58 protein-coding genes and 1 riboswitch (1 of these 59 only partly in view) are annotated in these 57,144 nt (G+C 47.5%); of the genes, 31 read left to right on the forward strand and 27 right to left on the reverse strand.

Features of this window, described 5'->3' with window-relative positions; all coding sequences use genetic code 11:
* The 12 genes from SHEWPOL2_RS00600 to SHEWPOL2_RS00655 form a co-directional block, all read left to right on the forward strand.
* Positions 1-1,894, forward strand: a 1,894-nt coding sequence (locus SHEWPOL2_RS00600) for an MMPL family transporter (protein ID WP_037424975.1), incomplete at its 5' end; no start/stop codon positions are given.
* Entirely contained in the window at positions 1,895-3,220 is a 1,326-nt protein-coding gene (locus SHEWPOL2_RS00605; RefSeq protein ID WP_037424978.1) for an NAD(P)/FAD-dependent oxidoreductase, read from the forward strand.
* Positions 3,221-3,224: 4 nt separating this feature from the next.
* Positions 3,225-4,004 carry a DUF3261 domain-containing protein gene (locus SHEWPOL2_RS00610; protein WP_037424981.1) on the forward strand — a complete coding sequence of 260 codons (780 nt, stop codon included), beginning with the start codon at positions 3,225-3,227 and terminating at the stop codon, positions 4,002-4,004.
* Positions 4,005-4,107: 103 nt separating this feature from the next.
* On the forward strand, positions 4,108-5,325 hold the full coding sequence (locus tag SHEWPOL2_RS00615) for a beta-ketoacyl-[acyl-carrier-protein] synthase family protein (RefSeq protein WP_037424984.1): 1,218 nt from the start codon (positions 4,108-4,110) through the stop codon (positions 5,323-5,325).
* Positions 5,326-5,330: 5 nt separating this feature from the next.
* The gene (locus SHEWPOL2_RS00620) at positions 5,331-5,873 is read left to right on the forward strand and encodes a hotdog family protein (protein ID WP_050991285.1); all 543 of its coding nucleotides are present in this window, start codon (positions 5,331-5,333) and stop codon (positions 5,871-5,873) included.
* A 100-nt stretch (positions 5,874-5,973) separates the two neighbouring features.
* On the forward strand, positions 5,974-6,699 hold the full coding sequence (locus tag SHEWPOL2_RS00625) for a 3-ketoacyl-ACP reductase FabG2 (RefSeq protein WP_037424987.1): 726 nt from the start codon (positions 5,974-5,976) through the stop codon (positions 6,697-6,699).
* Positions 6,700-7,962: a beta-ketoacyl-ACP synthase gene (locus SHEWPOL2_RS00630; RefSeq protein WP_037424991.1), complete on the forward strand. Its 1,263-nt coding sequence runs from the start codon at positions 6,700-6,702 to the stop codon at positions 7,960-7,962. It abuts the gene before it with no gap.
* Between the two features lie 10 nt (positions 7,963-7,972).
* Complete coding sequence (locus tag SHEWPOL2_RS00635) at positions 7,973-8,716, forward strand: hypothetical protein (RefSeq protein ID WP_037423265.1); 744 nt, start codon at positions 7,973-7,975, stop codon at positions 8,714-8,716.
* A 194-nt stretch (positions 8,717-8,910) separates the two neighbouring features.
* The gene (locus SHEWPOL2_RS00640; RefSeq protein WP_011621139.1) at positions 8,911-9,153 is read left to right on the forward strand and encodes a type II toxin-antitoxin system Phd/YefM family antitoxin; all 243 of its coding nucleotides are present in this window, start codon (positions 8,911-8,913) and stop codon (positions 9,151-9,153) included.
* An 8-nt stretch (positions 9,154-9,161) separates the two neighbouring features.
* Entirely contained in the window at positions 9,162-9,461 is a 300-nt protein-coding gene (locus tag SHEWPOL2_RS00645; protein ID WP_037424994.1) for a type II toxin-antitoxin system RelE/ParE family toxin, read from the forward strand.
* Positions 9,462-10,304: 843 nt separating this feature from the next.
* Positions 10,305-12,614 carry an AAA family ATPase gene (locus SHEWPOL2_RS00650; protein WP_037424997.1) on the forward strand — a complete coding sequence of 770 codons (2,310 nt, stop codon included), beginning with the start codon at positions 10,305-10,307 and terminating at the stop codon, positions 12,612-12,614.
* A gap of 98 nt (positions 12,615-12,712) precedes the next feature.
* Positions 12,713-13,087, forward strand: a complete 375-nt coding sequence (locus tag SHEWPOL2_RS00655; protein ID WP_011626649.1) for a hypothetical protein — start codon at positions 12,713-12,715, stop codon at positions 13,085-13,087.
* 312 nt (positions 13,088-13,399) lie between these two features.
* Here the strand turns inward: SHEWPOL2_RS00655 and SHEWPOL2_RS00660 are convergent, their stop codons facing one another.
* The gene (locus tag SHEWPOL2_RS00660; protein ID WP_146193314.1) at positions 13,400-13,966 is read right to left on the reverse strand and encodes a hypothetical protein; all 567 of its coding nucleotides are present in this window, start codon (positions 13,964-13,966) and stop codon (positions 13,400-13,402) included.
* 383 nt (positions 13,967-14,349) lie between these two features.
* On the opposite strand from SHEWPOL2_RS00660, the gene SHEWPOL2_RS00665 reads away from it, so the two are divergent.
* Complete coding sequence (locus tag SHEWPOL2_RS00665) at positions 14,350-14,805, forward strand: GNAT family N-acetyltransferase (RefSeq protein WP_037425172.1); 456 nt, start codon at positions 14,350-14,352, stop codon at positions 14,803-14,805.
* Positions 14,806-14,862: 57 nt separating this feature from the next.
* Here SHEWPOL2_RS00665 and SHEWPOL2_RS00670 read toward each other — a convergent pair whose 3' ends face one another.
* Positions 14,863-16,050, reverse strand: coding sequence for a benzoate/H(+) symporter BenE family transporter (locus SHEWPOL2_RS00670; protein WP_037425174.1), 1,188 nt, complete (start codon positions 16,048-16,050; stop codon positions 14,863-14,865).
* A gap of 123 nt (positions 16,051-16,173) precedes the next feature.
* Between SHEWPOL2_RS00670 and SHEWPOL2_RS00675 the strand changes: the two genes are divergently transcribed.
* The 3 genes from SHEWPOL2_RS00675 to SHEWPOL2_RS00685 all read left to right on the forward strand — a co-directional run bounded on the left by SHEWPOL2_RS00675 (position 16,174) and on the right by SHEWPOL2_RS00685 (position 17,369).
* On the forward strand, positions 16,174-16,749 hold the full coding sequence (locus SHEWPOL2_RS00675; RefSeq protein ID WP_037425002.1) for an XRE family transcriptional regulator: 576 nt from the start codon (positions 16,174-16,176) through the stop codon (positions 16,747-16,749).
* 95 nt (positions 16,750-16,844) lie between these two features.
* Positions 16,845-17,168, forward strand: a complete 324-nt coding sequence (locus SHEWPOL2_RS00680; protein ID WP_037425005.1) for a rhodanese-like domain-containing protein — start codon at positions 16,845-16,847, stop codon at positions 17,166-17,168.
* A gap of 36 nt (positions 17,169-17,204) precedes the next feature.
* Positions 17,205-17,369, forward strand: coding sequence for a hypothetical protein (locus SHEWPOL2_RS00685; protein WP_037423241.1), 165 nt, complete (start codon positions 17,205-17,207; stop codon positions 17,367-17,369).
* Between the two features lie 61 nt (positions 17,370-17,430).
* On the opposite strand, the gene azoR is transcribed toward SHEWPOL2_RS00685, so the two are convergent.
* The 8 genes from azoR to SHEWPOL2_RS00725 all read right to left on the reverse strand — a co-directional run bounded on the left by azoR (position 17,431) and on the right by SHEWPOL2_RS00725 (position 23,711).
* Positions 17,431-18,027 (reverse strand): FMN-dependent NADH-azoreductase, encoded by a 597-nt coding sequence (gene azoR / locus SHEWPOL2_RS00690; RefSeq protein ID WP_037423238.1) that lies wholly within the window; start codon positions 18,025-18,027, stop codon positions 17,431-17,433.
* A gap of 200 nt (positions 18,028-18,227) precedes the next feature.
* Complete coding sequence (locus SHEWPOL2_RS00695) at positions 18,228-18,761, reverse strand: hypothetical protein (RefSeq protein ID WP_037425007.1); 534 nt, start codon at positions 18,759-18,761, stop codon at positions 18,228-18,230.
* Positions 18,762-18,772: 11 nt separating this feature from the next.
* Positions 18,773-19,993 carry a serine protease gene (locus tag SHEWPOL2_RS00700; RefSeq protein WP_037423230.1) on the reverse strand — a complete coding sequence of 407 codons (1,221 nt, stop codon included), beginning with the start codon at positions 19,991-19,993 and terminating at the stop codon, positions 18,773-18,775.
* Between the two features lie 160 nt (positions 19,994-20,153).
* Positions 20,154-20,597: a thioesterase domain-containing protein gene (locus tag SHEWPOL2_RS00705; RefSeq protein ID WP_037425009.1), complete on the reverse strand. Its 444-nt coding sequence runs from the start codon at positions 20,595-20,597 to the stop codon at positions 20,154-20,156.
* A 35-nt stretch (positions 20,598-20,632) separates the two neighbouring features.
* Entirely contained in the window at positions 20,633-21,070 is a 438-nt protein-coding gene (gene dtd / locus SHEWPOL2_RS00710; protein WP_037423224.1) for a D-aminoacyl-tRNA deacylase, read from the reverse strand.
* Positions 21,071-21,085: 15 nt separating this feature from the next.
* Positions 21,086-21,688, reverse strand: coding sequence for a hypothetical protein (locus SHEWPOL2_RS00715; protein ID WP_037423221.1), 603 nt, complete (start codon positions 21,686-21,688; stop codon positions 21,086-21,088).
* Complete coding sequence (locus SHEWPOL2_RS00720) at positions 21,685-22,590, reverse strand: alpha/beta fold hydrolase (RefSeq protein WP_050991287.1); 906 nt, start codon at positions 22,588-22,590, stop codon at positions 21,685-21,687. The genes SHEWPOL2_RS00715 and SHEWPOL2_RS00720 overlap by 4 nt, the downstream gene beginning before the upstream one ends.
* Before the next feature lie 107 nt (positions 22,591-22,697).
* On the reverse strand, positions 22,698-23,711 hold the full coding sequence (locus tag SHEWPOL2_RS00725; RefSeq protein WP_037425013.1) for a virulence factor BrkB family protein: 1,014 nt from the start codon (positions 23,709-23,711) through the stop codon (positions 22,698-22,700).
* Between the two features lie 81 nt (positions 23,712-23,792).
* Between SHEWPOL2_RS00725 and SHEWPOL2_RS00730 the strand changes: the two genes are divergently transcribed.
* From SHEWPOL2_RS00730 to SHEWPOL2_RS00740, 3 genes are all read left to right on the forward strand, one after another.
* Complete coding sequence (locus tag SHEWPOL2_RS00730; protein ID WP_037425015.1) at positions 23,793-24,014, forward strand: hypothetical protein; 222 nt, start codon at positions 23,793-23,795, stop codon at positions 24,012-24,014.
* Between the two features lie 29 nt (positions 24,015-24,043).
* Positions 24,044-24,697 (forward strand): DUF2959 domain-containing protein, encoded by a 654-nt coding sequence (locus SHEWPOL2_RS00735; RefSeq protein WP_037425018.1) that lies wholly within the window; start codon positions 24,044-24,046, stop codon positions 24,695-24,697.
* A 310-nt stretch (positions 24,698-25,007) separates the two neighbouring features.
* Entirely contained in the window at positions 25,008-26,222 is a 1,215-nt protein-coding gene (locus tag SHEWPOL2_RS00740; RefSeq protein ID WP_037425020.1) for a 4Fe-4S binding protein, read from the forward strand.
* Between the two features lie 85 nt (positions 26,223-26,307).
* On the opposite strand, the gene katG is transcribed toward SHEWPOL2_RS00740, so the two are convergent.
* Positions 26,308-28,494, reverse strand: a complete 2,187-nt coding sequence (katG, locus tag SHEWPOL2_RS00745; RefSeq protein WP_037425022.1) for a catalase/peroxidase HPI — start codon at positions 28,492-28,494, stop codon at positions 26,308-26,310.
* A gap of 375 nt (positions 28,495-28,869) precedes the next feature.
* On the opposite strand from katG, the gene SHEWPOL2_RS00750 reads away from it, so the two are divergent.
* A complete protein-coding gene (locus SHEWPOL2_RS00750; RefSeq protein WP_037425024.1) occupies positions 28,870-29,898 on the forward strand; it encodes a diguanylate cyclase in 1,029 nt (342 codons plus the stop codon).
* 83 nt (positions 29,899-29,981) lie between these two features.
* Here SHEWPOL2_RS00750 and typA read toward each other — a convergent pair whose 3' ends face one another.
* Positions 29,982-31,793 carry a translational GTPase TypA gene (gene typA, locus SHEWPOL2_RS00755; RefSeq protein WP_037425027.1) on the reverse strand — a complete coding sequence of 604 codons (1,812 nt, stop codon included), beginning with the start codon at positions 31,791-31,793 and terminating at the stop codon, positions 29,982-29,984.
* 974 nt (positions 31,794-32,767) lie between these two features.
* Here typA and glnA point away from each other — a divergent pair.
* Both glnA and SHEWPOL2_RS00765 read left to right on the forward strand, forming a co-directional pair.
* Positions 32,768-34,177, forward strand: coding sequence for a glutamate--ammonia ligase (glnA, locus tag SHEWPOL2_RS00760; protein WP_037425030.1), 1,410 nt, complete (start codon positions 32,768-32,770; stop codon positions 34,175-34,177).
* Between the two features lie 507 nt (positions 34,178-34,684).
* Positions 34,685-35,008 carry a YceK/YidQ family lipoprotein gene (locus tag SHEWPOL2_RS00765; RefSeq protein WP_037425032.1) on the forward strand — a complete coding sequence of 108 codons (324 nt, stop codon included), beginning with the start codon at positions 34,685-34,687 and terminating at the stop codon, positions 35,006-35,008.
* A 171-nt stretch (positions 35,009-35,179) separates the two neighbouring features.
* Here SHEWPOL2_RS00765 and SHEWPOL2_RS00770 read toward each other — a convergent pair whose 3' ends face one another.
* Together SHEWPOL2_RS00770 and SHEWPOL2_RS00775 are read right to left on the reverse strand one after the other, a co-directional pair.
* Complete coding sequence (locus SHEWPOL2_RS00770) at positions 35,180-36,301, reverse strand: aminotransferase class V-fold PLP-dependent enzyme (protein WP_037425034.1); 1,122 nt, start codon at positions 36,299-36,301, stop codon at positions 35,180-35,182.
* 4 nt (positions 36,302-36,305) lie between these two features.
* Positions 36,306-37,484, reverse strand: coding sequence for a monodechloroaminopyrrolnitrin synthase PrnB family protein (locus SHEWPOL2_RS00775; RefSeq protein ID WP_037425036.1), 1,179 nt, complete (start codon positions 37,482-37,484; stop codon positions 36,306-36,308).
* Positions 37,485-37,765: 281 nt separating this feature from the next.
* Between SHEWPOL2_RS00775 and SHEWPOL2_RS00780 the strand changes: the two genes are divergently transcribed.
* From SHEWPOL2_RS00780 to SHEWPOL2_RS00795, 4 genes are all read left to right on the forward strand, one after another.
* Positions 37,766-39,109: an anaerobic C4-dicarboxylate transporter gene (locus SHEWPOL2_RS00780; protein ID WP_037423187.1), complete on the forward strand. Its 1,344-nt coding sequence runs from the start codon at positions 37,766-37,768 to the stop codon at positions 39,107-39,109.
* Positions 39,110-39,320: 211 nt separating this feature from the next.
* A complete protein-coding gene (locus SHEWPOL2_RS00785; protein WP_037425039.1) occupies positions 39,321-39,986 on the forward strand; it encodes a CHAP domain-containing protein in 666 nt (221 codons plus the stop codon).
* A 3-nt stretch (positions 39,987-39,989) separates the two neighbouring features.
* Positions 39,990-40,568, forward strand: coding sequence for a hypothetical protein (locus SHEWPOL2_RS00790; RefSeq protein ID WP_037425042.1), 579 nt, complete (start codon positions 39,990-39,992; stop codon positions 40,566-40,568).
* Positions 40,569-40,590: 22 nt separating this feature from the next.
* Entirely contained in the window at positions 40,591-41,103 is a 513-nt protein-coding gene (locus tag SHEWPOL2_RS00795; protein WP_037425044.1) for a M23 family metallopeptidase, read from the forward strand.
* A 36-nt stretch (positions 41,104-41,139) separates the two neighbouring features.
* Here the strand turns inward: SHEWPOL2_RS00795 and SHEWPOL2_RS00800 are convergent, their stop codons facing one another.
* Entirely contained in the window at positions 41,140-41,298 is a 159-nt protein-coding gene (locus tag SHEWPOL2_RS00800) for a DUF2986 domain-containing protein (RefSeq protein WP_037425046.1), read from the reverse strand.
* A gap of 303 nt (positions 41,299-41,601) precedes the next feature.
* Here SHEWPOL2_RS00800 and SHEWPOL2_RS00805 point away from each other — a divergent pair, with 303 nt between their 5' ends.
* A complete protein-coding gene (locus tag SHEWPOL2_RS00805) occupies positions 41,602-43,776 on the forward strand; it encodes a TonB-dependent receptor (protein WP_037425049.1) in 2,175 nt (724 codons plus the stop codon).
* Between the two features lie 76 nt (positions 43,777-43,852).
* Here SHEWPOL2_RS00805 and SHEWPOL2_RS22335 read toward each other — a convergent pair whose 3' ends face one another.
* Complete coding sequence (locus SHEWPOL2_RS22335) at positions 43,853-43,972, reverse strand: YqaE/Pmp3 family membrane protein (RefSeq protein WP_239642723.1); 120 nt, start codon at positions 43,970-43,972, stop codon at positions 43,853-43,855.
* A 220-nt stretch (positions 43,973-44,192) separates the two neighbouring features.
* Between SHEWPOL2_RS22335 and SHEWPOL2_RS00810 the strand changes: the two genes are divergently transcribed.
* A complete protein-coding gene (locus SHEWPOL2_RS00810) occupies positions 44,193-45,371 on the forward strand; it encodes a GGDEF domain-containing protein (RefSeq protein ID WP_037425053.1) in 1,179 nt (392 codons plus the stop codon).
* 4 nt (positions 45,372-45,375) lie between these two features.
* Here the strand turns inward: SHEWPOL2_RS00810 and SHEWPOL2_RS00815 are convergent, their stop codons facing one another.
* Genes SHEWPOL2_RS00815 through SHEWPOL2_RS00830 form a run of 4 tightly spaced genes read right to left on the reverse strand, consistent with a single transcriptional unit; the run spans position 45,376 to position 48,647 of the window.
* Positions 45,376-46,062, reverse strand: a complete 687-nt coding sequence (locus tag SHEWPOL2_RS00815; RefSeq protein ID WP_037425055.1) for a TIGR01621 family pseudouridine synthase — start codon at positions 46,060-46,062, stop codon at positions 45,376-45,378.
* A 32-nt stretch (positions 46,063-46,094) separates the two neighbouring features.
* Positions 46,095-47,351, reverse strand: a complete 1,257-nt coding sequence (locus tag SHEWPOL2_RS00820) for a HAMP domain-containing histidine kinase (protein ID WP_023265978.1) — start codon at positions 47,349-47,351, stop codon at positions 46,095-46,097.
* Between the two features lie 49 nt (positions 47,352-47,400).
* Positions 47,401-48,078: a response regulator transcription factor gene (locus SHEWPOL2_RS00825; protein ID WP_011621087.1), complete on the reverse strand. Its 678-nt coding sequence runs from the start codon at positions 48,076-48,078 to the stop codon at positions 47,401-47,403.
* 47 nt (positions 48,079-48,125) lie between these two features.
* Positions 48,126-48,647, reverse strand: coding sequence for a hypothetical protein (locus tag SHEWPOL2_RS00830; protein ID WP_011715517.1), 522 nt, complete (start codon positions 48,645-48,647; stop codon positions 48,126-48,128).
* A 410-nt stretch (positions 48,648-49,057) separates the two neighbouring features.
* Between SHEWPOL2_RS00830 and SHEWPOL2_RS22625 the strand changes: the two genes are divergently transcribed.
* Complete coding sequence (locus SHEWPOL2_RS22625; RefSeq protein WP_037425058.1) at positions 49,058-49,219, forward strand: hypothetical protein; 162 nt, start codon at positions 49,058-49,060, stop codon at positions 49,217-49,219.
* 1 nt (position 49,220) lies between these two features.
* Here the strand turns inward: SHEWPOL2_RS22625 and SHEWPOL2_RS00840 are convergent, their stop codons facing one another.
* From SHEWPOL2_RS00840 to moaA, 7 genes are all read right to left on the reverse strand, one after another.
* Positions 49,221-50,324, reverse strand: coding sequence for an ABC transporter ATP-binding protein (locus SHEWPOL2_RS00840; protein ID WP_037425060.1), 1,104 nt, complete (start codon positions 50,322-50,324; stop codon positions 49,221-49,223).
* On the reverse strand, positions 50,305-50,985 hold the full coding sequence (modB, locus tag SHEWPOL2_RS00845) for a molybdate ABC transporter permease subunit (protein ID WP_037423148.1): 681 nt from the start codon (positions 50,983-50,985) through the stop codon (positions 50,305-50,307). The genes SHEWPOL2_RS00840 and modB overlap by 20 nt, the downstream gene beginning before the upstream one ends.
* A gap of 8 nt (positions 50,986-50,993) precedes the next feature.
* The gene (modA, locus tag SHEWPOL2_RS00850) at positions 50,994-51,797 is read right to left on the reverse strand and encodes a molybdate ABC transporter substrate-binding protein (protein WP_037425062.1); all 804 of its coding nucleotides are present in this window, start codon (positions 51,795-51,797) and stop codon (positions 50,994-50,996) included.
* 39 nt (positions 51,798-51,836) lie between these two features.
* Positions 51,837-52,304: a molybdopterin synthase catalytic subunit MoaE gene (moaE, locus tag SHEWPOL2_RS00855; protein WP_023265973.1), complete on the reverse strand. Its 468-nt coding sequence runs from the start codon at positions 52,302-52,304 to the stop codon at positions 51,837-51,839.
* Between the two features lies 1 nt (position 52,305).
* Complete coding sequence (gene moaD / locus SHEWPOL2_RS00860) at positions 52,306-52,557, reverse strand: molybdopterin synthase sulfur carrier subunit (protein WP_011621081.1); 252 nt, start codon at positions 52,555-52,557, stop codon at positions 52,306-52,308.
* A 19-nt stretch (positions 52,558-52,576) separates the two neighbouring features.
* A complete protein-coding gene (gene moaC / locus SHEWPOL2_RS00865) occupies positions 52,577-53,056 on the reverse strand; it encodes a cyclic pyranopterin monophosphate synthase MoaC (protein WP_037425066.1) in 480 nt (159 codons plus the stop codon).
* Between the two features lie 113 nt (positions 53,057-53,169).
* Positions 53,170-54,150: a GTP 3',8-cyclase MoaA gene (gene moaA, locus SHEWPOL2_RS00870; RefSeq protein ID WP_037425068.1), complete on the reverse strand. Its 981-nt coding sequence runs from the start codon at positions 54,148-54,150 to the stop codon at positions 53,170-53,172.
* Positions 54,138-54,271, reverse strand: a riboswitch (molybdenum cofactor riboswitch). Its footprint overlaps the gene before it by 13 nt.
* A gap of 252 nt (positions 54,272-54,523) precedes the next feature.
* On the opposite strand from moaA, the gene SHEWPOL2_RS00875 reads away from it, so the two are divergent.
* Entirely contained in the window at positions 54,524-56,173 is a 1,650-nt protein-coding gene (locus tag SHEWPOL2_RS00875) for an electron transfer flavoprotein-ubiquinone oxidoreductase (RefSeq protein ID WP_037425071.1), read from the forward strand.
* 303 nt (positions 56,174-56,476) lie between these two features.
* On the forward strand, positions 56,477-57,144 hold the 5' end (the start) of the coding sequence (locus tag SHEWPOL2_RS00880; protein ID WP_037425074.1) for a methyl-accepting chemotaxis protein. It continues 1,249 nt past the right edge of the window; 668 of the gene's 1,917 nt are visible here — the first part of the coding sequence; it begins with the start codon at positions 56,477-56,479; its stop codon lies off the right edge, out of view.

Here is a 57,144-nt window from a genome sequence, read left to right on the forward strand (position 1 = left end):
AGGTGTTGATAACAGTAAGGGCGTGGCCGCTATTGTGATGGCAAAGGGTAAAGACAGCGCCTTTAATCCTAATGCCCAACTCATTCAGCAAGCAGCGTTAACACAAGCACTTACTACAGTCACTGAGCAATATGCCGGCATACAAGTGTTACAGGCGGGCGCGCTATTTCATGCTATAGAAGCAACGAATACCGCTAAGAGTGAAATCTCTGTCCTTGGCCTCGCCTCTCTGCTTGGGGTGGTGTTATTAGTTTGGCTGGCGTTTCGCTCCGTCATGCCGCTATTGCTTGCAATAGTGACAATATCCAGTGGTTTACTGCTGGCGGTGACCTTTACCCTAAGCGTGTTCGGGGAGCTGCATTTGCTCACCCTCGTCTTTGGCACCAGCCTGATTGGGATTGCTATCGACTACAGTTTCCACTTTTACTGCGAGCGGTTAAGCGATCATCAGCGTAGCGCGCAGGCGACCGTGGCCTATATTTTCCCCACTGTGTCGCTCGCCTTTATCACCAGCGCCTTGGCCTATGTCGGCATTGGCCTCGCGCCGTTTCCCGGCATGCAGCAGGTGGCGATTTTCTGCGCCTCTGGTTTACTCGGTGCCTACCTGACGTTAGTGCTGGCTTACCCACTCTTAGCGGGCAGCAAGTTGCCTTCGGGAGAGCGTCCGCTAAATCTTGCACAGGCCTATCTTACAAAACTCACCGGATTCTCAAACAAGCTGGTGTCGCCATGGGGATTGAGTCTATTCACCTTAGTGTTCGTAGGTGTTTGTCTGCTGGGTATCAGCCAACTTAAGGTGGATGATGATATTCGCCATTTACAACAAAGCCCTGCGAGCGTGACAGAGCCTGAAGATAAGCTCAGAAAACTCCTCAGTGGCGGTACCGATAACCAGTTTTTATTGGTGCGCGCATCGAGTGAAGAAGCCTTATTGCAACGGCTCGAAGCCCTAGGCCCACAACTCGATACCGCCATAAAACAGCAAGAGCTGGGCAATTATGTCAGCCTCAGCCGTTACCTACCGAGCAAGCAAAAGCAAGATGCAGCGTATCAATTACAGGGCGAGATTTACCAGTCGCAATTAACCACAGTACTAAGCAACATTGGCCTTGATGAGAGCCTAGCGCCAAACCTTTCTGCCGCCTATATTGGCGCCAAGGATAGCTATATCACCCCGACGGATTTTTTCGAACTGGGCTTTGGTAAACAGCTAGCGCCACTTTGGCTTGCACCAATGGGATTAGCGCCGCTTGAACACTCAACGGAGCCAACGGCCAATCCAGATAATACACAGCGAGGAAGCGACAGCCATGGCGCCATAGTGTTGCTCGGTGGTATTGAAGATATTGCGGCTCTCAAAGCGCGCTTTGCCAAAGATCCACAGGTACAACTTATTGATAAAGTCGCGGATATCTCCACCGTGATGGGGCATTATCGCCTGCTCACCCTTAAATTATTGGGGCTAGCACTGGTTATCGCACTCTTGCTATTTAGCCTAAGTTTTGGGCTCAAAAAGGCCACTGTGGTTGTCGCCGTGCCGGCACTCGCCGCGGTACTTACCTTAGCCATTTTAGGCTTAGTCGGCTCCCCCTTAAGCTTATTCCATGCGCTGGCGCTGATTTTAGTCTTCGGGATTGGGATAGATTACAGCTTGTTTTTTGCCGCCGCAGCGCAACATGGCAGGGCGGTGATGATGGCGGTGTTTATGTCCGCCTGCTCGACTCTATTGGCCTTTGGCTTACTCGCCTTTAGCCAAACCCAAGCTATTCATTACTTTGGATTAACCCTATCCCTCGGCATAGGCTTTACCTTTGTACTTTCGCCATTGATTTTGACCACTCGTCAGGTTTTAACCACCAACAAGGTCTCGATACCTACAAGGAATGTTATTTAAATGTCTACCTCTACCGCGGCTAGATCCACACCGTCTCACTCCCTTTGCGTCGATGTCGCCATTATCGGCGCAGGCCCCTCCGGCTCGATTGCAGCAAGCCTGCTACATAAGCAAGGCAAACGTGTCATCGTGCTTGAAAGACAACACTTTCCGCGCTTTTCGATTGGTGAGAGTTTGCTGCCCTGCTGTATGCAATTTATTGAAGAAGCGGGCATGTTAGAGGCGCTGAATGCCGCGGGATTCCAATATAAAAACGGTGCAGCCTTCCGCCGTAACGGGGTGTATACCACCTTCGACTTTACCGACAAATTTACCCCAGGGCCGGGAACAACCTTCCAAGTACAACGGGGAAACTTCGATAAATTACTCGCCGATACTGCGGCAAGTTTTGGGGTGGAGATCCGTTACGGTGAAACCGTTGAGGCGATAGAGTTAACTGCCGCACCTCGTTTAACTGTGCGTAACGAGCAGGGTGAACTTTACCAAGTCGAGGCCAAATATGTGCTCGATGCCAGCGGTTTTGGCCGCGTATTACCACGACTGCTCGACCTCGAAACGCCGTCCTCACTGCCGACTCGCAGCGCCATCTTCACCCATGTGGAAGATAACATCAGCGATCCCAACTTCGACCGGAATAAGATTTTAATTAGCGTGCACCCGCAGCATCAGGATATTTGGTACTGGTTAATTCCCTTCAGCAATGGCCGCTGCTCGCTCGGCGTCGTGGCAGAGCCGCAATTGCTCGCGCGCCTCGAAGGCGATTTAGAGCAGCAGTTAATGACCATAGTCAAGGAAGAGCCCGGCCTTAACGCACTGCTTGCCAATGCCAAAGTCGCCCAGCCCTGTGCGACACTCAAGGGCTATTCCGCCAACGTGTCGCGCCTCGCCACCGATAAGTTTGCGTTGCTGGGCAATGCCGGCGAGTTCCTCGATCCGGTGTTTTCATCGGGCGTAACTATCGCGATGCAGTCGGCATCCATGGCAGCAAAATGCGTGCTTAAACAACTTAATGGTGACACGGTGGATTGGCCTACCGAGTACTCAGCACCGTTAATGCAAGGGGTGAACACCTTCCGCACCTATGTGCAGGCTTGGTACGATGGCCGCTTCCAAGATGTGATTTTTTATGAAGATCCCAATCCTAAAATCAAGCAAATGATTTGCTCGATTTTGGCGGGCTATGCTTGGGATGCGCAAAATCCCTTTGTTAAAGAATCCGAGCGACGTCTAAACATGGTGGTCGAGCTATGTCGGCAGGATGCTGAACTCATAACAGGCAAACCCGTAATCAGCGAACTCACAATCAACGAATTAGCCGAGGTGTAATTCGATGCGCTTAAGCCTTAACGCCAAAGGTCGCCCTAACGCCAAAGGTCGCACAAAAGCGATAGTGACGACAGTTGCCCTAATGCTCTCAAGCCTAGGCTTGATGGGCTGCAGTGAGCTGCTCTATCGGCAAACCTGCGTCGGATTCACAAAAGATATGCGTTATTGCTTAGCGCCACTGCCACAGCATTTTGGCCCTGCAACGGCTAAACCGCCCGCTAAACCAAGCAGCAATCAGCCAGCCGCAACCCCAGCTGGCACAGATTCTGCAAACCAGAGTCAAAGTCAGCAAGGCGACAGCAAAGCAAAGGTATCCTCCCAATCTTTTAGTCAGAAGGTGAGCATAAAAGTGGGTGATAACACCCATGAGCTGCTCACCCAGCTTGAACTTGAAGGGGAACGCATGACGCTGGTTGGGCTCGCTCCGCTAGGGCAAGCGTTGTTTACCTTGGTTTACGATGGGAATACACTCAGCAGTGAGCAGAGTCAGCTACTCGGGAATGAGTTTAAAGCCGAATATCTGATGGCGATGATGCAACTTATCTATTGGCCAGAACAGAGTATTCGTAGTCATTTAGAAGGTGGAAGTTTAGTGACAGGGCTATGTGACGCCATCCCCTGCCGCCAGTTTTATAGCCAAGACACGCTTATCAGTTACAACGATAATCAGACCCAAGTGATACAAATTCGTTATCAGCACCAAATCGACGATTCCCTTTGGCAGGCACATATTAATTTAACCATGCCACAGGCAAAATTTGAGTTAGAGATACAACCCATTTAAGCGTCACGTTATAGGCAGCCAATCAAAGATAAAACTTTAAAACTAATCATATTAGCCACTTATATTTACCACCCAGATTCGGTAATAGGTATAGCAAGCAACAATGAATAACAGAGTCGCCATTACACAGATTGGATTGTGTACCCCGTTAGGGCAAACGCCCGAGCAGGTGTTAGCCCGCTTGATTGCAGGCGATACCAGTGCCATGCAAACCAATGACACCCTATTATTTGGGGAGTCGACACTGGTTGCGCCCGTCACTGAGCCATTACCGACGATACCTGCCGCACTGGCGCAATTCGATTGTCGCAATAATCAGTTACTCCTTGCTGCCGCACAGCACATTACCGACACGGTCGAACAGGCGAAACAGACATATGGCGCCGACCGCATCGGCGTGGTCTTAGGCACCAGCACCTCGGGGATTTCGAAGGGCGAAGCTGCCTTGGCCTATCGCAATCAACACGGCCACTTCCCCGCCGATTACCATTACTTTCAACAGGAATTAGGCAGTACCAGCGATTTTTTGCGCCAGTTATTTGCGCTCCAAGGTCCCTGCTACACCATTTCGACCGCCTGCTCCTCTAGCGCCAAAGTGTTTGCCAGCGCCAAACGCCTACTTGAGGCCAAGCTGTGCGATATGGTGATTGTCGGCGGTATCGACAGCCTGTGCCAACTCACAGTTAACGGGTTTCACGCCTTAGAGTCAGTTTCAAAAGGACATTGCAATCCATTCAGCGCCAATCGTGATGGCATCAATATCGGTGAAGGCGCCGCGCTATTTACCCTGACCTTAGCGACAGACAACACAGTAAATGAAGCCTGCGTATTGCTCGCAGGTATTGGCGAGTCGAGCGATGCGCACCATATGTCGGCGCCGCATCCTGAAGGCGCAGGGGCGATTGCCGCCATGCAGGCCGCGCTTGATGATGCACAAATATCTGCGCAAGATATTGATTATATAAACTTGCATGGCACAGCAACGCCTAAAAATGATGCAATGGAAAGCCGCGCCCTACTCTCGGTATTTGGCGACACGCCGCCCCCTGCAAGCTCAACCAAACCGCTGGTCGGCCATACCTTAGGCGCTGCGGGCGCGATTGAAGCCGCATTTTGTTACCTCTTGCTGTCACAGCATAATCACAGCTTTGCCCTGCCGCCCCATAGGTTTGATGGGCAGCAAGATCCGCAGGACCCCAGCATTGCGCTAGTCGCGCCCATGCAGTGCGCCGAGCATGGCAAGCTTAACTATGTGATGAGCAACTCCTTCGCCTTTGGCGGCAGCAATGCCAGCCTGATTTTTTGCCGTAAAGGGGCTTAAGATTGATGTCCAGTTCTATCAATACCGCAATTTCAGCCGCCGAGCCGATTTGGCTGCAACACTTAGCCGAGCAGAATATTGCCGATTTTATTCCGCATCGTACGCCAATGATCTTGATTGATAAGATTATTAGCCATCAGCCGGATGTGCTCGAAACTGAAGTGCTGATCACTCCGCAGAGCGCTTATTTTGACGAGCATCGTCAGGCCGTCCCCAATTATGTGGGTATCGAATATATGGCGCAGAGCATTGCCGCTTTAGCGGGCGTTGAGGCTAAACTGCGTCACGATAAAATCCGCGTGGGATTTTTATTGGGATCGCGTAAATTAGCCTTACACACGGCGCAATACGAACTCAATCGCTGCTACCGCACTCAGGTTAAACGCCTCTATCAGGAAGAGTCGGGACTGGCGGTATTCGATTGCCAGATTTATCTATTGCCAGAGGCGCAAGCGCAGCAAACACCACTGTTAGTGGCCGAGGCGAATGTGAATGTGTTCCAGCCACAGGACACCCAAGCGTATATCGCCTCAAGCCAACAGGCTTAATGCCAAGAGGCATGCTTGGCAGCAACAAGTCTTATCACAAAAGGATTTAGCCCTTTGATGCACAAACAACTCATCGAGCATCAAGGGTGGAGAAATAAAGATGAATAACAGAGTATTAGTCACAGGTTCGAGCCGCGGTATTGGCAAAGCCATCGCCCTTAAACTGGCTGCGGCAGGTTATGATATCGCGCTGCATTATCACAGCAATCAGGCCGCAGCCGATGCCAGCGCCGCAGAGCTTCGCGCCCTTGGGGTTAACGTCAGCCTACTAAAGTTTGATGTTGCCGACCGCGTTGCCGTCAAAGCCGCCCTTGAGGCCGATATCGAGGCTAATGGCGCCTACTATGGCGTGATACTCAATGCGGGCATCAACCGTGACAATGCTTTTCCGGCGATGAGTGAAGCCGAATGGGATAGCGTAATCCACACTAACCTTGATGGTTTTTATAATGTGATTCATCCCTGCGTTATGCCTATGGTGCAAGCGCGCAAGGGCGGACGAATTATCACCTTGGCTTCCGTTTCCGGTATCGCGGGTAACCGTGGTCAGGTCAATTACAGCGCCTCTAAGGCCGGATTGATTGGCGCGACTAAGGCGCTGTCCTTAGAGCTGGCCAAACGTAAGATCACCGTAAACTGTATCGCCCCAGGTTTAATCGAAACCGATATGGTGGCGGATATTCCTAAGGATATGGTCGAGCAGTTAGTGCCGATGCGCCGCATGGGCAAACCCAATGAAATCGCCGCCTTAGCAGCCTTTTTAATGTCGGACGATGCTGCTTATATCACGCGCCAAGTGATTTCGGTGAATGGAGGCATGATCTAAATGACTGAGCCGACAAACCCGACCCGCTTGGGTAGACGAGTTGTAGTCACCGGCATTGGTGGCATTACTGCCTTAGGTCACGACTGGCCGAGTATCGCAAACCGCCTTAAGGCACAAAAAAACTGTGTAGTGACGATGGCGGATTGGGACAAATATGACGGGCTAAACACTCGCCTTGCCGCCCCCGTGACCGACTTTGAAGTGCCGAGCCATTATTCGCGTAAAAAAATCCGCTCCATGGGACGGGTCTCGATTATGGCGACTCGTGCCAGCGAACTTGCACTTATCGATGCGGGACTCTTGGACGACCCTATCGTCACTTCGGGAGAGATGGGCATTGCCTATGGATCTTCCACTGGCAGTACCGATCCCATTACCGCCTTTGGCGATATGCTGAAAACTGGCGATATGTCAGGCGTTACCGCTACCAGTTATATCCGCATGATGGCCCACACCACAGCGGTAAACGTGGGGGTTTTCTTTGGCCTTAAAGGGCGCATTCATACCACCAGCAGCGCCTGCACCTCAGGCAGCCAAGGCATAGGTTACGCCTATGAAGCGATTAAATATGGCCAGCAAACCTTAATGCTCGCGGGCGGCGGTGAAGAACTCTGCCCCACGGAGGCCGTAGTCTTTGATACGCTGTTTGCGACCAGCACGAAAAACACGACGCCAGAATTATCGCCACGCCCTTTTGATGCCCAGCGCGATGGCTTAGTGATTGGCGAAGGCGCTTGTACGCTAGTACTTGAAGAGTTAGAACACGCCAAAGCACGCGGCGCGAAAATTTACGCCGAGATCGTCGGTTTTGGCACTAACTCCGATGGTCAGCATGTCACTCAGCCCAATAGCGAAACCATGGAGATCGCCATTCGTTTAGCCCTTAAGGATGCGGCGCTCACGCCCGACGCCATTGGTTATGTGAATGCCCACGGCACCGCCACCGACCGCGGTGATATTGCCGAAAGCCATGCGACCCACGCGGTATTCGGTGCGGATATGCCGATTTCATCCCTTAAAAGCTACACAGGCCATACCTTAGGCGCCTGCGGCGCGTTAGAGGCTTGGGTGAGTATCGAAATGATGAATGCGGGTTGGTTTGCCCCGACGCTCAATCTCGACAATATCGACCCAGAATGTGCCGCTCTCGATTACATTCGCGGCGAGCCACGTACACTCGACACCGACTATGTGATGAGTAATAACTTCGCCTTTGGCGGTATCAACACCTCACTGATTTTTAAACGCTGGAAAACGACATAAGGACATATCAATGAAACCATTAGTTGCAAGCATTTTACTCGGTATCAGTTTACTGGCCTCGCCGGTGTGGGCGCAGGATTATACGGTTGAAACCTATCAAGAAATTTTTAAAGGCGACAACCAATTTAAGCAAAAACAAGCCATCGAAGCCCTGACGCTTGCCGGATTATCCGATCCCGCCATTTACGATGTGTTAGAGGCCAAACTTATCGCATCGCTGCCACAAGCCACCGAGAAAAATGCTATCGACTACAGTGCATGGTTAGTCAAAGGTTTAGCTTATTCAGGGAACGATAAATACAGCGGCACCATCAACAATATTATCAATGGCGACTACCATAAGAAGCTGAAGAAGTACGCTACCCAAGCCCTTGAAAATCTTGACCAGTATAAAAAATGGAATGCTATTTTAGGCGATAAAAGCCAATATGTGGCCGAGCAAAGTACTAAAAATAATGCCTATGCCAACGCCTTTAAAAGCAATGATTTAGAGCTGATGCGCCTCGCAGCCAAACGCATGATGGACGATCAAAACTACGATGATTTTCTATTAGAACGCCTGAGCGTTGAGCTGAAAAATCCACGTTTGATGAGTAACGACAAGTTAGCCATCGACACCTACGCCAATATGGCGAAAGCGCTTGCGGCATCGGGTAATACCCAATACCGCGAAGTGATTGAAAATATTGCCAACAACAACCCAAACAAAAAGCTGAAAAGCTACGCCGAGAGCTATTTGAAGAAGTACTACTAAATCGCTTTTGAGCTAGCAAAAGCGTTAACAACAAGCCGATAATCATCTCGGCTTGTTGATCTCATTTGTAGGCAAGTCATCATCAAGCGAATCAAGATAACCCATCATTAGCACAAATCGCACGATTTAATCATTTTGACCATTTCGCTCAATAAACTATACTGCCACTGTATTTCCAAAACGGGGCTTAACTCATGCAAACCTTAACCGCAAATGACGCCAAACGAAATTTTGGTGAGTTGCTACTAAACGCTCAACGTGAACCCATCAAGATCAGCAAAAACAGTAAAGATGCAGTTGTGGTCATGTCTATCCACGATTACGAACAGCTTGAGGCGATGAAAGCCGACTATCTGAAGCACTGTTTCAACGCAGCCAAAGAAGATTTAGCAAAGGGCAATGTGGTTGATGGCGAAGATTTTCTTAACGCCCTGTAGCTACTCACATGAATAATAAACGCTATAAACTGAGTAGGTTAGCTCAGGCTCACCTACAACAGATTAAAGACTACACTCTTCAACACTTTTCTGAGTCGCAGTGGCACAAATATAAAGAAAGCCTTATCTCCGGTTTGCAAATGTTAGCCAATAACCCCGGATTAGGCAGAAGCTGCAACGATATTTACCCCAACGGTTTCTACTTTCCTATCGGTAAACATACCGCCTACTTCACCAAAGAAGACGACTTTATCCTTATCGTTGCCCTGTTAGGTCAGCCACAGCTCCCCCAAAATCATCTGAAATAGCCTTAAGAAGCCGTGGGCTCTAAGTTGATAAGCGAGAGCTATGGAAGGTGGACTGGCAATATTGTTCAGAGTGAGGCCAACCATGGTACTGACTCGACAACACGCCACGGAGTTAAGCCAACCATGATGCTGACTCGACGACACGGTGAATAGAAACCTAGGATTTCTAAGCTTATGAACGAGAGCCATGGACGGCGAACTGGCCGTTAAACACGGATGTTGTTCAAGTCCATCCCTGGATGCAGGGCCGCCCCGTCCATGGGGCGGACGGTCGTCTCGTCAATCACCATGGTTTGCCTTTCGAGCATCAGTGTCATCTGTTGGTTTATATGGCCGCAACTACAGTAAAACCATGAAATTTAAGTTGTTATGCCTGTACGCCAAAAAAATTAACTGTAGGTGGCCAATTAAATTATATTAGAATTTCTTATCATTTTAACGCTTTAGATTTTCTCAGTTGTTTAAAATGCAATTTACGTTCCGCTTATGACTGTATAAGTACAGGTATAATAGAAAAGTGACAACCCTCGGGGAAAACGAGCCAAAGGAATATTGTTTTTTTAATTTCAAAAAAACATTAATCAACTAAAAATATTAGTCTTTTCATGTTTTCTGATTTACATACCGCGCCAAAATACTTCTTGGTATATAAAGTCTCGCTTTTTCTGCATGAAAAAAGATTGGAAACTCACCGTAATGGATGCTAAGTTACTGGCATATTTGAATTATTTACTCTTATCCCTCAAACTTCGAGTCCATTATGGTTTGGGTTTCATTAGAAGTGCGGGTAATACACTGTTATACGCAAATCTAGTCCGGAGAGAATTTTAGGTTGGGGATGCCATGTCAATAAAAAATATACAAAAACTAAAGCAATTCGGTATCTTCCAAGATCACACAAACAGCAATGCTAAAGATTTCGGAAAATATAACTTGTTCTATGGGTGGAATGGATGCGGAAAATCTACGCTTTCGGGTTTGTTTCGGTGCATCGAAAATAAAGCCACTTCAAGTAAATTTCCTTCTTCGGAATTCTCGGTAAGCGTAGACAGCGGCACGCCGATAACACAAACGAACGTGGGTAATTCTGATCTAAACATATATACCTTTAACCAAGATTTTATTGATGAAAACATTTCATGGAACAGCATTGTAAAAAGTATATTGCTTGTTGATAAGGAAAAGATTGCAGAACGTGAAAAACTAGAAAAGCTAAAAAAAGAACAAGAAGTTGATACCAAGACATACAGCATAGGGTCTGAAGCAATAGAGAAACTTAATGGCGCTGTTTCAAAATTTGAATCCGATAGCGCGCGACACATGAAGACAAGTCTTCAGTCCATTGATACTACAGACAGTTACTACCTTAACTACGATAAGCGTAAATTTGGAAAGTTCATAGAAGAACACCTTGAAGAATGTAAGTCGGACGATTCACTTCTTGATGATCAAAAAATTGTTGATTTAACCAATGCTGCGAAACCTGATCAAAAGTCCCCGATAATCTTTAATAAACGCGCTATTAATCAAGATACTTTCACTAAAGCTAAAGAACGACTTGATGACCTTTTGAAAACTAGCGTGGTCAGCCAAACTATTCAGAGGCTTGTAGATCATGGTGATATAAAGTCTTGGGTTGAAACTGGTCTTGACCTTCATAAGCGCCACGATAAAAACGAATGTGAATTTTGTGGCAACATCATCACCGAAGAACGCATTAAAAAACTTGAAGCCCATTTTAATGACGATTACAAAGCCTTTCAGACCCGGCTTGAAAGTGCTGATGTCTGGCTTGCCGGTCAATATGTTCAGCCCCCAACGCTACCCGCCGCAAGTGATTTTTACGACGAATTCAAAAATGGCTACAACGAAGCATGTGCGGCGCTGGAAAAGGCAATCACAGACCTGAACGAAGAAATTACGGTCTGGCACAATGTGTTAAAAGACAAGACAGCTAATCCACTTGAAGTCGCTCTAACGGTTGAAGTTATCAGTGAGTCATCCGTAAATGCGTTTAACGATGCTATGACCGCTATTGGCGCAGCTGTTGATAAGCACAATCATAAGTCTGGAAATTTCAAAGAAGAAACTGATAAAGCTAAAAAGCAACTTGAACTTCACTATGCGACTACTGAAGTGAAGTCATTCGGATATTACAATAAGAAAAAAGAAGTCGTTGATCGAACTACCGCAAATGGAATGCTAAAAACAGCAATTAACGCTAGAAAAGCAGAAATCCAAAAACTTGAAGATTTACTATCAAATGAAGGCGTGGGCGCTGACCAATTTAATGAATCACTTCATAAGTTTCTTGGGCGCAGTGAATTAACCCTTCGATTCAATCCGAATAAAAAAGGGTACGAAATATTGCGGAACGATTCCGTTCCGGTAGAAGGAAACTTGAGCGAAGGTGAAAAAACGGCTATTGCGTTTGTTTATTTCATAACCAAGCTGAAAGAAAACGATAACAAGATGGAAAATACTATCGTTGTTGTCGATGATCCAGTTTCGAGCTTTGACTCGAACCACTTATTTCATGCGTATTCGTTTCTTCGTAGCAATTGTGACACGGCAAAGCAGCTATTCGTATTTACGCACAATTTTACTTACTTCAAATTGATTCGTGATTGGTTCGAAGGGGTAAATCGCAACAGAAGAAGAAAGAATCCTCCCAAAGATCCAAATGCGTTCTTTTATACAATTGAATCCACGGTAGCCGTCCCACGCCAATCGACATTTAAAGACGCAGATTCAAGTCTGGTCGATTACAATTCAGAATACCATTATATATTTACAAAACTTCATGCATACAAAGACAATCCAGCACTGTCACGCGACGAAGCCTTTTTAACCGCGAATCTCGCAAGGAAACTGCTCGAATCATTTTTTAGCTTCAAGTTTCCGAAGCACCGAAGTGATATTTCACAGCTTATGAATTGTGGGTTGAAAGGCTGCAAAATCACAGATGAAGCCACCAAGGAAAAGATTTATCGCTTCATAAACAAATATTCACATAGTGCCGTAATCGAAATTAATGAAGATTCGTCAGAAAACCTTTTAGGTGAAAGCCAAAATGTCATTGGTGATATTTTTACGTGGCTCCAGGAAGTTGATGAGATTCATTACAACGAAATGCTCGAGGTAGTTGCATGATTAGTGTAAAAGCGTATAACAAGCCACTGCACTCGGAAATTTTACTCGCTTCGCTCCCAAAATTCCGTTGAGCGGGGCGTTATATTGCTTAGGAGCATATGGATAATTTCGAGAAAATCAGGAAGATTATTCCTCTATGGTATGCCCAAAGAAAATGGGCTGAAGAACTGCTAGTTCAATCTTTCCAATTAGAAAAAGCAGAAGATATTCTTCAACCTAAATATCGAGGTGCAAATCCAATTCCAGGTACTAATTGGATGTATCGGACTCACGGTATTGGTGTGGACATCTATCGCACAGCTGATGTCGGGGGAATTGATTTTGACTTCAACAAAATTGATCCTGACGAATGGCGGTTACGAATATTTTTCGAAAAACAATATAACGAAGGTAATTTACCTTTAGCTGATTATCGCGAGTTATATGAAGATGAAGGTTTATTGCAATGTGCGGTAGAGCAAGCATTGAAGTAATCGCAATATAACAAATAAGGATAGGCCGCGCGTAGCCGCGACCTTATCCCAAGTGTTGAACAAGCCCGATGTTGATTGTTGACACTTTATTATGCAAATAGCGGATTGAGAATGTGTACTGGCGAAGGTCTTATTTTCAAAGAGACTTTTATGCAGACATGACCCGCCCTTAGCGAACGAGCTAATATTTTTATTACCTATTCATAAATAAGATCGGACAGGCATAACTTTTTTCAGTTCCCGAAGATACAGGGGCGCTAGCCTCGCCAATCACCATCCAATTCTGTCCGTCCTATTTTGCCAATGATGCAACTATTTCTGTGCAGTTATTGATTTAACTAAAGGGTCTGAATTAAATGATATCCTATACTCATTTCCCCCTTTAGCATTGTTTGTAACCATTAAATAGTTTACATAACCAGACTTATTCATAGGACTATTATTACTAAGACTAAACTCCTTGTAGAAATTAGCAAAAGCATCTGGTTCTGAAAATACAAAATATCCAAAACAAATTTTATTATCACATGAAACACGGTACTCATTTAAAATAGAACTATATTTTGACTTATTTAAAAACTCGCTAATACTGTTTTCAAAAACTATTATTTCAAATGACTTGTCTGGCATTTTCGAGAAAACATCTATAATTTCGTAAAAGTTAGCTGAAGCCAAAATTGAATTTAGCTTAGTACTATCAACAACATTGTCATCACTAACTATCCCTGTATCATAACCTCCATTAAGCTCCATTTTATGCTCAGTCAAAGAGTGCAAAGAACTATCACTTGCTCGAGGCTCTTTTATATTTGTTGACACATCAAAATTAACATTAGCAGAGTTAGAATCATCGACCAAAACGATATGACTATCTTTCATAAAGGATGTATCGTTAACACTAACTTCATTGTTATTTTCAAAAAAATACAATGTAATAAAAATTAAAACGAGTAGAAAAAACAAAAAGAAAACGCTCTTCCTTAACATAACAATCCCTGTAGTTTTAGTAAAAATTAAAACGCTTAATATAAGACAATAACATAATATGTTTTTGCCTTGCCTTCAAACAAAAGTAAGCACAAGCTTTCTTGCTCGCCTCTCGATACAAACCAAGGGATGAAGCATCATCCCTTTTAGCAAAAACTCTTGGCCTACCCTTTGCTTATCCACCGCAGCGTTTTAACCCTAAAAACAACCAAACGCGATAACGCTATGATGGATAAGTGACAACACAGGGAATTTTAATCTTGAGAGCAATGATGATGAAAATAATACTAGATGATCTAAAAGGGCCTGAAATTGCAGCACTTTTAACTGAGCACCTTGAAGATATGCGAGCAACCTCGCCGCCGGAAAGTGTGCACGCATTAGACTTGGATGGCCTGCGCCAACCCAATATTCGCTTTTGGACACTGTGGGATGGCCGCAATCTAGCAGGCTGCGGTGCACTAAAATGGTTAGATGCTGAACATGCAGAGATCAAATCGATGCGAACCGCAGCAACTTACAAACAACAAGGCGTGGCATCCCAGATTCTGCAGCACTTGATCAATGACGCCAAAGCCGCTGGCGTGCAACGCCTCAGTTTAGAAACCGGCTCGATGGCCTTTTTCCTGCCCGCACGTTCTCTCTACGCTAAGTTTGGCTTCGAGCTGTGTGGCCCCTTTGCCGATTACACGCTCGACCCCAATAGCCTGTTTATGACCAAAAGGCTCTAGGCCTCTGCACACATCAATCCACTAAGGTAGCGAACCTCAGTCTAGACCTAACCACAGCTATGCTTTTGCCTGTTTAGTTGTGGTTAAGGCGCGATGCTTGTGCCAGTAATGCATTAAAAATCCGAGTAATAATCCCCAGAATGCACTGCCGATCCCCAATATACTCACACCCGAGGCGGTGACGAGAAACGTAATCACCGCCACTTCTCGCTCGTCGTTATCCGCGAGCGCTGCGGTTAGACTGTTACCTATGGTGCCAAGCAGCGCTAATCCTGCAATCGCGAGCACCAATTCCTTCGGAAATGCAGCGAAGAGCCCCACCACAGTGGCGCCGAGTAGGCCTGTGATAAAGTAAAACACACCGCCCCACACCGCCGCCCAATAACGAGTTGCGGGGTTAGGGTCCGCCTCTTTACCCATGCAAATCGCCGCCGTAATGGCCGAGAGATTAAAAGCAAAGCCGCCAAAGGGGGCAAACAATACGCCCATCAGCCCCGTCACAGTAATTAATGGCGAGATAGGCGGGCGATAACCATGGCCGTGCAGCGCTGCTACCCCAGGCATATTTTGTGAGGCCATAGTCACCACAAATAAGGGCAGCGCCACGCCCACTACGCTGGTGACAGAAAACGCAGGCGCTATCCATACAGGGGCGGCGAATTGCAGCTCAAGCTTATCGAGTTGCAGTAGATCCAATTGATAACTCATCCCTATTCCCGCAACGAGGGTGAGCAACATAATGTAGCGCGGCGCCCATGGCTTAAGCACAACAAACACTAATAACATCAATAGGATTAAGCTCAGCTGAGTCTGCATTGCTTGAAACAGTCCTAAACCAAACTGCAGTAAAATCCCAGCTAACATGGCCGAAGCGACTGACTGCGGCATGATACGAATAAGCTTATCCATCCAGCCCGCCAAGCCGCAGAGGGCGATCAACAAAGAGCTAATCAGGAAGGCACCAACGGCTTCGTGGATACTCAATCCCGCCAGGCTGGTGACCATCAGCGCCGCCCCGGGGGTCGACCATGCCGTAAGCACCGGATTTTTATAGTAGAGAGACAGGCCAATACTGGTGAGCCCCATGCCGACACCCAAAGCCCACAGCCATGAACTCATTTGTGCCGATGTCGCACCCACGGCATCCGCCGCCTGCAGGATAATCACCGCAGAACTACTGTAGCCCACCAGCACGGCAATAAAGCCCGCCGATATTTTTGATAGTCCCAAAGCCTCGCGCCACATCATCCCTACTCCTACCTTTGCCTCGAGCATCGCACCATTATCTGTGCGCTATAACGCACAAGATGGACAAGATAGCACCTGTGCGTTATAACGTACAAATAATTTTTTAAGTATCAGACCACAATGCAGACCATCAACAGCTATCTTGCCGCGACCCTAAAACAACTGCGCAGCCAAAAGGGTTGGAGTTTAGATAAAGCGGCACTCGAGACAGGCGTAAGCAAGGCCATGATAGGCCAGATTGAGCGCGGCGAATCTAGCCCCACCATTGCCACCCTGTGGAAAATCGCTAGCGGTTTTAATACCTCACTCTCAACTTTTCTAGAGCCGACACCCGAGAGCCAAGGCGCGGTCTTTCGTAACGCTGATGCATTACGCCAAAAGCCTGCAACCGACGGCATGTTAGTGGCGTCGCTATTTCCCTTTGAGCCACGCTTTGGTTTTGAGATGTTTGAACTCACCCTATTACCGCACTATGAGCGCCTCTCCGAGCCCCATGAGGCGGGTGTGACCGAGCATGTGATCGTGCTCAGCGGCACCATGGAAGTGTTAGTCGATGGCCAGTGGCAGCCATTACAGCAGGGCGAGGCCGTGCGCTTTGCCGCCGATAAACCCCACGGTTACCGCAACTTGAGCGATCACCCCGTGGTGTTTCATGATCTTATCCACTATCACAGGGAAGCGCCCGCCACCGAGTAACTCCGACAAGCCAAGCGCCCAACAGATTGCCGCTTGCGCCTGCCAATCCATTAGAATAAACTTATTGAAAATTTTCTAATCATAGAGGCAAAGCTATGTTTCAATCTTTACTGGCTAAATTATCTGGTAGCAGCAACGGTGAAAAATGTTGGCAATTGATTGATCAAGGTGCACGCGTTATCGATGTGCGCTCACCAGAGGAGTTTGCCTCAGGTCATTTGCCTCAGGCCATCAACGTGCCGCTGCCAACACTCGACCAATGGTTGCATCAGGTTGACAATAAACAGCATCCGTTTGTGCTTTACTGCGGCGCAGGTATCCGTGCCCAAAAGGGCTGCGATATTCTCAAAGCCAACGGTTTTGAATGTGTGATCAACGGTGGTTCGCTAAAAGATTTAGTCTGCTGCCAGCCAAGCTAAAACCTAAGCAAAGCAACCATGCGTGAGGAGGTGCAGATGACAACAAAGTGCCCGCGCCCAACTAGCGGCGAACAACCGCCGCAGCCCAAAGTGGTTCGCGAAACCCGCTACAGCGTGAGCCGTAACCGTGGCCAAGCAAGCACTAAGGTTCGCTATATCGAAACCAACACCATATCCCTTGGCTGCAAACTGTGCGAATAATTGTGTTCTGCGCAAACAAAAATGCCAGCATTTACGCTGGCATTTTTTATTATCTTTACTATTAAACCGCTAACTTATCGATACTGGCTTTAGCTTCGCTGATACCTTTTTGGTTGGCTTCTGGGCCCATGTTCAGCGCTTCAGCATATACCACTTCCACGTCGGTGATACCGATAAAGCCGAGGAAGGTTTTTAAGAAAGGCACAATGTGATCGGTTGGGCCATCTTTATGTGCACCACCACGGGTGGTGATCAACACGGCGCGTTTGCCTTCCACTAAGCCTTTAGGACCGTTTTCGGTATAAGTAAAAGTCACACCCGCACGGGCCACAAAATCAATCCAGTTTTTCAGTTGGGTTGGAATGTTGAAGTTGTACATCGGCGCGGTGATCACGATTGTGTCGTTCGCTTTTAACTCTTCAACTAAGGCGTTCGACAGATCGAGCATCTCTTGCTGACGTGCGGTTAACTCAGCGCCGCCACGTAGGCCAGAGGCGATTTCGCCATCAACCATTGGCAACACATCTTTACCCGCTAAATCGCGAACTGTGATGGTCGCGCCTTGGTCTTCCCATTTACCGATCAGGTGGTCAACTAACAAGGCAGATTGTGAATAACCGCCAAGAATACTGGATTTTAACACTAGGACTTTAGACATAATCTGCTCCGAAAATTGAAATTTGGGGGAGTCTTTCAGCTTGCTCTCGACTCTATGGGCTTAGTTTATTAGCCCATAAAAAAGAAAAAAAGCGGATAAAATTTGAGATTACTTTCTAAAAAGTAGAATGGTTAGACTAAGAGCTAGCCAAGCTAGCCCTTAGCATATGGAAACGCAGCTATGGAAACGCAGCACTCGAACTATTGAGCAAAATAATAGTTGTATTCACTGATTAGCTGGGAAAGCTCAGGCGAGTTTTGAATATCAACCATAAACTTATCAGTCGTGGTCATCGCCCATGCCAAACTCTCTTTATCTAGGCTATACATTCCCTCATTAGAGTACATGTTGTGAGCCTTGGTAAAATTTTCACGATAACTGACGCTGGCAATCACCTCATTGTGAACCCTAAACTCATACGTCAGCACCAAATCATTATTGGTCACCATAGGTAACAGCCCTAGGGAGCCACCCGCTAAAATCGCCGAGGTTAGCCCAGCGGCTTCTCCCCCTGCAGTAGGTTCCATTTTATAGGTCACAATCAGTTTCAATGGATTACCGATATTCTCTTTATCCATTTTTTCAAATAATGGGATGCCCTTGAGTTTGTTATAAAAGTCAGTTGAATCAATGGTACTAATAAAAAATACTGGTGGAAGTGCCGTGGTTTGTGCTTTAACAAACGGGCTAATGAGCAACAAACCCAGCATCAAAATACGAAGCATAAATGGCATTGGAAACATCCTTATTGATAGCAATTCAGTTGAACAACAGCACCAAGTGCAGCCGCATTTGCCGTTCGAATATCGCCCTTCATATTGGGTTCAACCGACTGATAACTAATGCGGTGTTTATCTAAAAAGCGGGCGGCATATTTTGCATCGAGGGCAAAGTTAACATTCTGCGGTAATGCACCCGATTCACGCAGACTCGTCACATTTAAGGTACTAACGGTAATACCTAATAACTCCCCACCATCAGAGACCACTGGGCCACCACTTGAGCCGGGCTGGATCGGTGCCGAAAACTGGAATTGCCCCACCGCCCCCTTTAATGCCTCGCGTGAGCTGATATTTCCGCGCGTTAAATTGGGGGAGGCCGCCAATAATCCCTGCAAGGGATAGCCAACATTGGTAATCGCCTCGCCCAAGAAAATCTCTGTACCTTTACGCAATGGTAAGTATTGCTCCACTGGCGTCCCCGTACTCACGACCGCTAAATCCAATAAGGTCGAGCTAGCCTCTACGGCCGCATCAAAGGATTTACCGCCAACATTCACCTGTGTCACCATGCAATTTTTGAGTACATGGGCCGCAGTAACAATTTGCCCCTGTGGATTAATATAAAAACCTGTTCCTGTACTGACTGGTTTTTGCATATTTGCCAGCAAATTCGCCGAGACATCCTTCATTGCATACTGTGCAGGATAGGAGCTAGCCGACGGCGTCAACGTGTTTAGCACATCGACAATCACTAATTGAGTCGCACGCAATGCGGCGTTATAAAGACCTAAACCATCCCCTAAATAACCAATATCTGCCTTAAAGGATTTTTGCCCTTCGCGAATGGGCTTATCGGAGCCATTAAATACCCGATAGCTCATGATCATTTCTGCTTTACCCGACTCAAATTTCCACTCAGGATCGATATCGATCAGCAGTCCATACTGACTCGCTTGCGTGCGGTCTAATAACTTAGCATTTGAAAAATAAGCACCAAAACCATCCTTCACGCCATCACTGAGTGATTTTCCTGGATCGACCCAAATATTCCATTTCTCTAAATAAAAACGGTTATTTAACTGCGAATGGGGCAAATAATAAGCAACACTCACATCCACAGGGAGCGTAATAGCTTTATTTAGCACCACACCCTTTGGTAATTTATTGGCATTTAACTTGGTATTGGCGCAACCACTGAGATGAAAACAAAATAGAGCAATAAGCACACAGGAGAGAAATCGCATCGGTTATCCTTAATATCAATGCAAATAGCGCCATACAGCATAAACGTGATAACCGTACGGACCATGGCGTATGCAACTTAAGTTGCATTAAGCCAAAGATTCTATTGCAAGTTAAAGGCAACATCAACGATGAAAATTTACAAAAATCAAACAGTCGCAACTATTTTTTAATGCTTGGAAGACTAATATACAGGCCAGAAAACTCCGCGCAGAGCAGGTCTTCACAGTAAAGCTTAACCACAAGTCGAACTTTGGCTTTTCGCCCCGCAGATAAGCCCGCTAAACTGGCATCCTGCCATACCACGCGTGCAATAGGTTGATTGCGAATGGGCGCTAGGTAACGGATATGGGCATCGGCTAACACTATGTCGCCATCCACATTGAGGAGTTGCTGTTGCAGCCATACCATGCCCCAACCTGTGAGGGTCATAAGAGTATAAATACTGCCCGCAAACATGGTGTGATGCAGATTGATATTCGGCGTGAGTGGCGCACTCACGCATAGTTCGCCATCAGTAAAGGACAGCGGTGCAATCTGCATAAACTCACTCACAGGTATCGTGCGGTGCCACGTCTGGCGTAATTGGTTTAATAATTCGTCCATGGGCATTTTCCTTTACTAGTGCAAGCGTATTGAGATTAAACCTGTAAATGGAAGGTCACTGGGCCATCGTTGACCAGTTCAACCTTCATATCAGCAGCAAATTGCCCTGTCTCGGTGGTCACGCCCTTGGCGCGGCAAAAGGCGACAAACTCTTCATACAGGCCAAGCGCTTGTTCTGGGGTGCCCGCACCCGAAAAGCTCGGCCTTAGCCCACGCTCAGTATCAGCGGCCAAGGTAAATTGGGATACCACTAAAAGCGAGCCTCCCGCTTGAGTCAAATTGAGGTTCATTTTGCCGTTTTCGTCAGAAAAAACTCGATAACTCATCACTTTAGTAGCTAGCTTTTCCATCTTCTCGCGGTTATCTTCCCGCTCAACCCCCAGTAAAACTAACAAGCCCTTATCAATTGCACCTATGGTTTGATTATCTACAACCACACTGGCGCGGCTGACTCTTTGAATTAAGGCGATCACAACTTTTCCTTTAAATTAAGACTTAACAACGGGCATCAAAGGAATTGGGCGCAGATACTGCTCAATTCCCTCCGGCAAGGACTTAGCGATTTCAGCCAAGCCGCCATCGGTCCACAGCATAAAACGGCGAAGCTCCTCGATTTCGACCTTATCAGCAAAGGTCACAGTACCTTGGATTTGGATCACCGCACCTTGCTCGCGCAATACAAATTTAGCGAAGTTTAGCTTGGCGTTTAGTTCGCCAATCACCGCGGGCAGTTCAGGGCTGGCCTGCAACTGTGGATGCACCGCATAAAAACGGTTCATCAAAATACGGTCAATCCCCGCAGCATTTATACTGGGTTCGAGCATAAAATCATTATTGCCAAATTGCACCGCAACCTTATCCGCCCCGACTTTAGTGGCTAAATAGTTGGCATTAATTAAGGCCTGATACAAAGCATCAGCAGCGGCCTCATTGGTCATTCCAGCCAATTGCACCACTTTAGGCGCCACAGGTGCGCGAGCCTCGGTAGATTCGACCGCAGAAGATGAGGATTGAGATTCTGGGGTTGAGGATGAGGTGGCCGCACAGGCCGTTAATCCTAAAATGGCGGCAATAATCATAGCTAATTTCATGCAAACTCCTGTCGCTTTATCCAAGACCACATGGCTTGAATTTCGAGTGTGACGGCAAGTGAGAGTATTTCACTATTCAGCGAATGCCCGCCATCAACAATAGTGTGGATTTGTATCCTGGGGTTATCGATTTTTGCCCCAAATGCGGCTAATAAGCGTGCCGGACAGACGGCATCCTGCGTGCCCTGTAATAGCAGGGTACGCGCAGAGACTTGAGATGTCACCCGTTGTAATACACTGAACATATTGAAGTAATCATTTTGCGCATAGTGCAGCTCGATTTGAGCTAAGGCGAATAGCGGCGGCGCAAGCCGCTTAGGTAGGCCAGTTGGTACGCCCGCTAGGGTTAATTCCCATTGGATCCAGCGACGGGCAAATTCATGACGGGTTGCTTCATCTTGAGCGTTAAATCCTAGCTGATAATGCGTAAATAAATCCGCCAATCCAATAGAAGGCGCGGCAAATTCACGGTAAGCCTGTGGATATAACTGCGCAGCGCCCGATGAGCCATAGAGCCATTCAATGCCGGCCTTGGAGGGAATAAACATTGCCCACAGTACTTGAGCAATCACTCGATGAGGAAATAAACCACTGTAAATTAAGGCTAAGGTGGCGCCAAATGAGCCACCCGCTAGGCACCAACGCGCTATGCCTAAGTGAATGCGAATCGCCTCAATATCGCAGATAAGCCCATTTAAATGATTGTGTTCCAACTCGCCAGCAGGCAGCGATTGTCCCGCACCACGTTGATCTAGCAGTAAAATCCAATAGTGCTCTGGGTTAAATAAACTCAGTTCACTGATCGAAGCCCCCGCGCCAGGGCCACCATGCAAATACAGCAGCGGGATACCCTGCGGATTACCATATTGAGCGAGATGCAACTGCTGCCCATTGCCTATCATCAGCCAATCATCAGCCAATCACGGCGGATAAAAGCGGCAAGCGGATGGGCATCAGTGATCATAGGTGGGATAAGGCTCGCTGAATGTCTTGGTGAATGATAACTTAGCTACGGCTTATCCAGTGTAGTCGATGAAGGCGCGTTTGCCGCAAGTTCACCTGTCGTCTCAAGCACTTGGCTTGACTGGGCAGATGTGGTTTCTGGCTGCGCGGCGGGTGTATCCTGCGCCGCTAAAGGCTGATCATCGAGGTTAATTTCGTTGATATCGCTACTGGACTCATAGTCCAAATACTCGGGCATGGCGGCGGTAATTTCGGCGCCCAGCAGCACGATCATCCAAGATAAATATACCCAAACAAATAGAATAGGAATGGTCGCCAGCGCACCATAAATGGCTTCATAACTTGGAAATTTCGTCACATACAAAGCAAAACCTTTTTTCCCCAACTCGAATAGCAAGGCTGCCACCACAGCACCGAGTAGTGCGTGCCAAAACTTCACCTTTTGATTCGGCACCACCATATACAGCAGTAAAAACGCGGCCACCGAAAATAACAGCGGCAAACGTTCGATAAACAGCGGCATTACGCCAGATAAGGTGTCGCCCTCAAACAGCTTTAACGACACCACGTAGGAAGTCGCCACTAGGCTCGCCCCCACCAGCACAGGGCCTAAGGTAATCACCATCCAATACATGGAAAAGGCCACGACCACAGAACGTTTTTCCTTAGTGCGCCAAATATTATTCAGTGACTTATCAATGGCGGAGATCAGCATAATCGCCACCACCACTAAGGCCGCAATCCCCACCGCTGTGCCTTTAGAGGCATTACCCACAAATTCATTGATATAGACTTGTACCGTATCGCCCGCTGCGGGTAAAAAATTCTCGTAAACGAAGGCTTCAATTTGGCCGCGGATCCCCTTAAACACAGGAAACGCCGACAGCATAGACATAGTCACCGCCACCATAGGAACGAGCGATAATAGGGTGACATAGGCCAAGTGGCCCGCACGAATATTGATTTGATCTTCTACTAGGCGCTGGCGTAAATGCAGCAGGAAGTGCCAAATCCCAAGGAGTAAGACTCGAATTTGTGCCAGATCTATCTTCTTAGTCACGGGTTTCTCTTGATTCTGTTGGTATAGACTCGTTATCTTCGTACAATAAACACTTAATTTACAAGTCTAAGGAGTGAATTGATGTCACAACAAGGATCCACTGGCAATGTTATCGCCGCAATCGCTAGTCTGTTTTTCCCAGGCCTAGGCCAACTGCTACAAGGGCGAATTTTGGCAGCATTGCTATTCTTCGTGGTCACTGTAATCGGCTACGCCCTTTGGTGGTTAATTGTGCCCGCGGTAATTGGTGCTATCTTTCACCTCTGGAGCATTATCGATGCGGCACGTTTTAAGGCCGACTAACTTCATCTGACTCAGTGACGGAATACCCAATGAAAAGATTGATCACCTCTAGTCTGATAGCGGCAACGCTATTGCTGACGGGCTGCCAGAGTGCCTATTACGGTGCCATGGAAAAAGTGGGCTACCACAAGCGCGACATTATGGTCGACAGAGTGAAAGCCGCGAAAGAATCCCAAGAGGATGCGCAAAAAGAGTTCAGCTCAGCACTCGAGGAGATGCAAGCCCTACTCAACCACAATGGTGGCAACCTCGAAAAAGCCTATAACAAGGCTAAAGATGAATACGAGTCAGCCCAAAGTGCCGCCGATGACGTAAGTAATCGCATCAACAAGGTCGAAGATGTTGCCGAGGCGCTATTCGATGAGTGGCAAACGGAAATTGGTGAGATCAGCAAAGCGAGCCTACGCCGCAACAGCGAAACTAAGCTCAAGGAAACCCGTCGCTCCTACGAGCAGTTGATTAAAACCATGCGCCGCGCCGAATCAAAAATGCCGCCCATTCTCACCGCTATGAAAGACAATATGCTGTATTTAAAGCATAACTTAAATGCCCAGGCGATAGGCGCGATTAAAGGTGAATTTGCCAACTTACAAACGGATATCTCAGGCTTAATCAAAGAAATGAATAAATCTATCAATGAGTCTACTCGATTTATCGAGGCCCTTGAGAACTCAAAAGGGTAAGGCCATTTAGCTTGCTCAAACTGGCTGTTAATTCCGTCAAACCAATCTGAATTAACAGCTTAGCACTGATGCTCTAACCCTCTAAACACTTCGGCAAGCTGCGATGGCGGTTTGCTGTTGATTTTATCCTCCCTGCATTCCCAGTTTCGTTTGTGCAAGGCTAAGATTTTTAGCTTTGTGAGCGATGGCGCGCTTTAGTGTGATGATTCAATCAATATTGGATCTAACGCACAAATTCACTTTAGGCTCATAAACTTATCTACAAAAGATTGCTCAGATTGAATACGTGTATTCTATTTGCAGTATTAACATGACCTTTATTGAATCCCTTACCCTAATGTTGGCCCTGATGTATATCGCCTCCCTAAGCTATTGGAGCGGTAAAAAATGGGGAGCAGTGACCACCTTACTCCTGAGTGTGGGCGCCGTGGCGATTAGCCTCTACTGGCCCTTGGCGCTCGCCCTAATCATTGCCTTGCCCCTTACACTTATTGCCCATAAGTTTGCTCCGGTGGAGTATAAGGCCGAGATAAAAATCAACGCCCTGCGTGAAGGCTGCCAACACCTGCTCGCACTCTCGTTGTTTTTAGTCGCCATCCAATACTGCATTAATGCTATCCAACTCAAACAAGGGGTCACGCCTTGGTTAATGCGCCCTGATGTTGTCGATGCCTTTTTGCCCATCGCCGGCGGGATTGAATTAAAAGCCATATTGACGCTCAACCTGTGGGACCAAACCCATCCCGCCGCCGCTGTGATGCTCGCCGCCGTGCTACTCACAGGCCTACTCTGTAAACGCGCCTTTTGTGGCTGGGCCTGCCCCTTAGGACTCGCCGGCGAATACCTCTACGCCTTGCGCAAACGCTTTATCAAAGCAGAACTTGCGCCACCCGCATGGCTAGACTGGCCACTACGGATGCTTAAATACTTATTACTGCTGGGACTGTTTTATGTAGTGATCGGTATGCCAAGCGAGTCAATTCCCTATTATCTGCAGGGTAACTACCACAAAATTGCCGACCTTAAGATGGCACTGTTTTTTATCACACCAGGGCTTATTACCTTAGCCTGCTTTGCTCTTATCCTCGTCCTCGCCGCATGGCGTCGCCAAGGTTTTTGCCGCTACTTGTGTCCCTATGGTGCCATGCTCGGACTGTTAAGTTTTGCCAGCCCACTCAAAATCCGCCGCGATACTCAGCATTGCCTGATCGAAGCCAAGGGCATGAAGTGCGATAAATGTACCCGCGCCTGCCCAGCCAACATCATAGTGCATACCAAAACCACGGTTCGCAGCGACGAATGCCAAGCCTGTATGCGCTGTGTGGCGGCCTGCCCTAAATCAGCGGCGCTCGGTTTTGGCCTTAAATCGGGTCACAGAGTTAGCCATAAAGGATTGTTAGTCTTGTTATTATTGGCGCTCTTCCTCCTGCCACTCGGCGCTTATTTAGCGGGATTCTGGCATAGCCAAACACCGGACGCTATCCGCATGGAACTTATCCAAGTGATTGACCGAGTGGGTCATTAACTCTCTGATTTGTTGATAAGAGATATAAAAAAGGTGCAGTCTAAACTGCACCTTTTATGGTCACAACGAGCTTAAGTACTAGTGATTAGGCAAGGTCAAACCTATCGGCATTCATCACCTTAGTCCAAGCCGCCACAAAGTCATGCACAAACTTCTCTTTGGCATCATCCTGCGCATAAACCTCAGCATAGGAGCGCAAAATCGAGTTAGAGCCAAACACCAGATCGACACGGGTAGCGGTCCACTTCACTGCGCCAGTTTTACGCTCGACTATCTCATACAAATTAGTACCCGCAGGCTTCCAGTTGTTGGCCATGTCGGTAAGATTCACAAAGAAATCATTAGTTAACACACCCACTTTGTCGGTAAACACGCCGTGGCGTGTACCGCCATAGTTAGTGCCCAACACCCGCATTCCCCCAACCAACACTGTCATCTCATGGGCGGTTAACCCCATAAGTTGAGTGCGATCGAGCATCATCTCCTCGGGCTGAACTATATAATCCTTTTTCTGCCAGTTACGATACGCATCGTGCAAAGGCTCAAGTACGGCAAAGGATTCCACATCGGTCATTTCCTGCGTGGCATCACCACGGCCAGGCATGAAAGGTACTGTGATATTGACTCCCGCAGCGTGGGCGGCCTTTTCAATCGCCGCAGCGCCACCGAGGACAATCAAGTCGGCAATACTGACCTTTTTGCTTAAGCTTGCCTGCAACGCGCTCAACACCTGCAATACTTTTTGCAAACGCTCGGGTTCGTTGGCCTGCCAATCTTTTTGTGGTGCTAAACGGATCCGTGCGCCATTGGCGCCACCGCGGAAATCCGAGCCTCGGAAGGTGCGCGCGCTGTCCCACGCGGTTGCGACCAATTCGGAAACACTGAGTCCCGAGGCTAATAATTTCGCCTTCAGGTCGACAATCTCACTGGCATCCAAACGATAATCAACGGTTGGGATGGGGTCTTGCCAAATCAGCTCTTCACTCGGCACTTCTGGCCCTAAATAACGGCTCTTAGGCCCCAGATCGCGGTGAGTTAACTTAAACCAAGCACGGGCAAATACCTCGGAGAAATAGGCGGGATCTTGATAAAACTTCTCGGAGATCTTGCGATACTCGGGGTCCATTTTCATCGCCATATCCGCATCGGTCATGATGGGGTTAAACTTGCGATTCGGGTCGCCCACTGAGACGACTTTATCTTCCTCTTTAATATTAATAGGTTCCCACTGAGAGGCGCCCGCGGGGCTTTTTTTCAATTCCCAATCGTAATTTAACAGTAGGTGAAAATAACCGTTATCCCATTGAGTGGGATGAGTCGTCCAAGCGCCTTCGAGACCACTGGTAACGGTATTCGCGCCAGTGCCTGGGCCTTTTTTGTTGAGCCAGCCCAAACCTTGGGCCTCAAGTTCTTCGCCCTCGGGTTCAGGGCCAAGATCCTGTGCCTTACCATTGCCATGGCATTTGCCCACCGTATGACCACCGGCGGTTAAGGCCACGGTTTCTTCATCATTCATCGCCATTCGTGCAAAAGTGACACGCACATCTTGAGCGGTGCGCAGTGGATCGGGTTTACCATCAACCCCTTCAGGATTCACATAAATCAGCCCCATCATTACGGCAGCTAAGGGATTTTCAAGGTCACGCGCGCCCGAATAACGGCTGTTAGGATTATCACTTGGCGCAAGCCATTGTTTTTCAGAGCCCCAATAAATGTCTTTTTCAGGATGCCAAATATCCTCTCGACCGCCGGCAAATCCATAGGTTTTTAAGCCCATAGACTCGTAGGCCACATTACCCGCGAGGATCATCAAATCTGCCCATGAGAGTTTGTTGCCGTATTTTTTCTTAATCGGCCAGAGTAAACGGCGGGCTTTATCAAGGTTGGCGTTATCGGGCCAGCTATTGAGTGGGGCAAAGCGTTGATTACCCGTCCCCGCACCGCCACGGCCATCGGCAATGCGATAGGTTCCCGCAGAGTGCCATGCCATGCGGATCATCAAGCCACCATAATGCCCCCAATCGGCTGGCCACCAATCTTGGCTATCGGTCATAAGAGAATGTAAGTCCTGCTTCACGGCAGCGAGATCAAGGGTCTTAAAGGCTTCACGGTAATTAAAGTTGGGATCCATGGGATCCGTCTTCTTATCATGCTGATGCAAAATATCGAGATTTAGTGCCTTAGGCCACCAATCCATATTGTTGCTGGCAACGGCTGAATTTGCCCCATGCATCACGGGGCATTTACCTTGAGAGTGTTGAGTCTTGTCCATGGAATATTCCTTTACTTATGGCTAACGAAGGGAATGACCCTATAAGGCGTCATTAGGCTTATCTGGTTTGGACGTCTTCTAAAACGTTTATCGTTTGCATTAATCCCTTCTGCACTGTTCCAAAGTAACGATTAATGCACCATTCGGTCTGTATACTAAACAAGCAAAATGACAACATTTCAAACTTTTGCCACTAAAGCTAGGTAACTGTAACAAGAACAGCAAACCCTAGCTCAAAAAGCGGGCACAGATCACACTATTGGTGGTTTTTACATCACTATCTTGATTTTAATCAGAACGGAAGATGGTTTTATCACTAATACTCATCTCAAATAAGAACAATAAAACGCTTATATTCTTACTTGAGGTGAATCTATGCGACAGAGACGCTTGCAACTTATGCAGTCACTTTTTGATGAATATATTGAGATGTACGCTGCACGGGATGACAAACTCACAGCCCGCTTTAGCGATACTTTTAGTGGTTATGCAGGTAGCAGCGATATTCTTGTCACCAGTAAAGATGAATGGGTAAAAATAACCCGTCAGGACTTCGCCCAAGTCCCCGAACGGATCCATATTGAAGTATTAGATCTTTCACTACAGGATCTTGCCGAAGATATTATTGTTATTACAGCGTTTTTCCATATACACCTCCCTATTCCAGACTCGATACTCAGCCAAGAAACCGCAAGGTTAGTGCTGATTTTTCGCCAAGAAAGCAACGATTGGAAAATCGTCCATAGTGGAATATCCATTCCCTATGGTTTAGCAAAACAAGGCGAAATTTACCCGATGACGAGTTTAGAAGAACGCAATCGAGAGCTAGAGTCCATTATACAAGCGCGAACCTATGAACTTGCAGAAGCGAACAACAGACTCGAAAAACTCAGCAATACCGATGGGTTAACCAATATTGGCAACCGTAGATTGTTTGATCAAATGCTGCAAAAGGAATGGAGTCGTGGGCAACGCAACAACACGCCACTCTCGCTTATCATGCTCGATATTGACCACTTTAAATTATTTAATGATTTTTATGGCCATCTCGCAGGAGATGACTGTCTCAAGATGCTGGCGAACAGCTTATCTCAATCAGGTCGTCGGGCAGGTGAATTGGTTGCACGCTATGGCGGCGAAGAATTTGTTATTTTACTCCCCAATACGGATCACCAAAGCGCACTCGGCACCGCCAAGCACGTACATCAACTTATTCAATCGCTTGCTATACCCCATATTAAAACAGACATAGGAATTGTCACGGTCAGCGTGGGTGTTGCGTGTTTACTCCCCTCAGATAAACATAATGCCTTAGAATTAGTCCACCAAGCAGATACCGCCCTTTACTTGGCGAAGTCCGCAGGTCGTAACTGCATACGCTCAGTACATGAACCTGAAATATAGCCATTAAAAAGCCCCGCTAAGTTGCCTTAGCAGGGCTTTATTCACTGTATGGCAGTCACTTTACGTGCCCACCACAACCACCATTAACCGCGGCTAGCGCGCTTACGGTCGTTTTCAGTTAAGTGTTTCTTACGAACACGGATGCTCTTAGGTGTTACTTCAACTAATTCGTCATCATCGATAAACTCAAGCGCTTGCTCGAGTGTTAAGGTGATTGGCGTAGTCAGTACTTGAGCTTCGTCAGTACCAGAAGCACGCATGTTAGTTAGCTGCTTACCTTTCAGGCAGTTAACTGTCAGGTCGTTAGAACGTGAGTGAATACCCACAACTTGACCTTCGTAAACTTCGGCTGCGTGGCCAATAAACAGACGACCGCGGTCCTGCAGACCGAACAGTGCGAATGTCAGCGCCTTACCCGTAGCGTTAGAGATCAATACGCCGTTAGCACGTTGACCGATATCGCCACCTTTGTGCGGACCGTAGTGATCGAATGAGTGGTAAATCAGACCAGTACCAGAAGTTGCAGTTAAGAACTCAGTTTGGAAACCAATTAAGCCACGGCTTGGGATGATAAAGTCAACGCGCACGCGGCCTTTACCGTCAAGCTGCATGTCTTTCATCTCAGCCTTACGGATACCAAGCTTCTCGATGACTGTACCTTGATGCTCTTCTTCAACGTCAACGGTCAGGGTTTCGTATGGTTCACACAGTTCGCCATCGATGGTTTTTAAGATAACTTCTGGGCGAGAAACCGCTAATTCATAACCTTCACGACGCATGTTTTCGATCAGGATAGATAAGTGTAATTCACCACGGCCAGATACCGCGAAACGGTCTGGGCTGTCGGTTTCTTCAACACGCAGTGCCACGTTGTGCACTAATTCCTGTTGCAGACGCTCAAGAATGTTACGTGATGTCACGTATTTACCTTCTTTACCTGCGAAAGGTGAAGTGTTGACTTGGAACGTCATGGTCAGCGTTGGTTCGTCAACTGATAGTGGTGGTAGTGCTTCAACATTACCAGCGGCACACACAGTGTCAGAAATCTTCAGCTCGCCTAAACCAGTAATCGCTACGATGTCGCCCGCGTTTGCAACGTCAACTTCGGTACGCTCTAAGCCCATGTAACCTAATACTTGGCCCATTTTACCGTTGCGTACTTTACCGTCGGCACCGATCACGCTCACTTGTTGGTTAGCTTTGATGCTACCACGCTTGATGCGACCAACACCGATTACACCTACGTAAGAGTTGTAATCAAGCTGAGAAATTTGCATCTGGAACGGACCTTCAGCATCTGCTGCAGGTGGAGATACTTTTTCAATGATCGTCTGGAACAGTGGCGTCATATCTTCACTGACGACATCCGGATCTAAAGTTGCAAAACCGTTTAATGCAGAAGCATAAACGATTGGGAAATCTAATTGCTCGTCGGTCGCACCTAAGTTATCGAACAGGTCGAATACTTGGTCGATAACCCAATCAGGGCGTGCACCTGGACGGTCAATCTTGTTGATAACAACGATTGGCTTTAAGCCTTGGGCGAACGCTTTCTTGGTTACGAAGCGAGTCTGTGGCATTGGACCGTCAACGGCGTCAACCAGCAGTAATACTGAGTCAACCATAGACAGAACGCGCTCAACCTCACCACCGAAGTCGGCGTGGCCTGGGGTGTCTACGATGTTGATGCGGTAGTCGTTCCACTTGATGGCAGTGTTCTTTGCCAGAATCGTGATTCCACGCTCCTTTTCAAGATCGTTGGAGTCCATCACCCGCTCAGTAGCTTCTCCCCGGGTCTCAAGGGTTCCTGATTGCGACAGCAGCTTGTCAACCAGGGTCGTTTTGCCATGGTCAACGTGCGCAATAATGGCGATGTTACGTAAATTCTCTAGCACAGATAAACCTCTTACCATCAAACAAAATTAGGGATATTACAATATTCGTTACAGCAATCTACGTTGAGTCGCCATAAAAAAGCGTGACATTCTACTCCAGAGCGGCCATATCGCACAGGATTATTTTTGAACACTTATAAAACTATTTTTTGGGGCCTATGCTAACGAATCAGTTATGGCGATAAGGCAAATAACCCAAATGCACCGTTAACGCGCAGACAATTGCCACGTTATCTCGAACTCAATACGACTAACCAGCTGAAATTACTATTTTTCACTGGAATGTCATTGCAGACTATGCGCTCAAGGCCGCCATAAGTATAGCGAATAACCCCAATTCGGCAGCCCCGTTTTTTCGTCCAAACACATCAGTATGCCAAACAGCTACCTAAGTATTTTCTCTATAGCCTAAATAAATGGCTTTAGACGCAGTTTCAATAAACTCTATTCCCACCTAAGAACAACAAGACTAATCAATTGATTTTTAATGATAAGCAATGAAAACAAGCCAAAATCATTATCAGAAAAACAGCTTAGCATCTCACTGTTTTGTGACATTATGGCGAGCACTGAAAACAGTGAGCTTACGCGGTTATCTAGACTTATTTATATGCTAAATTCATTCTGTTTTGCTGAGCCTAATGGATAGTAACAGGCTAACAACGAGTATGCTGCTCAGCTTGAATATGGATATGAATTAACCAAGCAAGCCGATGCTCATCGTCACTGCACTAAAATGGGGGGCGAATGGCGCGCACCAAAATGGATGAATGCACCAAAATGCCACATCAAAACGCACCAATAAAGTGCAACACAGAGTTAAAGATAGTGCAATAAAACACATATTCATTAATTATCAACAACTTAAATTGTTGGCATGGATATCGCTTTATAGCTAGTAAGTTTGGCTCAAGCACAACTTGAGTTAAAAGATTATAGAAGGGACATCCCTTTACCCTACCGGAGACTTGAGAATGTCAGTTGAATCAGTTTTAAAGCAACTTGAAGAATTAGAAGTTAAGTTTGTTGATTTACGTTTTACCGACACCAAAGGTAAAGAGCAGCACGTATCTATTCCAGCTCATCAGGTAGACGCTGACTTCTTCGAAGACGGTAAAATGTTTGACGGCTCGTCAATCGCTGGCTGGAAAGGCATTAACGAATCAGACATGGTACTGATGCCAGACCCAACTACGTTCGTACTGGATCCATTCACCGAAGAAACCACTGCACTGATCCGCTGTGACATTCTCGAGCCAGGCACTATGACTGGTTATGACCGCGACCCACGTTCTATCGCGAAAAAAGCGGAAGAATACTTACGCTCTACCGGTATCGCTGACACTGTATTAGTTGGACCAGAACCAGAATTCTTCCTGTTCGACGATGTTCGTTTCGGTACTGACATGTCTGGTTGTTTCGTGAAAATCGACGCTAAAGAAGCGGCATGGAACTCTGGCACTAGCTACGAAGGTGGCAACACTGGTCACCGTCCATTCGTGAAAGGCGGTTACTTCCCAGTTGCGCCTGTTGACTCATCACAAGACTTACGTAGCGCTATGTGTTTAGTGCTCGAAGAAATGGGTCAAGTAGTTGAAGCTCACCACCACGAAGTGGCGACTGCGGGTCAAAACGAAATCGCAACTCGCTTCAACACCCTGACTAAGAAAGCGGACGAAATCCAAATTCTGAAGTACGTAGTACACAACATGGCTCACGCCTACGGTAAGACTGCGACTTTCATGCCTAAGCCAATCGTTGGCGACAACGGTAGCGGCATGCACGTTCATCAATCTCTGGCGAAAGATGGCGTAAACCTGTTCGCAGGTGACAAATACGCAGGTTTAAGTGAAACCGCACTGTACTACATCGGTGGTATCATCAAGCACGCTCGCGCGCTGAACGCTTTCACTAACCCAAGCACTAACTCTTACAAGCGTTTAGTGCCACACTTCGAAGCACCAGTGATGTTAGCTTACTCAGCACGTAACCGCAGCGCTTCAATCCGTATTCCAGTGGTACCAAGCCCTAAAGGTCGTCGTATCGAAACTCGCTTCCCAGATCCACATGCAAACCCATACTTAGGTTTCGCAGCACTGCTGATGGCGGGTATCGACGGTATCCAAAACAAGATCCATCCAGGCGAAGCGATGGATAAAGACTTGTACGATCTGCCAGCAGAAGAAGCGGCTGAAATCCCACAAGTGGCAACTTCATTAGAAAACGCCCTTGAAAACTTACAAGCTGACCATGAGTTCTTAACTCGCGGTGGTGTATTTAGCGAAGATTTCATCCAATCTTACATTGCACTGAAATCTGCAGAAGCTGAGCGTGTAAGCCGTACAACTCACCCATTAGAGTTTGAAATGTACTACAGCCTGTAATGGCTAGATGCATGCCATTACTCACGGTATAAATGCATGCATAAAGTATCAAAGCCCCAACAGCTTTGCTGTTGGGGCTTTTTGTTTCTTGAAGGTATACACTACTTTCATGCTGATTCAATGACCAACACTTTTCTCTAAATGGCGACATAGCCAACCACTTATTTATCATCAAAAGAAAGCATACCAGCAGACACCACTGCAGTAACAACAATAGGGACAGATGTCGTTTAAGCCTGAGCTAAACGCGATATAAAACTAACTTATAGGCAGAGGAGTTAACTACAGCGACATTAAAGTTGGGAGTCTCATTACTGTTGTCTCATTACTGCTGCTGAATAATTGACACATATATTCATATGGTTAGAATGCCGACTTGCTAAAACTGAATATATCGGTGTCGAACAAAACCAGTTCGGGTTCCATAAGACTAACGCCCAAAGTTAATCAAGCGAGTCGCTCATACCGAAGCAATGCGGTTTTTCACATATAAACAATGGAGTGGTTATGCGTTGGTTGACTTGCTTGGTCGTGTGCTGTTCTCTCACGGGATGTGCAACAATAACATCGAGGATAGGAGAAAATTCAACTTGGGGGCATTCTTTCTCCAGTGTTCAAACGGCTGTTGATAATGGCGAGGAGTGTGCGATAGTTTCTGCGTTATCCGCCCCGCCACTGCTGCTGTTTACTATCCCTCTGACACTGGTCGATATGGGTAGCTCGCTGATCGTCGATACCGTGATGCTGCCAGTCGATTTGGCTATCACGCCCAGTAATCCCAAGCTCCGAACCCCGCGTTCTATGTTCTGCCACTACAGCTACAGCATTTAAGCATATTCGCCCCCATAAATGACCTCAGCCTCAGGGCATGGGTTAACGACATCGGCATTAGGGGGCGCCTTGGTGCCCCAGAGCCATGCTCCCTGTTCGAGGCTATTACGCGATGTCGGCTGAGTAAGCCAAATTTACGCGATGTCGGCTGAGTAAGCCAAATTCAATCCGTTAACGATGGGCTTTTATTACCTCCAGTAACCTTAGGATATCGGCCTCATCGTTATAAATATGTGGCGATACGCGTATCCCTAAACTGCGGGCATCGACACTGATATTCGCCTCAGCCAATGCCGCCATGATCGGCGCTTGCCGCTCGCCAAATTGCAAAATCAGCGTACCGCTACGCTTATCGATTGCCCTCGGCGAGACGAGCTCATTGTCCAATGCCTGTACCACTAGAGCCATCAGTTGCAAGTTATGCTCACGCATCGCCTGTGAGCCAATATTGGCAAAATATTGAATACTATGGGCGGCAATAGCGTAGGGGACGATAGAAGGCGTGCCGCCCCAAAACCGCAACGCTGTTGGATGATAGCGAAAATCATGAATATCAAACTCGAAGGGATTTTCATGGCTAAACCAACCCACATCCTGTGGCTGACATTCGGGCAAAATAGCCGGATTGACCCACAGATACGCAGCGCCGGGGCCGGAGCATAACCATTTCACACTCGAACCAATCATAAAATCTGGCTGTAGCTTGGCTAAATCCAGCGGCAAAATACCAGCCGATTGCGCCACATCCACTAGGCTCAAGCAGCCACGCTCACGGGCAAGGGGGATAATCTGCGCGAGGGGGGCCTGTTGTCCCGTGTTAGAATAGGCATGGCTGACAAAGACTAAATCGACATCGTCGCTGATATGTGCGTCCCACACATTGGGGTCGGTAACATCTAAGCCCTTGGGAATAAAGCGCAGTTCACAACTTGCGGGCAATGCCTTTTTAAGGGCGAATCCCATGCTAGGAAAATCAATCTCGCTCATCAGCACCACGGCGCCATCGCGATTTAATCTATCCAGTGACATCACCAACTTGGTCAATGCGCTCGATAGATTCACCTGCGGGCAAAATTCCTGCGGCTGACCATTAAAAAGGCTTGCCAGCGCCGCGGTAAAGTTATCGATGACACCTAACCATTGACCCCAAGGCTCGCGGCCAGACTCCTGCCAAGGTGCAAAAAACGCCTGCTTAAACGCCTGCTCGGTCGATTTGAGTGGCCGCCCCACGGAATGGTTAAGCAGATATCCAGGGCCTGCGAGGCAAAAATCCTGTTTTACATTTAGCAGCATGGCCTTACCTCAAACTGTCTTTGAGTTTTTTCAAATCATAATAACGGGTGCGAATATCGTCACGTAATACGGCCGCGCGTCTATCCCTTAAACGCTCAAGGGAGGCGAGCAGTACATGCAATGGTGGGCCGCTGGCGGTCACTTTGGCTAAATGTTGCTGCTCCATACTGACCGAAGGTTCTGCAATGTATTTAGTCACTAATTCATTGTGATGCTGGATGGCGGTTTGCCCATGCAATTCACAGACTTCGATAAACAGCTTGAGGTTTTCTTGATACCAATCCTGCTGCACGCTGGCCTTTGACTGTAAAAAGTCATCCATCAAATTCGGGCGACGCATGCATTCCCGCAGGATTTGTTGATCCTCTGGCATCATGTATAAAAACTTATCCACCAGCATTTGCGAATAAGATGCTTCGTTGGCAAAACATAAACCTAGGGTTAAATCGATAACGTTAATCCCGGCAAAGTCACCCGCATTGGCACCACGATACACCACAGAACCAACCCGATAGGGTTTGTAATATGGGCGGACACAGTAGAAGAAACGGTCCGTATCTAAACGATTGAATAACTGCGTATTAGAATCAATCACATCCTGCAATGCCTGCTTAGCGACGCGCAGTAAATCGTGACTAATTGGATGAGAAATCCCCAAAGGCTGGATTTTTAATAGCGCATCAGCTGCACGTTTATAGGCCAAAATGCCTTTAGTGTTGTAATCCACAAACAGTTTTTCATCGGGCAGATCGGTAAAGCGTTTGTAGATACCATTATGGGCGCGGTTATGGGTGGTTAAATGGGCGGTAGCAAAGCGCGGCGTGACTCCAATTGAGGCGCCGATATGCATCGCCAGCGCTGACGCTTCAAGAAGTGGCGAGGTGGTCTCCCGTGTTGGCTCAGTAATTTCATGGCGGCGGCAGGCGGCCATATACAGGCCAACATTGCCTAGCAAATCAAAAGCACTATCAAAGCCTTCGTCGGTATTGCCCTCATCGAGCAAAGCCTTAATCAGCCCTCGCCCTTCGCTTTCTAGAGTTTGCTTAAGCTCGGTACCGATATCTTGCACATTAGCACGGTCGATCTGCTGGTAATAAAGCTGTTCAAGCTGCGAGTTGAGTTCTACAAAGCGGCTGCGGATCCACTCATCGAAGGCTTCGGTATTATAGGTGGCAGGTTTCACTTGGACATCCTTGGCGATTGTTATGGTTATTTTTACCGGAGCAAGTACTAGGGCATGTTTCACTTGGCTACAGGCGCCATTAGCGCTTCCGAGTTAACAAGGATGCAACTTCTGGCGACACGTTTCTAGCGCTAGCTCAAATTTATGAAAAATCTAATGCCACTTTTTATTTACACCTTGCGCCAGCGCAAGTTATCAAAGTCAATCGCCTCGCAAAATAACGCCAAATACAGCTAGTCCTAATACAAATAGCGCGGCAGGTTCCGCAGGGGTAAATCAAAATGATTTTAATGGAATTTATTGTCGTACTCGGCTGCTTGCTACTGGGCACCCGCTATGGTGGTATGGGGCTCGGGTTGATAAGTGGTATAGGTTTATTTTTACTGACGTTTGTCTTTGGTCTCGCCCCCGGACAGCCACCAGTGCAAGTGATGTTAACCATTCTTGCGGTTATCGGTTGTGCCGCAGTATTGCAAACCGCAGGCGGCTTAGATGTGATGATGCAGTTTGCCGAACGTTTACTGCGCCGCCATCCACAGTACATCACCATTCTGGCACCGTTAACTACATGGACGCTCACCTTTTTGTGCGGTACAGGCCATGTGGTTTACACCATGTTCCCGATTATCTCTGACATTGCTCTGAAGAAAAACATTCGCCCAGAACGCCCCATGGCGGTCGCCTCCGTCGCCTCACAAATGGCGATTTGCGCCTCCCCTGTATCAGTCGCCGTCGTTTCTATGGTATCGATTTTGGCGGCGCAGCACGGTGTTGGCCATGCCTACAGCATGCTGGACATTTTAATGGTGTCGGTGCCAGCCTCCCTTTGCGGTGTGTTAGTGGCGGCACTGTGGAGCCTACGTCGCGGCAAAGATTTAGATAAAGACGAAGAGTTTCAAGAGCGAATTCAAGATCCTGTGCAAAGAGCCTTTATCTACGACAAGGGCGAAACGCTGCTGAATCAAACCTTCCCCAAAGAAGCGTATTGGGCAACAGGGATCTTCTTTGCCGCTATCGCCGCAGTGGTATTACTCGGTTCCTTTAGCGAGCTGCGTCCAGTGTTTGAAGAGAAAGGCAAGCTCGCGCCACTGTCGATGAACCTAGTGATCCAAATGATGATGTTGATTGCAGGCGCCTTTATTTTGATGAGCTGCAAAGTCAAGCCAGCTGAAATTGCCAATGGTCCGGTTTTTAAAGCGGGTATGGTGGCGATATTCTCGGTATTTGGCGTGGCGTGGATGAGCGATACTTACTTTATCAGCCATATGGATGTACTGAAGGAAAACCTCTCCCACGTAGTGCAAAACCAGCCTTGGACCTATGCCCTAGTGCTGTTTTTAATCTCCAAACTGGTCAATAGCCAAGCGGCCGCGCTCACGGCGATTGCACCGATGGGATTAGCTTTAGGTGTCGATCCTAAGCTATTAATTGCTTTTTTACCCGCCAGTTATGGCTACTTTGTGCTGCCCACTTATCCAAGCGATTTGGCCTGTATCGGTTTCGATCGCTCAGGTACCACTAAAATTGGTAAGTTCATCATTAACCACAGCTTTATTATCCCAGGACTGATTGGTGTTAGTACAGCATCAACCGTGGGTTATCTGTTGGCAACTGCGCTACTGTAAAGTTAGTTTGCGTTAATAAGCACATATAATCAGGCCGATAGCACATTAACGCTATCGGCCTGATGAATTAAAGATGTGCAAGCGCTCAGTACGAAAGTATTAAGCTCCCGCCACATTCCCTTATCAGCTAGACGTCTTTAGCAACAGCAGCATACAATCCCGCCTTATATCATGCTGAATCAATTTATCTTTTGAGAATGTCGTACTAAAGATGATTAAAGGTTTTCGCTTATGGATGCTGATTGTGGGTCTGGGGCTTAGCGTCAGTTTTCTCGGCTATCAGTTGCTTACACGCTATCACTTCAACACTGATCACCAAGTGGGTGACATTATCGACTCCCTCAATGGAATCGAGATTTACTATAACGGTGGCGTTAACACTAATGAGGGACGCAACCTCTCCCTCGACGGCTATAACCTCGGCATAAAATATCAATGCGTTGAATTTGTTAAGCGCTACTTTTACCAACGATATCAACACAAAATGCCTGACAGTTTTGGGCATGCCAGGGACTTCTTCGATAATCTGCTCACTGATGGCAGTTGGAATGAAAAACGTGCGCTGCGCCAATTTACCAATGGCAGCCAAAGCAAACCTATGGCTGATGATTTACTGGTCTTTGCCCCATGGATGTTTAATCCCTATGGCCATGTCGCCATTATCGCGGCCGTCACGGACAACAGTATCGAAATCGCCCAGCAAAACCCCGGCCCATTTGCCCCATCAAGGGAATATTTTCCCTTAGAACAACGGGCTGGACTCTGGTATATAAACGCACCACGCGCCAAAGGATGGTTACGTTGGGAGGCAATAAGCCCTAAGGTGATAACAGAAACGGGCGGCTTTATCGACCCTGCGATGGCCATTAAGGAATAAGCTATGGGGATTTTTAACTGGGTAAAACGGCTATTAGCCATAAAAGCGACAACTCGCTCACAGGCAACTGATCTTCAAGCACTCTTTGGTGGTGAGGTAACTGCGAGTCTCACTTTGCCTCACTACCAAGCTTATCCCTTAGTCACGCCAACAACTGAGACTGAATTATCCGCCTATCAACTCCATTGCTTGTTGAATGATCAAGATAAACAACGACTCGACACTTTACTTTGCCAGGCGGGATTCGAACATGTAGATTCTGACGCGCCATTTAATGGCGTACTGCATCACACCAACCTACAGACAACTGTATTTTTACAGCAATATGCAGATTTTTCGGGGTTCAGCGTACTGCTCATCACCAATGATATCAATCTATTGCAACAGCTTATTACCTTTAAGGCCGCGCCGCCTGCTCCTTGGGAAAGTTTTCCCGATGTTGATCCTGATACACTTGGGAGTTTGCAAGGGAACCTTGAGTTTTGGTGCGATACGTTTTGGCGACCCTATTGGTTATCACTTGGTGAAACCGAGCGCCTGCAATATCCGACAAACTGGCGAGAATTCAGTGAGTTTCACTAAAAGATTTATGTAAGAGATAATAATGAAACTGAAATATACCGCATTCACTCTCGCACTCTTTTTCCTTGCCGGATGCTTGGTACCTGAACAACCTATCATCCCCGTAAAAGGTGCCACGAATAAGGATTGGAATAGCCAAACCTTTTGGTATGAGCCTTGGGGAAGCTCGGGCACACACAAGGGTATCGATATATTTGCGGCCACGAGTACCCCGGTTATCGCACCAACGCCCATGCTACTGCTGTACAAAGGTGACTTTTTAAAAGGCGGAAAAGTCGTTGTTGGACTCGGCCCTAAATGGCAAATTCATTATTTTGCGCACCTAGGCAGCATTGAAGCATCGACAGGCTTATTCGCGACAGGTGGAGAAACGCTAGGCACAGTCGGTACAACTGGCAATGCTCAAGGTAAACCACCCCATTTGCACTATTCCATTTTAAGCCTGTTCCCAAGACCTTGGCGAATAGACACTTCAACCCAAGGATATAAAAAGGCTTTTTATCTCAATCCCATTGAGTATTTAGAGGCTAAGTAAGCTTTATTGAGGATTTAACTGTTAGAGATTAACGGCTCACTCAACGGGCACTTCTAGCTCATTTTCTGCCGCGAGAGCCTGTGCAACTCGTTCTGCTTTCGCGATATATTTAGGTTTATTACTGGTGTGAAGCTTGGCATTAGCTTTTTTCGCCTTCTGCTTAAGCGTTTGATTAATTTTCTTTTTGCGGTTCATAAGGGTTGTATTTAGGCACAATTAAAGCCGCTATTATAGTCATCCTAAGCCACAGCAACAAATCAGCAGGATGAAGATAAACCCTCAACCTTAATACACCTATAATTGCTATCCGAGTCACAAGTTGCAAAAAACGCCACATTTTAGCTCGTTTGATTTACAGATCGACTAGACAACCTTGAATGACTTCCTTATCATCCAAAGTTAATAAAAATCACTATCATTTGCAATGTTGTTTAACGGAAGAGTCTGATGCCAAGGAATTCGGTGTAGCAAATTCACACGCCCTTAGCAGGAAGTTATATGACGTTCAAAACCTCGTTTGTTGCTCTCGCTGTCTTTGCAGCACTCACCCAATCCGCTATTGCACAAGAAAAATCCGACACGGAAATAAATAAAAACAAAGAAATAGAAAGAATTACCGTGACCGCGAGCCGTATGGATAAATCCCCAAGCTCGATTCCTAATACAGTGACCATTATCGACCGCGTGCAACTCGAAGAACAGTTCCGCACCACCAAAGATCTGTCGACCATTATTGGCAACTTAGCACCAAGCTTTTCACCTAGCCGCCAAAAGATGAGTAATACGGGTGAAACCCTGCGTGGTCGTGCACCATTAATTATGATCGATGGCGTGCCGCAATCGAACCCGCTGCGCAGCGGTGGTCGCTCAGGACAAACTATCGATCCTGCAATGATTGAACGCATTGAAATTATTCACGGCGCCAATGCGATGCACGGCCTAGGCGCACAGGGCGGTATTATCAACTACATCACCAAAAAGCCCACGGGCGATAACCAGCACGTCGCTAGCTTTGATGTCACAGTCCCTGACTCACTCAAGTCTAACGGTGTCAGTTTTGGTGCCAGCTATGCGTTTTCAGGCGAGTCAAAATTGATCGATATGCTAGGCTCGGTCAGCTATCGCAATAACGGGGTTTACTACGATGCCAATCACGATGTGATTGGGGTGGACACGACGCAAGGCGAGTCTATGGATAGCCAGAGTAAGGACTTCTTCATCAAATTAGGCCACAACTTTACCGAGTCACGCCTAGAGCTGATGGTTAACCATTACAACATGGATAACAATGGCGACTGGATGGCCGTTGCAGGTAATAAACCCAATGGTATTCCAACCGGTGCCGTGGAACAAAAACAGCCCTGGGAAGCGGCTAATAACCAAGTCACCACCACCAGTTTGACCTATAGCCACGAAAACATTGCAGGCCAACAGCTCAACATGCAGTTGTTTAATCAAGACTTTAAAGCAGTGTACGGCGGTGGTTGCTTCGATAGCTTCTACGATCCTTCCTTTGAAGGCAGCGATCAAGTGGTTCAATGCGGTGTAAATAGCAAAGGCGAACACTTATACTACGAGCAATCACGCAACTCTTCGGTTAAATGGGGCCTAAAAACTTCGTTAATCGCGAAAAACATTGCCGATACTGGCATCGATGCGGCCTATGGTATCGACTTGTTCCGCGATACGACTGAACAGGACTTAGTGAAAACTGGGTTCTCTTGGGTACCTGAAAGCACCTATGATAACTTCGCGCCGTATCTACAGTTAGACTATGATTTAATTAAAGATTTAACCGTATCAACGGGTGTGCGTTACGAACACGCTACCCTCAATGTTGATGACTACAAAACCCTCTATGGCGCTGGCAATAAGCAAATCGCGGGGGGCGAAGCCACCTTTGATGAAACCTTATTCAATGTCGGTTTATCCTATAAAATCACGCCGGATATCCGCGTCTACACTAGCTACAACCAAGGTTTTGGCATGCCGGACATTGGCCGTATTCTGCGTGACGGAAACAGTTTCCCCGGCGCCAATCCAAGCATTAGTGACTCTTTAGCCTTAACTCCAATCGTGACGGATAACGTTGAATTGGGTGCCGATTATCAAGGTAGTTTCTTAAGTGCTAAGATTGCTTACTACCGTTCTGCTACCGATTTTGGTGCCCGTTTAGCCTTAAACAGCGACGGTTTCTATGATGTAAAACGTGAAAAAAGCGTCATTGATGGGATCGAAGCGAATGTCACCGCTTATCTGACAAGCAATGATGATTTGGGCATGAACATCGCACTGCAACGGGGCGAATACGATGTAAACGGCGATAATAAGGTCGATACCGATCTCGATGGCGCCAATATTTCACCGAATCGTATCAACTTATTCTGGACCCACAACTTCGATAATGAAATGTCGACACGTGTTCAAGCAAATTACTTTATGGACCGTGATTTTGAAAATGCCAAAGGTGCTAAATATGCCGAGTTTGATGGTTACACCACTGTCGACGCGTCATTTTCAATGCCGCTCTACACGGGTACCTTAAGCATTGGTGTACAAAACCTGTTTAATAAGGATTATTTCAACTACTACTCACAAACCATGGGTACAAATGATCGTTATTTCAAAGGTATGGGTCGTACTGCCACTATAGGTTATACCGTGGCGTTTTAATTAACGAACAGGTGAAATCGATAATCAGCGCAACTTAGGTTGCGCTTTTTATTGGCTCATTGAAACACGCTACACCTTAGTGACAACGGTAGGGCGGGAACCCGAAAAATAAACACAGCACTATGATAATTAACAGATCTTTGCCTACGCCCGCGTTTAAAAATACCACAACGGGAGGCAATAGAATCACAATAATGACTCATAGTCATTTGTTTATATCGACAGCAGGCCATCCTTAAACCGTAATAAATGACGAGTAAGCAGTTTTTAACTTCGTCGTTAGCCCACCGGTTTGAAACCATTGCATTATCAACCTGTGGCTTGGGCGTTGTGGCACAGGTCTTTACTTAACATTCAGCCAATTTAAACAAAAATGCCAAAAGCCATCTATAGTTAAAGGAAAATTGAACGCCGCCATGGAATTTGATCCCCAAGCCCTTCTACTGATTAAATTTATCTGTCTGCTGACAGGTACAGCCGCTATTGCATGGGGATTAATCGCCAAACCATTGAACATTGCCAAATTAGCCAGCATACGCTTTTCCCTTGCGAATATCTGTGTATTTATCGGCATCATTCTCAACACTCTAAGAACCGAATCAAATAGTTACCTCTACTGGTTTTGCGCAGATATTGTTATCTTACTCGGATTTATCATGCTGCGTTGGGGCACGCAATATCTGTTCCGCTTACAGCACAGCACTAAGCTCGATCTCACTATGCTCGCAATCACCGCAGCGCTCATGTTGATGGTTCCCCCAAATGTCCAATCTCAACCGATACTCGCCATGCTTTTTTCAGCCAATGCAGCACTATCTTTTGTGATGCTCAGTCGAGATAACTATTACGCTATCCGCAGAGAGACTGGCAATAAGATAGCGATTGCCATGATCACCCCCTTAATCGCGATGGCTATCATCTTCATGATTCGGTTTTTCATCGCCCTGTTATCGCCGAGTGAAACGCCAATATTTATTGCCATGCACACGATTGAAGCCATTCCTGTGCTGTGGTTTTATGTGTTCTTAGCCTTACTTATCAATATCCTGATGATAGGTAATGCGATGACTCGTCTGGTGAGTAAAATCAGAATGTTGGCTGAAAAAGACCAGCTCACAGGGCTGTGGAATCGACGCGCAATGCAAAAAAGACTCACCACAACCCACCAACGCTGGCAGAAAAATGCAGAGCCTTATAGCGTGATCTTGCTCGATCTCGACCATTTCAAACATATAAATGATCACTATGGTCATGATGTTGGTGACCTCGCCCTGCTGACAGCGGCAAGATTATTTCACTCGGTATTACGGGAACACGATGTCCTGTGTCGTCATGGTGGGGAAGAGTTTTTGGTTTTACTGCCAGCCACAAGCGCACCATCCGCAAGAGCCGTTGCGGATAAATTACATCGGGTACTGAGGGAAAATCCAATTAACTGGCAGGATAAAAAAGTCCAACTTTGCGCAAGCGTGGGTTACGCCACGATTTATCAAGGATGTCAGCCAGACAAACTATTGATTGAAGCCGATCATGCCATGTATCAAGCAAAGTCTGAGGGGCGCGACCGGATCTGCCAAGCATTCCCCTCCCAATAAACACCTATCGTTCAGGCCACTCTAAAGTCTCTGGTGCTTGCCAAAATGTTAGCGCCTCACTGACAGCCTCAGTTAAAAAGAGCTCGCCCTGCTCAGGCATATCAAGATACGCATAATCCTGCCAACTGCCATCTCCATGTTGATAACGAAAATGCAGGCAATAGGCGTGCAGATAACAGCGGTCGGCGACATCGGAGCCATAGAGGGCATCGCCCAAGATTGGCACACCAAGGCTAGCAAGCGCGACCCGTAACTGATGGGTTTTCCCCGAGTGGGGTTTGAGTAAATACAACCGTAGCCCATCGCCAACACTGACGGAAAAGAATTGGGTAATCGCTGGATTTTCTTTGGTTCGCAGTAACTTAAACATACTGCGGCGGGATTTAGCCATATCGCCAATCACCCAGCCTTGCTTCTTTTTCGGCTTACCTTTGGCGAGGGCGAGATAGTATTTCTGTACTCGATGGGCGCTAAACAGCTCAGTCAACTGCCGCGCCGCCGCCGGATGTTTGGTTAACAGTAACAGCCCTGAGGTCGGGGTATCGAGCCGATGCACGGCAAAGAGTTTTATCCCTAAATCCTGCTCCAACTGTGCAACGACACCCGCAGTGCCATCTTGGCTGTGAAAATGCACATTCGGCGATTTAGAAATAACAAGAAAATCAGCCTCATTGGCTATGATTCGGTACATGGGGTTCCTAACACTGTCACGCGGATATTGGCCTAAAACTGGATAGTAACCACAAGGCCGGGATGATTATCCGAAAGAGTAATTTGCGCATTGTGCCGCGACAGAATCGCTTTGACCATAGATAATCCTAAACCTGTACCCTGCAAATGGCGGCTTGGGTCGAGGCGAACTAAACGTTCAAATACTCTTTCTTTGCTGTCATCGGGGATCCCAGGGCCGTTATCGCAAATCTTAATTTGGGCGCCGGATTGAATAATATCGATGCGAGCGCCTTGGCCTGAGTACTTCATCGCATTGTCGACCAAGTTATATAAGGCTTGGAACAACAAATACTTGTCACCATGAATCTTATGATCCGATAACAGCGACAGACTCAAGGTTTGCTCATTCGACTCGGCGACCGCGTCGGCCATGTCCAACAAATCGGTACATAGCTGCGCCAAACTCAGCTCCTGCAAGTCTAAGGTTTGCTGCCCTTCCTCGATGCGTGTCAGCGAGAGCATAGCATCGAAGGTCGCAAGACAGTGGTCGAGCTCTTCGGTCAAAATCGCGCAACCTTCGCTGATTTCATCGGGGGATTTGGCCGCCAACTCCTCAAGACCAATGCGAATATGCGATAGAGGCGTGCGCAAGTCGTGGGCAATATTATCTGTCACCCCGCGCACCGCCATCAGGTTATTCTCAAGAATATCCAATACGTTATTAAACTGCAGCGCCAACATATCGAACTCGTCCTGACGCCAACTGAGCGGCAGACGGGTGTCGTAATGCCCCCGCTCAATTTGCTCACTCAAGCGGTTGTACTGCACTAAGCGGCGCAAAATCGCCTTAGAAAACAAATAGCCCAGCGCCAAGGTTAACACTATGGTCAACATCACAGCCGTGGCCGCCGCACTGATAAACTTATCGATCAAGGTGGCTAAGTTATCGGTACGGGTCGCGATGAGCACAGGGCCATAGCGGGTCATCACTAACCCGCCGGTGAGGATATGCAGCTTATCAGGGCCGCCAGTTAAAATCGGGAAATCCCGTGTTTGTGGCAGCATGGGCATGCCTTCAGGCATAAAGCTTAAGGCACCAACCATGTCATAACTGTTGCGCCAGGCGATGAGCGCCGTCTGCGGATCGGCGGCACGAATTTGCGCCGCAAAACTACGACGGTCGACAGTAAGAGCAAGCTGTTGATAGCGTTGGGTTTCTGACTCGAGATACTGAGTCACTTGGTACTGCTGTTCGATAATGAGCTGCCGATAAAGGGCAAACAGCAAAGCGCCTATGATCACAGTCACTAAGGTCGAGAAGATAATAGTAATGCGCCAGGCGCTGCTTTGGTAAGGCTTAATGCCTTTGGCGTAAGCGATAACCCGCTCCCCTTACGGTTTCAATCAATTCACCGTGGCCTAACTCTTCAAACTTGCGACGTAACTTGGCGATATGCACGTCGATCACATTGGTGCGGGGATCGAAGTGATAATCCCACACCGCTTCGAATAATAGCGTGCGGCTAATCACCTGATTGGCGTGTTCCATCAGATACTTAAGCAGTTGGAATTCTTTGGGTTGCAGCATTAAATCGTGCCCATCTAAGGTCACATTGCGGGTAAGCAGCTCCATTTTTAAGCCACCGACTACCAGATCTGTGGTAATTGGCACGGATTGGCCCCGTTGCATCAGTTTTTCGGCCCGCACCAGCAGCTCCGAAAAGGCAAAGGGCTTAGTCATGTAATCATCGCCGCCCGCACGCAGGCCTTTCACCCTTTCATCCACATGGGCCAACGCAGACAGGATAAGCACTGGGGTTTGGTTACCCGTGGCTCTGAGGGCGGCCAGCAGTTTCAAACCATCGAGTTGAGGCAACATGCGATCGAGAATCAATAGGTCGTACTGACCACTGGTGGCTTGCAGCAGGCCTTGATGACCATCGCTGGCGGTCTCAATATTATGCCCCTGCTCAAGAAATCCTTTGACGATGTAGTCGATCGTTGTCGCATCATCTTCAACTAAAAGTATTTTCATCTTTATACTACGCTCCCCTGTCTTCACTTAGTGGCGATATCTGTATTCTAATCCCACTTAAGTAAAGGTAGTTGCCGTAAATTTTCAATATCGAATGCCAATTTATACTTACCAGTATCATCCAGCAACTTTAACTCTAAGTAGCTGATACCTAAGTCATGATCTAACTTCGCATCGGTCAAAAAGGCCTTATGGTCCTTAGTCGCCATCGCGATAATGCCGGAGAAGGTTTGATGCTTAGTGCTGATAAGGCGTGCGGCTTCCACTTCGCCAACATCGTCGGCAGTGACTTTACCCGCTTTTTGTTTCAATAACTTACCATCTCGCGCCCGGTATTCGAAACGGGTAATCGCATTCGCCAGCGGATTAATCAACTCAAATTGGTAGACTAATTCGCCTTCCTGCATTTCCATTTCAAACTCGGCAATCACGCCAGGAAAATCCTTCTCAATTTGCTGCATCACGCTTAACGGCGGCAGATATTCACCGCTCGAAAGCATCGAATACATGCTCTGGGCTGCGGTGGCAATCCCAGATACCAACATGAATCCTAGCAACCATAGTCTCATGGTTCCTCCATAAAAATCGGCTAAGTTTGTATCTTATGAGACAAACAGTTAGATGTCGATGGCGTACCAAAGCTACCATAATCTCTATCACTGTTTGTCTATGACGGCGCCTAGTTCATCACCCATGTGGATTGCTCAATCCGATTGATTCAGGCTCTGCCAACACTGACGAATGTATTCAGTTTACCTAATACCTACTGAAACACCGATGGAAACAAGATTAAGCTTTGATCATCTGGGGATTTTGAAGTATGACATTTACCGTAAAAACCCATCATTTAGCCATTTAAAATCACACTAATTGAATTTCAGCTGGTATTTTAGCGCATCTGTGTCGTCAAAAAGTACGATTGGCAATGCAATCCCGTTGTTCTAGAGTCAACTAAACGGCCATTTAAATCGGAGTGCATATGAAACCAATTACACGCTGGATTAGCTTAAGTTTGCTACTGCTTGGAGCATTAAGCGCCTACGCCTATGGCAGCGCCACAAGCGCTGTGACGTTTATCATCTTAGGTATGCTTTTTGAAGGAACATTTTGGATGGGATTACTCGGTAAAAAACGTCATTAATCTACTCTAAAATATGAATTTGCTCAGATTTGAGCGCAACCGTGGTTTGCATCCCCTTGGTTAGGCCAAGCTTCTGTGCGAGATGAAATGACACTTCCGTATTAAGCTGTAGTTTAGTCCCGGTAGCATAACAGACTACCCGCACTGACTCGCCCATCACAAGTAAAGAGTCGATTGTCACATCTAACTTATTAAAACTACGGCATAAACGTCCATTTGAAATGGCGTTAAATCGAATACCCTGATTGGGGATGACCCAGCGAACTTTACTGCCAACACTGCGGTCTTTGCCAAAATCACTGGCGATTAGCTGCTCACCAAATTTGAGCCAAGTAATGTCCTTAGTGCTGTCTTGAAACACCACTTCGCCATCGAAAATATTCCTTAAGCCCATCTGCCGCGCAACGGCCTCGTTACGTGGCCGCGATAACACCTCAAACGGCGCGCCCTGCTGTAACATCTGGCCTTGGCTAATCAAGATCATCGAATCGGCCAGCAGCAGTGCTTCGTTTAAATCGTGGGTCACCATAATCACGGGGCAAAGCAGTTGCTCTTTGAGTCGCGCAAGTTCGAGATACAAACGCTCGCGGGTTTCTCTGTCCACCGCCGAAAATGGCTCATCGAGCAGTAGCACTGAAGGTTCACGGGCAAGGGCGCGAGCAAGCGCAACCCGTTGCCGCTGACCTCCAGAGAGGTGCATAGGCAGTCTATCGGGCAAACCATGTAAATTAACCCGTTCTAACCAATCCTTCGCCCTAGCAACTCGCTCCGACTTGGGAATATGGTCAAGCCCTGCAACCACGTTCTCGAGCGCGGTAAGATTGGGAAATAAGCCAAAATGCTGTGGCATATAGCCAATATGGCGCTGCTGCGGCGTTAGCGCGGTGCGGCTTTTATTGTCGAACCATGGCGTTTCACCAAACACAATACTGCCCGTGTCGGGATGATTAAGCCCTGCGATCATCCGCAGTAACGTCGTCTTACCGCCGCCCGAAGGCCCTACGACCGCTAACACCTCACCCGCCTTGCAGCTAAATTCGGCACTCAGTTTTATATGCTTATGGTTTTGGATCTGGCAATGCAGATCAGCGATGATTTGCGCCACCCTGACCTCCTAAACGCCGCGATAAACTGGTGGTGAGAGCCAATGCGGTAATCGCAAATAACAACAATACCAATGACATAGTACCTGCTGCGCCAAAATCGAAGGCCTGCACGCTGTCATAAATGGAGATCGATATCGTCTTGGTCTCGCCGGCAATATTCCCGCCCATCATCAGCACCACCCCAAACTCACCCAGCACATGGGAGAAACACAGCACTATGGCGGTCAACACCCCCGGCCAGACCATAGGCAATTCAATTTTGAGTAGAATTTTAAGTTTGCTCATGCCGCAACAAGCCGCAGCATCGCGCACATCGTGGGGAACCGCCTCAAAGGCACGTTGTATCGGTTGCAACGCAAAGGGAATATTCACCAGCACGGATGCCAGCACTAACCCCGAGAAATGAAACACTAACTGCTGTCCAGTTAGGCGCTCTAACCATTGCCCTAACCAGCTTTGGCTGCCAAGCCCCACCAACAAGTAATAACCAATCACAGTCGGCGGTAAGACTAGGGGCACCATGATGAGCGCCTCAACCCAAGACTTACCGATAAACTGCCGATAAGCCAAGGCGCGCCCAGCAAGAATCGATAGGGGGATCAGCACCAAGACTGTGATGCTACTGAGTTTGACCGATAACCAAAGCGCCTGCCAATCCATTGAAGACCTTACTGAGCGGGTAGACCAAATCCGTATTGCAGGAATACGGCTCTGGCGGCATCAGATTGAAGATATTGATAAAAACGCTCCGCAGTTACCCCCGCTTTAGGCGTTAGCACCATACGCTGATAAAGTGGGCCGTGAAGATCTTCGGGTAAAGCAATTGCTTGGCCTAATGCTTTAAACTGGGGCGCTAAGGCAAGCGATAACGGAATAATACCGCCTTGAGTGGAGCCACTCACGGCAAATTGCGCCGCTTGGGAGGCATTTTCACCTAGGATTAGCTTGGTTTGTAGACCATCCCACAAGCCTAGTTTTTGCAACAGTTCACGGGCGCGTTCGCCATAGGGCGCATGCTCAGGGTTAGCAATCGCAAAGCGCTCCAACTTACCCGCGGCGAGTAGGGCTTTTACGCCGTTAAGTTCAGTATCCAAGATTAAAGGGGACTTGTTTGGGGCGACTAAGGCTAGGCGACCCACTGCGTATTGCACGCCTTCATCGCGGGTAAAGCCCGCTTTTTGCAGCTCATGGATATAACGCTCATCGGCACTAAGCAACATTTCAAATGGCGCCCCATGTTGAATTTGCGCGACAAAATTACCCGATGAGCCGTAGGAGACTCGCACCTTGAGCCCAGTTTCGGCGCTGAAGTTTTTAACAATATCATCGAGGGCAAACTTGATATTGGCGGCGGCCGCAATCGCAGGCACAGTCTCGGCGCGGCTAACGGCAGGCATCAAAGCGACACAGCACGACAATGCTAGAGAAAATACTAGACTCCAGATTTTGCCTAACCCTGTCACACCATGCATAAACTCACCTCTCTCGCCTACTGCTAACTCAGTCTTACGTTAGTCTTTGTGTTGCCACAATTGCGCCGCTTGCTCATCGGCGTCCTTGGCCTCGACCCAATTCTTACCCTTGTCCCCGGCTTCTAATTTCCAGAAAGGGGCTTTGGTTTTCAAAAAGTCGATTAAGAATTCGCAGGCTGCAAACGCCGCCTTGCGATGGGCACTGGTGACGCCGATAAACACAATTTGCTCACCCAGCGCCATAGTACCGACACGGTGGATAACAGTGACTTTATTGAGCGGCCAACGCTCACGCGCCTCGGCAACGATTTGCTCAAGAACACGCTCCGTCATACCCGGATAGTGCTCTAAAGTCAGGTCAGTCACCACTGAGCCATCGTTAAAGTCGCGCACCTTGCCCACAAAGGTGACAACGGCGCCATCGCTATTGTCTTGGGCTAATTGGTGGTACTCATCGGCCACATTAAAATCGACGGTTTGCACCCGCACATTTGGCAGTAAACGCATATCAACCTCCTGTCACAGGCGGGAAGAAGGCGACTTCATCACCATCGCTCACTCGAGTATCCCACTGGCTGATGGTTTGATTCACCGCCACCAGTAATTTATCCGAGGCTAACACTTTGGCCCATTTATCGTCGGTGGCCGCCAGTGTTGCGCGTAATCCTTCTGCGGTTTGTGTCTGCTCGCTCGCTTCAACACTCAGTTGGGCAGTTCCTAAAAGCTCACGAACTTGGGCAAAAAACAACACGTTAATCATATTCTTATCTCGCTTTACGTTATTCAGCTTTAAAGTGTCCCGACTTGCCGCCGCGTTTTTCGAGCAGGCGCACCTGTGAAATCACCATGTTTTTCTGCACGGCTTTGCACATGTCATAAATCGTCAGCGCTGCAACAGAGGCCGCCGTGAGCGCCTCCATTTCGACACCGGTCTTGCCGGATAATTTACACAGGCTAGTGATGCGCACACGATTGTGCTCAGGCTGAGCCTCAAGTTCGACTTCGACCTTGGTGAGCATTAATGGATGGCAGAGAGGGATTAAATCCGAGGTCTTTTTCGCCGCTTGGATCCCCGCGATACGGGCAGTGGCAAACACATCACCTTTGTGATGACTACCGCTCATAATCATCTCAAGAGTCGTGCTTGCCATTTCGATAAAGGCTTCGGCACGGGCCTCACGCTCGGTCACGGCTTTTTCGGTCACATCGACCATGTGGGCATTGCCGTCGGCATTAATATGGGTAAATACATTGCTCATTGAAGCGATCCTTTAAACTGCTGCTAAATTCAAGCATATTGGAAATTGAGCGCAATCGCGAAACCTAACTAAATGAAAGATAACGCGATAAGCAGACTAAAACCTACGTTAGATTAACCGCCAATCGAGGCCAAATGCTGAGTTACGCCAGTAATGCCCTGATGCAGATAATGGGTTTCTTTCTTCTGTGCCAGTTGACCGTGTAACCGCTCGATTAATTCCGCTTGCTGACTCGGGTGTTGCAGTAGATCACGCAAATCAATGCCGGACTCGGTAAACAGGCACAAGTGCAACTTACCTTTGGCCGAGACCCGCAAGCGATTACAGCTCGCACAGAAGTTAGTAGCGTAGGGCATGATCAAGCCGATACGGCCCTTAAAGTCACTGTGGCTGAAGTTTTGCGCAGGGCCATCGTCGGCACGGGGTGTATCCAATTGCCAGCCGTTGGCAAGCAACTGAGCTTTAATATCGGCACCCGCTAAGTGGTGGGCTTGGAAATACTCGCGGCCAAGGCCGGTTTCCATTAACTCAATAAAACGCAGATCGATGGGCGTGTGCTTAATCCAATTCAAAAAGCGCGGTAAATCTTTATCGTTCATGCCTTTGAGCAATACCGCATTGACTTTTACGCGCTCAAAGCCCGCGGATAATGCAGCATCGATACCACGCATCACCTCGTCGAACTTATTCTCGCCGGTGATCTGGTAAAACATCTTGGGATCTAAGCTATCCACCGACACATTGATGCGGCGCAGACCAGCATCGAACCACTCTTGGGCATGCTTCTCGAGCCTATACCCATTAGTGGTAGTGGCTACAGTATGAATACGCGGATTATCAGCGACCACTCGAATAATATCGGTAAAATCTTTACGCAGCGTGGGTTCGCCGCCTGTGATACGGATTTTTTGAGTACCAACGAGGCTAAATGCGGACACCAAGTTTTCTATCTCACTGAGAGATAAAAACTGTTGCTTGCCATTCGGATGATAACCATCGGGGAGGCAATAGCTGCATTTGAAGTTACAAACGTCAGTGACTGACATCCGTAAGTAATGAAATTTACGACCAAAATTGTCTTGTAATTGAGACATGATCACCTTTCCAAGTGTGGGAGGCGAGTGCATTTCTTTACTCACCCCAGTGGCCTTATTGCCACGGCTACACCACCATATCTGTTGACTTAGGTAGGCAAGCTCGGAGAACCGTCAGCCGTGATTATAAGCCGAAAGTATTGGCTAGCTATACCCCTAAACAGGTATTTCTTGATCCGCTTCAACTGAGCGTGAACAATCTGTGACAGTGCTCACCCAAAGATTTGTCATTCTTTAGGCTAAACAGCCTGCTTAGCCCCTGTGCCCTGCGGTGATTTTGAGGTAAGGTGGACATTAGTAATAAAACGCCCGTTTACAAACAAACTACAACACCCAATATAAATTGGGGATAAGCGAAGGAAAAGGTGAACTGATGGAACGCGAATCAATGGAATTCGATGTTGTTATCGTCGGCGCTGGCCCAGCTGGCTTGGCGACTGCGTGTCGATTAATGCAGATATCAAAGGATTCAGGTAAAGAAATTACCGTTTGCGTGGTAGAAAAAGGCTCCGAAGTGGGCGCGCATATTCTATCAGGCGCCGTATTCGAACCAAGGGTATTAGACGAGCTATTCAGCGACTGGCGTGATAAAGGCGCCCCCGTCACCACCGCCGTGACCCACGATGAAATCTATCTACTCAACTCCGCTACCGACAGCAAACTCATGCCCAATGCATTTGTGCCGAAAACCATGCACAACGAAGGCAACTATATTGTCAGCGTAGGTAATCTCTGTCGCTGGCTCGCGACCCGTGCTGAAGAACTCGGCGTAGAAATTTTCCCCGGCTTTGCCGCCAGCGAATTACTCTTCAATGAAGATAACAGCGTGAAGGGTATCCTGATTGGCGATATGGGCGTCGGCACCGATGGCCAACCCAAAGACAGCTTTATGCCCGGCATGGAGCTTCACGCCAAATATACCGTGTTCTCAGAAGGCTGCCGTGGTCACTTAGGCAAACAGCTGATCGCGAAATACCACTTAGATAATGGTAAAACACCACAACATTACGGCCTAGGCTTTAAAGAAATCTGGAAAGTGCCCGCCGAACAACACGAACAAGGTAAAGTGGTGCACACAGGTGGTTGGCCATTAACCGATGGCGCCTCGGGTGGTGGCTTCCTCTATCATATGGAAGACAACCAAATTGCCGTGGGTCTGATTATCGACCTCAATTACAAAAACCCCCATTTAAGTCCATTCGATGAGTTTCAGCGTTATAAGACTCACCCAGTCATCGCCAAATACTTAACTGGCGGCGAGCGTTTGAGCTATGGTGCACGTGCTATCACTAAAGGTGGCCTGAACTCACTGCCAAAGATGAGTTTCCCCGGCGGTTTGCTGATTGGTTGCGATGCGGGCACTTTAAACTTTGCCAAGATCAAAGGCACGCATACCGCCATGAAGAGCGGCATTGTCGCGGCTGAAACCTTAGCCAAGGCAATGATGGCCGAGGTCGAAGGCGGTAAAGATCTGGATTGTTTCCAAACCCATCTGGAAGAAAGCTGGTTACACGAAGAGCTATATAAGTCGCGCAACTTTGGCCCGGCAATGCATAAGTTTGGCACTTTCCTTGGCGGTGCATTTAACTACATAGATCAAAACTGGTTCGGTGGTAAGTTCCCGATCACCCTGCGTGATGAACACCCAGACTATGCACAAATGGCCCCAGTAAGCGCCTACAACAAGATTGATTACCCCAAACCCGATGGCAAACTCAGCTTCGATAAGCTCTCTTCAGTCTACCTTTCGAGCACCTATCATGAGGAAGACCAGCCTTGCCATCTACGCTTAAAAGACAACAGCATTCCGCTCGGGATAAACCTGACGCAATTTAACGAGCCCGCCCAGCGTTACTGCCCTGCTGGCGTGTACGAAATTGTTGAAGAAGCGGGTCAACCGAAGTTTGTTATCAATGCGCAAAACTGCATCCATTGCAAAACCTGTGACATTAAAGATCCTAGCCAAAATATTACTTGGGTGACGCCCGAGGGCGGCGGCGGTCCAAACTACCCGAATATGTAATCTCCACGGAAGAAGGCGCTCATTGAGCGCCTTCTTTTTACTTGCCTTACCCCTACATTTTGGCCACAATTGCACCATAAAAATCACATGCTTCAAATCAGCAACTCATTTCCATCTATACTCTACACAACAAGATCTACCGCAAGAGCAACAGGTTAGGCCAAATAAATGTCTTGTACGCTGTTTTATTCGGCATTAGACCAAAACTAAGGTTAACTTTTAACATTTCTGTCCGATACTAAGTCATTGGTAGAAAACGTCGACCGATATTTCTAAACGTATAACACAGGCATATTGATATTTATGATATTTAATAACCTTACTATTAAGCAGAAAATTCTGCTGACAGTGGCATTTGCAGTGCTGCTATCAACCATTCTGGTGGGCGTGCTCAGCCAACGCAGTGCTAAAAATGTGGTTCAGCAACGTATGCTCGGGTCAGAAATGCCCAGCCTAATGATGCAGATCCGCAACAAGATTGAGCTGGATATTTCGAGCTTAATGAATGCCGCCGAACAACTCGCCAGCAGCCGTATGTTACTGCAATGGCTTGAAAATGGCCGTCCACCGGAGCAAGAACCCCAAGTCGTTGCCCAATTAAAGGACATCACCCGCCAATATCATTTGGCCCAAGCCTCCTATGCCGATAGACAAACCGCCGCCTATTATACTCAGGACGGTTTTTTACGCGTACTCACGCCCGCCCAAGATGGGTGGTTTTTTAGTTATCGTGATAGCGGCCAAGAGCGGATGTTAAACGTATTTACCGAAGCCAATGGTGAGGTAAAACTCTTTATAAACTATCAACAACCTAACGGTCGCGGACTTGTTGGTCTCGCCAAATCCCTCGATGATATGGTGCGACTCCTCGACTCTTTTAAAATTGAAAAAACCGGGTTTGTCTACTTAGTCGATGCCAAAGGCGAGGTAAAACTACATCCAGACGCCAGCCAAATTGGCAAGAGCAGCCT

Origin of the sequence: Shewanella sp. POL2, assembly GCF_000282755.1 — a bacterium.
In the GTDB taxonomy this organism is placed as follows: domain Bacteria; phylum Pseudomonadota; class Gammaproteobacteria; order Enterobacterales; family Shewanellaceae; genus Shewanella; species Shewanella xiamenensis.

What these genes read in the sequence shown, in the direction of transcription:
- SHEWPOL2_RS00715 (WP_037423221.1), bottom strand. Translation starts at nt 21,688, where the DNA reads ATGAAATTAGCTATGATTATTGCCGCCATTTTAGGATTAACGGCCTGT.
- SHEWPOL2_RS00805 (WP_037425049.1), top strand. Translation starts at nt 41,602, where the DNA reads ATGACGTTCAAAACCTCGTTTGTTGCTCTCGCTGTCTTTGCAGCACTC.
- SHEWPOL2_RS00670 (WP_037425174.1), bottom strand. Translation starts at nt 16,050, where the DNA reads ATGTGGCGCGAGGCTTTGGGACTATCAAAAATATCGGCGGGCTTTATT.
- SHEWPOL2_RS00705 (WP_037425009.1), bottom strand. Translation starts at nt 20,597, where the DNA reads ATGGACGAATTATTAAACCAATTACGCCAGACGTGGCACCGCACGATA.
- modB (WP_037423148.1), bottom strand. Translation starts at nt 50,985, where the DNA reads ATGGATTGGCAGGCGCTTTGGTTATCGGTCAAACTCAGTAGCATCACA.
- SHEWPOL2_RS00875 (WP_037425071.1), top strand. Translation starts at nt 54,524, where the DNA reads ATGGAACGCGAATCAATGGAATTCGATGTTGTTATCGTCGGCGCTGGC.
- SHEWPOL2_RS00720 (WP_050991287.1), bottom strand. Translation starts at nt 22,590, where the DNA reads ATGATAGGCAATGGGCAGCAGTTGCATCTCGCTCAATATGGTAATCCG.
- SHEWPOL2_RS00695 (WP_037425007.1), bottom strand. Translation starts at nt 18,761, where the DNA reads ATGCCATTTATGCTTCGTATTTTGATGCTGGGTTTGTTGCTCATTAGC.
- SHEWPOL2_RS00615 (WP_037424984.1), top strand. Translation starts at nt 4,108, where the DNA reads ATGAATAACAGAGTCGCCATTACACAGATTGGATTGTGTACCCCGTTA.
- SHEWPOL2_RS00750 (WP_037425024.1), top strand. Translation starts at nt 28,870, where the DNA reads ATGCGACAGAGACGCTTGCAACTTATGCAGTCACTTTTTGATGAATAT.
- SHEWPOL2_RS00605 (WP_037424978.1), top strand. Translation starts at nt 1,895, where the DNA reads ATGTCTACCTCTACCGCGGCTAGATCCACACCGTCTCACTCCCTTTGC.
- azoR (WP_037423238.1), bottom strand. Translation starts at nt 18,027, where the DNA reads ATGTCTAAAGTCCTAGTGTTAAAATCCAGTATTCTTGGCGGTTATTCA.
- SHEWPOL2_RS00810 (WP_037425053.1), top strand. Translation starts at nt 44,193, where the DNA reads ATGGAATTTGATCCCCAAGCCCTTCTACTGATTAAATTTATCTGTCTG.
- SHEWPOL2_RS00685 (WP_037423241.1), top strand. Translation starts at nt 17,205, where the DNA reads ATGACAACAAAGTGCCCGCGCCCAACTAGCGGCGAACAACCGCCGCAG.
- SHEWPOL2_RS00830 (WP_011715517.1), bottom strand. Translation starts at nt 48,647, where the DNA reads ATGAGACTATGGTTGCTAGGATTCATGTTGGTATCTGGGATTGCCACC.
- SHEWPOL2_RS00730 (WP_037425015.1), top strand. Translation starts at nt 23,793, where the DNA reads ATGTCACAACAAGGATCCACTGGCAATGTTATCGCCGCAATCGCTAGT.
- SHEWPOL2_RS00780 (WP_037423187.1), top strand. Translation starts at nt 37,766, where the DNA reads ATGATTTTAATGGAATTTATTGTCGTACTCGGCTGCTTGCTACTGGGC.
- SHEWPOL2_RS00800 (WP_037425046.1), bottom strand. Translation starts at nt 41,298, where the DNA reads ATGAACCGCAAAAAGAAAATTAATCAAACGCTTAAGCAGAAGGCGAAA.
- SHEWPOL2_RS00765 (WP_037425032.1), top strand. Translation starts at nt 34,685, where the DNA reads ATGCGTTGGTTGACTTGCTTGGTCGTGTGCTGTTCTCTCACGGGATGT.
- SHEWPOL2_RS00640 (WP_011621139.1), top strand. Translation starts at nt 8,911, where the DNA reads ATGCAAACCTTAACCGCAAATGACGCCAAACGAAATTTTGGTGAGTTG.
- SHEWPOL2_RS00650 (WP_037424997.1), top strand. Translation starts at nt 10,305, where the DNA reads ATGTCAATAAAAAATATACAAAAACTAAAGCAATTCGGTATCTTCCAA.
- SHEWPOL2_RS00785 (WP_037425039.1), top strand. Translation starts at nt 39,321, where the DNA reads ATGATTAAAGGTTTTCGCTTATGGATGCTGATTGTGGGTCTGGGGCTT.
- SHEWPOL2_RS00740 (WP_037425020.1), top strand. Translation starts at nt 25,008, where the DNA reads ATGACCTTTATTGAATCCCTTACCCTAATGTTGGCCCTGATGTATATC.
- SHEWPOL2_RS00655 (WP_011626649.1), top strand. Translation starts at nt 12,713, where the DNA reads ATGGATAATTTCGAGAAAATCAGGAAGATTATTCCTCTATGGTATGCC.
- moaE (WP_023265973.1), bottom strand. Translation starts at nt 52,304, where the DNA reads ATGCGTTTACTGCCAAATGTGCGGGTGCAAACCGTCGATTTTAATGTG.
- moaD (WP_011621081.1), bottom strand. Translation starts at nt 52,557, where the DNA reads ATGATTAACGTGTTGTTTTTTGCCCAAGTTCGTGAGCTTTTAGGAACT.
- SHEWPOL2_RS00660 (WP_146193314.1), bottom strand. Translation starts at nt 13,966, where the DNA reads ATGAAAGATAGTCATATCGTTTTGGTCGATGATTCTAACTCTGCTAAT.
- katG (WP_037425022.1), bottom strand. Translation starts at nt 28,494, where the DNA reads ATGGACAAGACTCAACACTCTCAAGGTAAATGCCCCGTGATGCATGGG.
- SHEWPOL2_RS00795 (WP_037425044.1), top strand. Translation starts at nt 40,591, where the DNA reads ATGAAACTGAAATATACCGCATTCACTCTCGCACTCTTTTTCCTTGCC.
- SHEWPOL2_RS00700 (WP_037423230.1), bottom strand. Translation starts at nt 19,993, where the DNA reads ATGCGATTTCTCTCCTGTGTGCTTATTGCTCTATTTTGTTTTCATCTC.
- SHEWPOL2_RS00815 (WP_037425055.1), bottom strand. Translation starts at nt 46,062, where the DNA reads ATGTACCGAATCATAGCCAATGAGGCTGATTTTCTTGTTATTTCTAAA.
- SHEWPOL2_RS22625 (WP_037425058.1), top strand. Translation starts at nt 49,058, where the DNA reads ATGAAACCAATTACACGCTGGATTAGCTTAAGTTTGCTACTGCTTGGA.
- modA (WP_037425062.1), bottom strand. Translation starts at nt 51,797, where the DNA reads ATGCATGGTGTGACAGGGTTAGGCAAAATCTGGAGTCTAGTATTTTCT.
- SHEWPOL2_RS00645 (WP_037424994.1), top strand. Translation starts at nt 9,162, where the DNA reads ATGAATAATAAACGCTATAAACTGAGTAGGTTAGCTCAGGCTCACCTA.
- moaC (WP_037425066.1), bottom strand. Translation starts at nt 53,056, where the DNA reads ATGAGCAATGTATTTACCCATATTAATGCCGACGGCAATGCCCACATG.
- SHEWPOL2_RS00790 (WP_037425042.1), top strand. Translation starts at nt 39,990, where the DNA reads ATGGGGATTTTTAACTGGGTAAAACGGCTATTAGCCATAAAAGCGACA.
- SHEWPOL2_RS00625 (WP_037424987.1), top strand. Translation starts at nt 5,974, where the DNA reads ATGAATAACAGAGTATTAGTCACAGGTTCGAGCCGCGGTATTGGCAAA.
- SHEWPOL2_RS00610 (WP_037424981.1), top strand. Translation starts at nt 3,225, where the DNA reads ATGCGCTTAAGCCTTAACGCCAAAGGTCGCCCTAACGCCAAAGGTCGC.
- SHEWPOL2_RS00635 (WP_037423265.1), top strand. Translation starts at nt 7,973, where the DNA reads ATGAAACCATTAGTTGCAAGCATTTTACTCGGTATCAGTTTACTGGCC.
- glnA (WP_037425030.1), top strand. Translation starts at nt 32,768, where the DNA reads ATGTCAGTTGAATCAGTTTTAAAGCAACTTGAAGAATTAGAAGTTAAG.
- SHEWPOL2_RS00675 (WP_037425002.1), top strand. Translation starts at nt 16,174, where the DNA reads ATGCAGACCATCAACAGCTATCTTGCCGCGACCCTAAAACAACTGCGC.
- SHEWPOL2_RS00825 (WP_011621087.1), bottom strand. Translation starts at nt 48,078, where the DNA reads ATGAAAATACTTTTAGTTGAAGATGATGCGACAACGATCGACTACATC.
- SHEWPOL2_RS00735 (WP_037425018.1), top strand. Translation starts at nt 24,044, where the DNA reads ATGAAAAGATTGATCACCTCTAGTCTGATAGCGGCAACGCTATTGCTG.
- moaA (WP_037425068.1), bottom strand. Translation starts at nt 54,150, where the DNA reads ATGTCTCAATTACAAGACAATTTTGGTCGTAAATTTCATTACTTACGG.
- SHEWPOL2_RS00665 (WP_037425172.1), top strand. Translation starts at nt 14,350, where the DNA reads ATGAAAATAATACTAGATGATCTAAAAGGGCCTGAAATTGCAGCACTT.
- SHEWPOL2_RS00680 (WP_037425005.1), top strand. Translation starts at nt 16,845, where the DNA reads ATGTTTCAATCTTTACTGGCTAAATTATCTGGTAGCAGCAACGGTGAA.
- SHEWPOL2_RS00630 (WP_037424991.1), top strand. Translation starts at nt 6,700, where the DNA reads ATGACTGAGCCGACAAACCCGACCCGCTTGGGTAGACGAGTTGTAGTC.
- SHEWPOL2_RS00770 (WP_037425034.1), bottom strand. Translation starts at nt 36,301, where the DNA reads ATGCTGCTAAATGTAAAACAGGATTTTTGCCTCGCAGGCCCTGGATAT.
- SHEWPOL2_RS00620 (WP_050991285.1), top strand. Translation starts at nt 5,331, where the DNA reads ATGTCCAGTTCTATCAATACCGCAATTTCAGCCGCCGAGCCGATTTGG.